Consider the following 48,699-nt stretch of genomic DNA (forward strand, 5'->3'; position numbering starts at 1 on the left):
CTGTCCCCCTTGCCCCAGGGGTGCGCCGCAACGAAGCCAGGCGAGTTCGAGGTCACTGCCGACGGACGCGGACATTTCCCGCGGCCACCATGAGGTCGGATCACCTCCGAGGTCCTGAATCAGCCCTATGCGATCGCGGTTCATCGGCTCGTCGGGCGCGCGCTTTATCGTCTCTTCGAGAAGCGCGATCAGATGGTCAGGCCCTCGGTCACGGGTTGATCCTTCGGTTCCGGTCCACGCGGTACGAGCCGCCCATTGAAGCCCGTTTTGCATCAGCCGGACGCTGAGATCATCTGTGAACAGCCGCGCGGCCCGCTTGTGCGCCCTGGTCTGCCGGTCGAAGACCCCGTCGGACAGCAGAGTCCAGGCCGCCGCTCGCACCTGATTCGGGCGGTCGACTTTCTCGAACTCGTCCGCCAGCACGTCAACGAGCCCGGCCAACTCGTTGGGATGGGCGAAGCCGGCGAAGAAGCGTGCGGTGTTGAGCCAGTAGGGGCGCCGGACGAGTTCTCCCAGGATTGCCGACTTGTCGAAGTTGCGCAGGTCCGCGCCGGCGAACCCCCAGAGGTAGGCCGCGGCGAAGTACTCGCGCATCGTCTGCACGTCGAACTCGAACGTACCTTGCACCTTGCTCGACAGCGCCCACACCCGGTCGGTGACCGCGGTGAACAGGTCGTCGACCAGCGCCGTGTCCTTCTCGGCGTCATGCAGGTAGGTCAGGATCGCCTTGCGGATCGCCCTCGTGGACGCCCGCCCCGCGGACTGGTCGATCTCGGCGGAAGCCTGGAGGTGCCAGCCGAGAAACGACGTCACCTCCACGAGGTCTTCGCGGTGCTCATGGACCAATGGGCTCTTCTCCGACTCCCGGTCCAGGAAGGTCTCCATGTACGCGGTGAAGAGTTGCGTACGTCCGTCCGGAACCGATTCGCCGCGCTTCTGGATCAGGTACAGCAGGATGGTCAGTTGCATCGGGTTGTCCGCGAGCTGCGCGATGTGCGGCTCGATGGCGCGTTGCTGGAACGTGGTTTCCACCGCTCGTCGCGCCGCGCCACGGAGGCCGCGGGCGTCTGCCCACTTTCGCAGGTACTCGGTCCGCAGCGCAGGGCTCAACGGCACGAGCGCGATGGTCTCGAATCGCTCAGGTGAGGGCTCGGCCAGGCCAGAGGCGTTGGGACGCGTCGTCACGATGACCTGAGGAACGTTCGCGCTCACGTTGAGCCGCGCGGCTAACAGGCCAATCTCCTTCGAGACGTGCGCCCTGGTTTCCCGGTGTGCGACCTCGTCGAGGCCGTCGAGCACGATCAGCATCGGAAAGCGCTCCAGCACGTCGCTGACCACCTCGACACCCACCTCGGCTCCGGCACCACGTGCCGTGAGGAGATAGGCGAGGAACTTCTCCAGCGTCGGATGTTGCCGGCGTCGCCGACGCCGGGAAGGGACAGGTTCGTCTTCGGCGAACGGTTCCTCACCCCCGCACCACCGGGCGTAGTCACGCAGGTCGACGCGAAGCGGTAGACGAGGTGATTCGACCCTCGGGATCTCGCCCGCACCCGCTGGGTACGAGCCGTCGCGCAGGAACGACGCGCGGTGGAGCTGGCACAGATATTGTGCGAGCGTCGACTTGCCCTGTCCGGGCTCACCACGCACCAAGGTCAACGGGTGTTCCGGGCTCAGGAGGTACTCAGCGGCGCCACCGAGGGACACGACATCCTTGGGCCTTACCAGCATTGTCGGGACCTCGGAACCGGCGCTCCGGGCTGCCACCGTCCGGACGGCTTCCACGTCCACGTAGAGGTCCGACAGGTTGTAGGTGTCCAGTTCCACCTGTCGAAACTTGATCTTGGCGTCTTCCTCCCATTGCGTAGCGATGACGTTGAGCAGGATGCGTCGGAGCTTTTGATCCTCGCCGGTGATCTTGTCGGCCTCGATCACGTAGCGGACCGCCTCATGGCCCGCGAGCATCTCGGCATATGACCAGACGAGCTCGTTCGGCGCCTGCTCGACCCGCGCGTCGATGTCGGCCCGCCACAAGCAGCGCATGGGAATGCCGAACTGCTCGGAGCACCGAGCCAACTCCAGGTCGAGCCTGTCCATGCTGCCCGAGCCGGGGGCGGCGGTGCCCGGGACACATGTCATCAGCACGTAGGACCGAGCGCCCTCGGACACCAGGCGTTCGATGTTGGCGCTCTCGCCCCGGATGGCCGCGATCAGCCAACCGACTGGGTTCTGCGGCGGTTGCTTCGCCCATTTGACCTGGTAGATCACATCAGGCTTGGCGCCCTTGGCGAGAACCGCGTCGCGGCCGCCGTCCCGCTGGCCCACCGGGAAGCAGGTGACCGACGGGTTCTCCCGCACCAGCAGGGCGTTGCACAGTTCCTGAAACCGCTTCTCGTGCAACCGCTCGTACAGGAAGCGCTCGGAATTTTGGCTCCACCGACCAGCCATGGTTCTCGTGAGCTCCTGCGGCGTCTAGGCACGATCCACGTAGGAGACAGGTTACCGTCAAGCGACCACCGAGCATCTAGCTCGTTTGATGGAATTCCCAGAGAGATCGACGCGAAGCTCGACCCGCTCGCCGCCCCGGCCCGGGAAGATGCGAGCACCGAGCTAGCTCGATCATCCATGCCACTGGGTATCTGTTGGTGCCGGCCCTACAGCACCGTTGGGTGGCTACGCGGACCTCCATCGACCCCACCGGCAGGCGTTAGCTCTGACCGTGATCGCTGGGCCACCCGTTGCCAGCTGCGCCGACCCGGCCCTGAGGGCCCTTTGGCAGCGCTCGGCGACCACGGGCGGCGCTCCGGTCAGGTCGTCTTGGTCAGGCCGCCGTCGATGATGACGTCGCTGCCTGTCATCCAGGCCGCGGACGGGCTTGCGAGGAAGAGCACCAGGTCCGCGATCTCGTCCGCCGTGCCGAAGCGGCCCAGCTTTATTCCGCCCAATCCGTCCGCCATCGCGCGCATCGCGCCGTCCAGGTCCGTGCCGATGGCTGTCGCCAGTTGTTCGCCCAGTGCGCCCGGTGCCGTCCAGAACGGGGTCAGGACCGGGCCCGGGGAGATTGTGTTGACCCGGATGCCCTGTGGCGCGAACTCCGCCGACAGTGACTTGCCCAGGTTCGCCAGCGCCGCCTTGGTGGCCGCATAATCCACCACGCTCGGGTCGGGCAGCGTCGCGTTGATCGAGCCCACGTTGACGATCGCGCCGCCGCCGCGGGCCAGCAGTGCCGGCACCGCCGCGCGGGTCGCGCGGACGGCCGAGAGCAGGTTGAGCTCGACCGCCCGTGACCAGTCCGCGTCGGTGACCGACAGGAAACCGCCGAAGCGCGGACCGCCGCCCGCCAGGCCGCCCATGTTGTTGACCAGCACGTCCAACCCGCCGAACCGGTCACTCGCGACCGCCACCAGGCGGCCCGGACCGTCCGGGGTGGACAGGTCCACGTCGACCGTCGCCAGCGCATCGTCGGCCAGACCCGCCAGACCCGCCAGGCCCGCCAAGCCCGCCAAGCCCGCCAGGTCGGTCCCGGCCGCACGGCTGCCCGCGACAAACCCGGGCACCCGACTCGAGCAGCCGGCGGGTGACCGCGTACCCGATGCCCTTGCCCGCGCCCGTGACGACCGCGACCTTGCCGGTGAAGTCCGTTGACATGTTTCTCCCTCAGTTTGTTGACCAGTCGGTCAAGTAAGCGCGCAGGCGAGAGCCGCACGGGGCAAGCAAGGTCAGGAACGCAACTGCGCCAGCGTGGCGTCGAGCGCGCGAACCAAGGTCTTCCGGTCGGTGCCCCCGGCCGCCATCACCCGCAGCCCCTGGATCGTGGCGACGGTCATCGCCGCCCACCCGCCCAGGTCGACGTCGTCGGACACGAGCCCGGCCGCACGTCCCCGCTGCGCGGCCTCCAGCAGCGCGGTCTCCAGGCCCGCGAAAGCCGCACTGACCCGCAGGATCGCCTCCCGCAACGCCGTCCGCACGTCGGTGCTGGCGTCGAGCGCCTCGACCAGCGGGACGAAGAAGTGCTCGCGGTAACGGTCGAGCGCGGCCAGATAGAGCCGCTGCTTGTCGCCGAAGGCGAGGTACAGCGACTGGCGCCCCACCCCCGTGGCCGAGGTCAGATCCGTCAGCGACGTGCCGTCGTACCCACGCTCCCAGAAGGTGCGCATCGCCGCGGCCAACGCCGCGTCGGCGTCGAACTCCCTGGTCCGTCCCATGCCGCCGCCCGTAACAGCTTTCTTGACCAGTCAGTCAACTAATGTGACGCGCCAGTCAGCGACCGACCGCCGCGAGGCTGGCCATCGAGCGATCTCGTGGTGATACTCAGCCATGGAGAAGGCTCGATCCGCACCCCTCGGCCGCGATCTGGCGCACGCCCTGCGGACCGGGCCGTTCTCCGCGGCCCTGCACCTGGCCATCGAGGATCGCGGGATCCGGCCCGAGGAGATCCAGACCCGGCTCGCCGCCGCCGGGGTCAGCGTCAGCCTCGCGACCCTCAGCTACTGGCGCCGCGGCCGCAGCCGGCCCGAGCGGCCCGAGTCCATGCGGGCCGTGAGGCTCATGGAGGAGATTCTCAAGCTTCCTGCCGAGTCGCTGATCGCCCAGCTGGGGCCGAGAAGACCGCGCGGTCGCTGGCTCAACCAACCGCCCGGCACCATCGACATCGACCGGCTCTTCGAGAACGGCGCGAGTGTCTCGAGGATCATGAGCGAGCTCGACCGGTGGATGTACCACGAGCTCAGCCGGCTCAGCATGCACGACACGTACGCCGTCGGGCCTGACCGGCAGGAACGTGGCCTCACCTGTCGGCAGGTGTTGCGGGCCAACGTCGACCGGGTCTCGCGGACCGTCGGGATCTTCCACACCGACGACCCGAACGCGCCGGTGGGGGTGCATCCCCGCAGCAACTGTCGCGTCGGGCGCGTCCGGTCCGATCCCGGCACCGGGCTGCTCGCGGCCGAGATCATCTTCGACCGGATGCTCTCGCAGGGCGACACCGCGGTCATCGAGTACGAGTTCGAGTCCGGCTCGCGCGTCGCGACCGACAACTACTACCACGGGTTCTCCGTGCCCGTCGGCGAGTACGTCCTCCAGGTGCAGTTCGACCGCGACGCCGTGCCGGCCCGCTGCCACCGCTTCGAACGGCGCGGCCTGCACGCGCCCGACCAGGGCGTACGCGAGGTCTGGATCGGATCCACCCACGGCGCCCACCTCGTCGCCGCCGACGTGCCGCCCGGGATCGTCGGCATGCGCTGGGAGTGGGAGTAGCCGGCCGGAGCGGCTACTCCCACGAAAGCGTTACGACGCGTTGACGGTCACGTCGTCGATCACCCAACTCGTCTGCAGCGACTGGTCCTCGACCCCGTTGAACCGCAGGGTCACCGTCTGGCCGCGGAACGCGCTCACGTCCACGACCTTCTCCACATAGGACGTGTTCGCGTCGAGGTTCGTCGCGGACGCGACCGTCGTGCCGCCCAACGTCACCGTCAGCCGGTCCCAGACCCGACCGTCGTTCTCCGCCGTCGTGATCCGCACCCAGTAGCGCAGCACCGCGCTCGTGCACGCCGCCGGAATCGTCACCGACTGCGAGACCCAGTCCGTCTGCGACTGGCCCTGTCCGCCGAGCCAGGCGCTGCGGGTGCCGGTCCGGCCGGGATAGCCGTAGGAAGCCCACGCGCCGATCACACCGGAGTCGGCGGTCCACGGCGTGCTGCCGTTCTCCAGGCTCGGGTTCGCCACCACCTGCACCGGCGTGCAGCCACCGCCGCCGGTCGTGACGGTCCAGGTGAACGTCGTGGAACCGGTCCGCGATGCCGAGTCGGTCACCGTCACCGTCACGTTCGACGTCCCCGCCGCCGTCGGGCTACCACTGACCAACCCCGTCGACGAAGCCAGAGACAACCCCGCGGGCAGACCGGAAGCGCTCCACGTGTACGGCGTGGCGCCGCCGGACGCCCGCAGTTGCAGGCTCACGGTCTGCCCGACCACGGAACTCTGGTTGCCCGGATTCGTGACCGACGGGTTCCCCGGGTTGGTCCCGCCGTTCATGAACCCCGTGTAGAGCAACCGGTTCGGCGACCCCGTACCCGGGTTGGTGACCTTCCCCGTCGTCGCGTTGTTGACCAGCGCGTCGCGTACCGCCGCCGGTGTGGCGTTGGGGTTGAGCCCGAGATAGACGGCCGCCGCGCCGGCGGTGTGCGGCGACGCCATCGACGTCCCGGTCATCGTCGCGCTCCCGGTGTTGCTCGAGTACGACGCCGACACGATGCTCGTACCCGGGGCGAAGATGTCGAGGCACGAGCCGTAGTTGCTGCTGCTGTTGCGGGCGTCGGCGCTCGTCGTGTTGCCGACCGTCACCGCCGCCGCGACCGACTGCGGGCTGTAGTAGCAGGCGTCGTCGGACGAGTTCCCGGCCGCCTGCACGAACTGCACCCCGGACGAGACCAGGCTCGACACGGCGTTGTTCATCGCCTGGCTCGTGCACCGGCTCTGGCAGCCGATGCTGTAGTTGACGACCGCCGGCCGGGCCGCGTTGGCCCGCACCCAGTCGATGCCCGCGATCAGGTCGTCGTTGGTGCCGCTGCCCTGGCAGTTGAGGACCCGCACGGCCACCACGTCCGCCTTCTTGGCCACGCCGTACGTGGTGCCGACCGCGGTGCCCGCCACGTGCGTACCGTGTCCGTGGCAGTCCGCCGGTGAGCTGTCGTTGTCGACCATGTCGATGCCCGGCCGCACGCGTCCGGTGAAGTCGACGTGGTTCGCGTTGATGCCCGTGTCGAGCACGTAGACGGTGGCGCCCTGTCCCGGGTTGGCCGGATAGGTGTACGCCTGGTTCAGCGGCAGGCTCTGCTGGTCGATCCGGTCGTCGCCCCAGTTCGGCGGGTTGCTCTGGGTGTCGGCGACGCCGATCCGTTGCACGGCCTCGACCGACGCCACGGCCGGGTCGGCGGCCAGCTTCTGCGCCTGCGCCGCGGTCAGCGTGCCCGAGAAGCCGCGCAGCGCGCTGGTGTAGACGTGCCGGGTCTGCCCGCCGAAGCGGGCGGTGAGATCGCGCGCCGTCCGGGCGACGGCCGAGGTCTCCTTCAGGACCACGATGTAGCGCCCGGGCACGGCGCCCGGACTGTCGGCGTACTTCACGGGGGTGGCGGGGTCGGCGCTCGCCGGCGCGCCGACACCGAGGACCAGGGCCAGGGCGGCGACGACGGTGGTTGCTCTGTGACGCACGGTTCTCTCCTCCCACAGAGGACGGGGGTGCGCAGAACCTAGAAGCACGGGTACGCGCGGCGGCAGTGCCGTTAACAGCGACGGCCGAATCGCGGCGGCAAAACTGTTTATGACCCGGGCGGCGCTTCGACGCGCGGCTATGTGAAGATCCTCTGCGTGACGCGATGGGCCTACAACGACCGTCCGGACGGCGTCCGGTTCCTCACCGACCGGATCGCCGAACCGGGCCGCTCCGAGATCGAGGAAGAGATCTGGGACTGGGTCGTACGGGGCGAGGACGATCCTGACGAGTTCGTCGACTACTTCGACGACGAGGAGGACCGGCACAGCGCCACGGACGAGGACCTCGCCGAGGCGTACGCGCAGGCCCTGACCGCGCGCCGCGCGCAGCAGCAGGCCTGGGGCGAGGTGCGCGCCAACATCACCGCCGCGTTCGAGGAGCTCAACGGGCTCGGCGTGGTGGCCCGCGAGAACTTCAGTTGCTGCGGCACGTGCGCGAGCGGCGAGATCCACGACGAGCGCGACGACTCCCGGCACTGGCAGGGCTACCTCTGGTTCCACCAGCAGGACACCGACTCGCTGATCATGAGCGACAAGGGCGAGGTCTGGCTCGGGTACGGCGTGTACCCTCCGGCCGACTTCGACGAGGACGCCTACGAGAAGCTCTCCGAGGCCGAGCAGCGGGCGAGCTACCAGGCCGACCTTGAGCGGCTGCTGGACGACGTCGCGTTCCCGGTGCTGCGCAAGCACGGCATGAAGGTCACGTGGAACCGCAGGCAGTCGACCCGGATCCAGGTGACCGGCGCGCAGTGGTACGCAGCCCTGAGCTGAGGGGCAGCGGGCGCGCCGGGGCGTCCGATACGGTCGGGCGCATGGATGTGGACAGCGATCGATCGCGGAAACCCGCCACCGCCGCCCGGATCTACGACTTCTTCCTGGGCGGCGTCCACAACTTCCCCGCCGACCGGGAGGCGGCCGCGCAGGTCGCCGCGATGATGCCGACGGCACCCGCGATGGCCAAGGCCAACAGGGCGTTCCTGCGCCGCGGCGTGCGCTACCTGGCGGCGTCCGGCGTGCGGCAGTTCCTCGACCTCGGATCGGGGATGCCGACACAGGGCGGCGTCCACCAGGTCGCGCAGGAGGTCCGGCCCGACGCGCGGGTGGTCTATGTGGACATCGACCCCATCGCGGTGTCCGAGAGCCTGGAGATCATCGACGGCAACGACCGCGCGACGGCCATCAACGGCGACATGCGGCAGCCGCGGGCGGTGCTCGACCACCCGCAGGTCCGCAAGATGCTCGACTTCGACGAGCCGGTGGCGCTGCTGCTCTGCGCGGTGCTGCACTTCGTCCCCGACGACGACCAGGCCTACGGGCTGGTCGAGGAGTTCCGCGCGGCCCTGGCCCCCGGCAGCCACCTGCTGCTGAGCCACGGGGCCAACGAGGGCGCCGAGGTCACGGTCAGCAGCACCCAGCACGACGAGGTGCAGAGCGTCTACGACCGGCGCACGGCGACCCCGGCGGGCGGCCGCACGCGCGACGGCGTGGCCCGCTTCTTCGGCGACGCCACGCTCGTCGACCCGGGCATCGTCTGGGTGCCGCAGTGGCGCCCCGAGCCCGACGACCCGACCGACTTCGCGGACGACCCCCGCCTCTCCTGCATCTGGGCGGGCATCGGCCGACTGCCCTAGCCGGCTCGTCACACACGGATCGCAGCAGCGGGCGCCGGACGGCGTCCGCTGTCGCGTTGGCGGGCATGGATATAACGCCGATATACCGGTGGGCGGCAGCATGGGCGGTGCCCGCTTCGTTGGGAAACCATCGGGGGGGAAGCGGGAACGGAGCGGGGTGGTGGGGAAATGCCCGCCACCTCGCCACTCCCTATTTCGCTTCCCGTCCATCGCCGGGCAGCGGGCGTTCAGCTTGATTGGGCTCACTAAGGATCGCTTCGACGTCACGGAGCGGACGGCCGGAGGGAGCCCCCGGTGTCATCTGTGTACTGGCTCGCCCAATCGGGAATCGTCGTCACCGGGCGCACGCCGCGGCCGTTGCGGCACGGGCTCGCGTCCACGGTCACGCTGGCGAGCTACCTCGGGTGGCGGTCCAAGCGCCTCGTCACCCAGGAGAACATGGCCAAGGTGCTCGGCCTGCCGGTCGGCCACCCGCGGGTGCGGCGGGCCGCGCTGCGGTCGTGGAGCAACTACGGGCGTACCGCCGCGTCGTTGATCTGCCTGCCCTACGAGGACATGCTCGACGTGGCTGCCCGCACCCAGGACGTGACCGAGGGAATGACCTGGGTCGACGCGTTGCGCAAGGCGATGGCGCCCGGGCGTGGTGCGATCATCAGCACCGGCCACTTCGGCAGTTGGGACCTCGCGGGCGCGATCGCCGCCCGGCACGTGCCGCTGTCGGCGATCGTCGACACGTTCAAGGATCCGAAGCTCAACAGTTTGCTGCAGGGGCACCGCCGGGAGAAGGGCGTCGACATCATCCCGGTGGCGGGCGCGCCGCGGCGGGTCCTGGGTGAGCTGAACGCCGGCCGCGCGGTGGCGATCGTCGTCGACCGGCCGGTGACCGGGCAGCACGGGGTCGAGGTGACGTTCTTCGGCCACCGCACCTACGTGCCGGCGGGCGCGGCCACGCTGGCGGTGAAGTCAGGTGCGGCGATCATGCCCGGATACTTCTGGCACGCGCCGAACAACGGCTACTACCTGCGCGCGTTCCCGCCCGTGTTTCCGCGGGCGGTGGCCGACAGCACGGAACGGGCGGCCGAGGTCCGGCGGCTGACGCAGTACATGTTCTCCTGCCAGGAGGAAGTCGTCCGCCAGTGCCCGACGCAGTGGTTCATGTTCCGCCGCTTCTGGCCCGTGGACGCAGCGGCGGCGGAGCTTCCGGTCGCGGCCTGACGCCTTCAGGTTTTGGCCTGGCGGCGGAGGCGCCGGACCGTCCGCCGCGGTGGGTCGACGAACCACGCCCACGCGCACTGCGCGACGTAACTCGCCGGGCTGAGCCGCGCCGGCCGCCGCTCCTGCCCGCCGGCGCGCACGTCCCGGCCCAGGATCGCGGCCCGCAGGTCGTCCGCCCCCGCGCCCGGGAACCGCGTGTAGCCCGCGCCGACGTGCTGCCAGAAGTGCGCGTCGCTGGACCCGATCTCGGCGAGCCCCCAGTCCTGGTTGGCCGCACGTACCTCGTCCCGGCGCGCGGCGTTCGCGGGGCTCGGGTTGTAGATCTCGATGCCGTCGATCCCGTAGCCCGCCGCCAGCAGCGACTCGATCCGCCGCCGGCTCAGGCTCGGCACCAGCCGGCCCATCGGGTGCGGCACGACGACCAGGCCGCCCTGCTCCTTGATCGCGTCGATGCTCTCCTCGACAGGGCGCATCGGCCGCGGCGCGTGCCTGACGAACAGCCCGATGAGGTGACCCTGCCGGGTCGAGACCTCGACACCCGTGACCAGGTGTACGGGTCGCGGCTGCGCGGCCAGCAGTTCCTCGACGCGGCGCGCACCCTCCACATGGTCGTGGTCGGTCACCGCGAGCACGGACAGCCCCCGCCGGACCGCCTCGTCGACCAGGCGGCGCGGGCTGATCCACCCGTCGCCGAGGTTCGTGTGCGTGTGCAGGTCGGCGCGACCCTCAGGCATGGCTGATCCGGCTGAGTCGTTCGGCGGTCGGCCACCGCACGTCGTACGCCCAACCGAGTTTCTCGAAGATCCAGATGAGCCGGGCGGAGACGTCGACCTGCCCGGGCCTGACCCCGTGCCGCGCGCAGGTCGGGTCGGCGTGGTGCAGGTTGTGCCACGACTCGCCCATGCTGAGCAGCGCGAGGGCCCAGACGTTGGCGGAACGGTCGCGGGCGGCGAACGGCCGCTCGCCGACCAGGTGGCAGACCGAGTTGACCGACCAGGTGACGTGGTGCAGCAGCGTGACGCGGACGAGGCCGGCCCAGAATAACGCGGTGACGGCACCCCACCACGACCACGTGATCAGCCCGCCCGTCGCGGCCGGTGCGACCAGGGTGACGAGGGTCCAGAGCCCGAACTGCCGGTGTACGCGCCGGATCGCGGGGTCGGCGAGCAGGTCCGGCGCGAAGCGGTGCTGGTTGGTCAGGTCGCGGTCGAGGATCCAGCCGAGGTGGGCGTGCCAGAACCCGCGGGCGATCGCGCCGGGCGAGGTCCCGAACAGCCACGGCGAGTGCGGGTCGCCCTCCTTGTCGGAGAACGCGTGATGGCGCCGGTGGTCGGCGACCCAGTGCAGGATCGGCCCCTGCACGGCCAGGCTTCCGGCGATGGCGAGCCCGATCCGCAGGCCGCGCCGCGCCTTGAACGAGCCGTGGGTGAAGTAGCGGTGGAAGCCGACGGTCGCGCCGAGGCAGGTCACCGTGTACCAGCCGACGGCGAGGCCGACGTCGACACAGCTCAGACCCCAGCCCCAGGCCAGGGGTACGGCGACGACGAGCGCGAGGAACGGGACGACGACGAAGCCGTACACACCGATCTGGGCGGCCAGTGGCCGCCGTCCGCCCAGCAGGGCGGTGTGGGGCGCGCTGGTGGTCGTCATCGTCACCTCTCGGGTCGGCGGCTCACACGCGCACGCTAGGGGCACCGCACGGCGGGGGATGAAACGGCGCTCCACCGCGCGGTGAACCGTGTGTGCGCAACCCGCTGTTCGCCTCCCGGTCGGCTCGCTGCGCCATCATCCGACGCGTGACCCCGACCCGCTCGACGCCGGAACGGGTCGGCGGCGTCCTCGCCGGCTGGACGTCGCGGCTGCCGCGCGGGTTACGCCGCTGGCTCACGCCGTCGCTGGTCGGCTTCGCCATCCTGGGCGGCTTCACGTTCGGGGTGGACCTGGCGCTGCTGTGGACGCTGCGCCGCTGGACCCCGCTGCCGGTCCCGATCGCGGTGACGGCGTCCTATGTGGTCGCGGTGGCGCTCAACTACGTCCTCAACCGCACGATGAACTTCCGCTCGCACGCCCCGATCCTCGGCGAGGCATCCCGCTACACGGTGGTCATGGCGCTGGACTACGTGCTGACGGTCGGGGTGACGACGGCCCTGACGGGCCTGGGCCTGGACCTGACGGCCGCCCGTTTGATGGCGGCGGCGGTGGTCGCCCTCCTCAACTACGCGGCGGCCCGCTGGTGGATCTTCCGCCCGCCCGACTAGACCGCGCGCCAACCGCCAATGCGCAGGCGTAGTCACCGTTTCGGGGCATCGTCTCAGTGCACAGTGCACAGTTAACATGTTGGTTCGTGCAGGAAACTCCGGGCTTGAGGCAGGTCTCCGGCGCCGTGCGCGGCACGGTGGCCGTCTTGAAGATCAAAAACCGACGCGAACTCGTGCGCTACCTCCGCCACGAGTCCCTACGTCGGGCAGTGCGGGTCAGCGACGACGTGAGCCCTGCTCGGGTGAACGAGGTTGTCTGGGATCTGGAAGAAGTCCTTGACGAGACCCCTTTGCCGCATGAGCCATCTGCGGGCATCGTCAACTGGACCCGCCGGCAGTGGAACGAGAAAGCAGCCCGCGGCGTCCGCTACCCCGAGCACCGGGGCCGGTGGCGCCAAACGTTCGCTGAACGGCTCTACGCGTGGGCAAAGAATGCGGCCCGGTCGCAGCGCGCCGGCGACGGCCTCGACCGAGTTGGCTTTCAGGGTGGTGAGGACCGCCAGCACGTCTTCGCACTGCGCCTCGTCGCCGCGACGGAAGAGATCCTCCTCGAGGAGTTCCACGACAAGGGTCCGGACCGGATCCGATTGGCGATGGCGGACGAGATCTTCCATGGCATCAGCGACGTGCAGCGCGAACGGCGCCGACGAGAGCTGCGCGCCCTCTTACGATCGTCGTCGGCCGGTATCGCCGCCGCGGCGCTGGCCGCCTTCGGATTCAACACCGACTGGTTGGACTCGATCACTCTCGGGGTCGTCGCGGGTGCGGCGGCGGGAGCCGCCGATATCGCGCAAGCCGGCTGGCCCGGCCTGACCGTCCCGATGCGCGCGGCACGACAGCAGGCGGCACACTGGCTACGGATGTTCGCAGGCCTGCTCGTTCCGTACCTCGCTGCGACGAACGAGTCGATTCGGGCCGAACGGGGCGGTGACGTGGCAGCCCTGGTGCGCATCCTGGCCACACTCCGCGTGAGCGGTATCGACCTCAGCGAGATGCGGGGCCGCGACAAGGTGCTCGACAGCCTGGAGAAACTGAAGGCCAACGCCGAACGAACCCAGGACGGGGAACTCCAAGCCGCCCTGATCTACATGGAGACTGCGATCGACCTCTGTCCCGAGCTGCTTCCCGACGCGGTGGCGGGACTGCTTACACTTATTCAGGCGGCGCAGGAAGACGCCGCCGCAGGCCGGGCTCCACTCATACCCGCACGTCGGGTACCTCAGATCGGAACCGCGGAAGCCCGAGCGGATCACCCGATCCCGCAGGCCCGGCCGGCTGGCTAGGTTCTGGTCTTGGCGCGGTTGCCGCGGGACTGGGCGATCGCGCCCAGGACGAGGATGACCAGGATCGCGCCCAGGAGCCACCAGAGCCAGCCGAAGCGGCCCGTCAGTGTGCTGGTGGCGTCGTGTTCTCGTGGCGGTGCCGGTGGCATCTGTTGGGCCACCCGGGCCTCGACCTTGACCAGGGCCTTGCCCGGGTGGGGCGCCGGGGCCGTGACCGCGACCTCCCACGTGCCCGGCGTCAGCACCGGGCCGCTCGAGTAGAAGCCCTTGCCTTCCGCCGACGGGTTAAGCTGCAGCGGGCCGACCGTCCGGCCGCCCTCCCCCGTCGCGTTCAGGACCAGGCGGACGCCGGTCTCCACCGGGTGCTGGTCCTTGGTGAAGATCGCGCGGACCGTCACGCCCCCCGCGCCGTCCCCGGCGACGTCGAGCGTGACGGGTCCGTCGTGTGCGTACGCCGGTAGGCCCGGGACGAGCGCCAGCAGCGTGGCGGTGAAGATCGCGGCCACCAGCCGCCGCAGGACGCTCATCCCGGGTCTCCTTCTGCTACTTCAGGGGTCCGCCGGCGACCTGCCGCGCGGGGTCGCCGGCCACGCGGCCGGTGCCCTTCAGCGACTTGCCGTCGTTGGCCGCCTTGCCGGCCGCGCTGGCTTCGCCGCCGAGGCGGACGATCATCGCGTTGGCGTCGCGGACCAGGACGTCCCGCACCTCGGCGTTCGGCACCAGCTTGGTGTCGGACGCCAGGGTGACGAACTCGCGCAGCTGCTTGATCGCCTTGGTGTCGTTGCCGTTGGCCTCGGCCTTACGCACCGCGTCGAGCTTGTCGCTCAGCTGCTTGTGGGCCTTCTGCGACAGCCAGCTCGTGGCCTTGAAGCGGTCGAGCAGGAACTGCATGTCGCGGAACGACGTCGTGACGTAGAACCGGACCGTGCTGGTGGTGACGTTCCCGGCCTTGTCGGTGGCGGTCACGGTCAGGTCGTGCAGTCCGAGCGGGAGCTCGAACATGGACTGCAGCTTGTTGGCCGGGTACGCCGCGCCGTCGAGCGTGCCGACCACGCTCTTCAGGCCCGAGGTCGGGTCGACCGCCTGGTAGGTGACCCGGACGTCCTGGCTGTCGCCGTAGAGCTGGCCGTCCGCCAAGCCGCCGATGATCACCGTCGGCTTCGTACCGTCGATCTTGATGATCGCCGACTTGAGCGTCTCCACGTTGCCGGCGTTGTCGGTGGCGCGGTAGAGGAGCTCGTGCTCGCCGTTTCCGGTGACGTCGACCGGTGCCGTGTACGCGGTCCAGGCGCCGCCGTCGAGCGCGTACTCGACTGTGGCCACTCCGGAGCCGGCGTCGGTCGCGGTCAGGGTGACCGGAACCGCACCGTTGTGCCAGCCGTCGTCGGTGGCGGGCGCGAACGTCGCCGCCGTCACCGGCGCCGTGGAGTCGATCTTCACCGCGATCGACTTGCTCTCCTCCACGTTGCCGGCCTCGTCGGTCGACCGGAACCGCACCTCGTGCGACCCGTCACCCGTCACGGCCACCGGAGCGGTGTAGGCGGTCCAGGTGGTCGCGCCGTCGAGCTGGTATTCGGTGCTCGCGACACCGCTGCCACCGGCCTCGTCGGCCGCGGTCAGCGCGACCGTCGCCGGGCCGGTGTACCAGCCACCCGACTCCGTCCCCGCCACGGCCGCCGTGGTGACCGGCGCCGTGGTGTCCTCCGGCTCCTGCCCGCCCGTGGACAGGCGGAAGTAGTCGAAGGAGATCGGCTTCGACGCGGTCTGGGCCGCGCCGAGGCTGAACAGGCCGACCTTCGGAGCCGCGGCGACCGCCGCGTTGGTCAGCGTCTCGGGGAACGTCGTCCAGGTGGTGCCGTCGGCGGAGTACGACGCCGTGTAGGTGTCGCCCACCTTCGCGAGGCGCAGGTGCCACACCGCGGCGGTCAGGTTGGTGACCTGCGGCTGCGGGTTCTGCACGACGCTGGCGATCTCACTGCGGAACTCGATCCGCCGCGTGATCGGCGAGCCCGGCGCGTTGTCGGCGATGAAGTCCAACTTGAGGTAGTTGTCGTCGTCGCCGTACACCATCAGGCCGCCCTGCTGGTACTGCTCGTTGAGCTGGCTGCCGTCGACCTTCGTCTCCAGCGTCCAGTCGCCCGCGGGCGCGTTCTGCAGGATGAAGTTGGTCGGCCCGGTGTTGTTGCCGGTGTAGATGTCGCCGTTCGGCACGTCGATGGTCAAGGACCCACCGGCGACCTGGTACGCGGTGCTGTCCTCACGGACGATCGCGTCCCAGCGGCACTTGTCGAGCGCCGACCCGTCGAACTCGTCGGATGGGGCGACGTCCTCACCCGCCTCGTCGGGCGTGATCTGGAACCAGTCGAACTCCGCGTTGACGACCGGTGCGCCGGTGCCACCGTTGAGCGCGTACAGGCCGATCTTCGGGTTGTTGATCCCCGCCAGCGCGGCGCTCCGACCCGCCGGCGTCCACGTGACGCCGTCCGCGGAGAACTCACCGGTCAGGTTCGTGCCGTCCGAGGTCACCCGCAGGAACACGGTGTCGCCGGGCGCCGTGATCGGCGCGCTGTCGACGGCCTCGTTGCGCGGCGTGCCGGCCGTCTGGCGGATGAACTCCACCCGCTTGTAGTCGGCGAACAGCGCGTCGAGCTTGGCCCAGTTGGCGTCGTCTCCGTAGAGGATCAGGCCGGCCTGCTGGTAGTTGCCGGTCAGCGGCACGGTGACCTTGGTGGTCGCCTGCCACGGGCCCGCCGGGGTCGGCTGGAGCACGATGTTGCCGGCGTCGGTGCGCGACCCGTAGAGGTCGGCCGCCTGCGTCGGGAGCTTCAGCACGCCGTCGGCGACGGAGTAGGTCTGGTTCTCCCGGACGATCGTGCTCCACCGGTCACGGTCGAGCGTGGTGCCGTCGAAGTTGTCGGAGTTGGCCCCGAAGCACGACGTGTTCGGCGCTTCGACCCGGATCGGAACCGTCGCGTACGCCGCCGCACCGCGGGCGTCGGTCACGGTGAGGGTCGCCGTGAACGTGCCGGGCGTGGTGTAGGTGTGCGACGCGTTGGCCGTGTTGGCCGTCGTGCCGTCACCGAAGTCCCAGGCGTACGTGAGGGCGTCGCCCTCCTCGTCGGTCGCCGTGCCGCTGAACTCGACGACGAGCGGCGTGGTGCCGGTCGTCGGGTTGCCGGACGCGGTGACCACCGGCGGCGCGTTCTCCGTCACGCCGCGGCCGAGGAAGTCGACCCAGTTGACGTTGAGCAGTGAGCCCGCGCCGGTGCCGGACAGGTTCTTCACGATGAAGAACAGCGGCCCGCTGGTGGTCGGCGGGTTGTCCAGCGGCAGGTTGACGTCCACGTAGGACTGCCAGCCGCCGGTGCCGGGTGCGACCGCCGTGCCGACCAGGGCACCGTCGACCGCGCCGGACCGGACCTCGATCCGACCGCCGTTGACGTCCGAGGCGACCCGGAACCGCAGGCTGGTGATGCCCGTCAAGTTGGTCGGGTCGAACGACCAGTAGTCGCCGTCCTCGATGAAGCCGATGTTCTGGAAGCCGCCCTGCGTGTCGCTGGTGGTCTCCCGCTGCACGCCCGGGTCGCCGCCGCCGAAGCTGCCGGGTGCCCGGCCGGTGGTGGTGAAGTATTCGGCCTGCTTGCGCTTCGGCTGGAGCTGCTCGATGTCACGGCCGGTCAGCGGGTTGGCCCCGCCGGAGCCGCCACCGTCGGTGTAGGTCGCCTCGAACACACCGAACACGTTGGCGTCGGCGCCGTGGCCGGAGGCCAGCGACGTCTGGATGCTGCCCGTGCAGCCCTGCTGGCTCTGCAGCGGGTGGGCGTGCTCGTCGTGACCCAGGTAGTACTGCAGCTTGACCTTGGAGCAGTCGATCTGACCGTCCTCGGGGTCGGTCACGGTGACCGTGTATTCGACCTGGTCGCCCCAGTTGAAGAAGCCACCGTCCGGCGGGAACGAGATCGACACGGTCGGCTCGGTGTTGCCCACGGTGATCGGCACGTTGGCCACCGCGGTGCGGCCGCCCGGGTCGGTCACGGTGAGCTGGGCGGTGTAGTTGCCCGCCGCCGCGTACGTGTGGGTCGGGTTGGGCTCCGTCGAGGTGCCGCCGTCGCCGAACGCCCACGCGAAGGTGATCTCCTCCTCGTCGGGGTCGCGGGACCCCGCGCTGGAGAACTGGACGGTCAGCGGCGACGGGCCCGAGGTCGGCGTGCCGGACGCGACCGCGATCGGGGCACGGTCGCCCGCCACGTAGTCGATCCGGTAGATGCCGGAGTTGTCGTTGTTGCCGCCGAAGCCGCTGCCCCACTCGATCAGGTAGAGCGCGCCGTCGGCCCCGAACTCGAAGTCCATCGGGCGCAGGAACGTCATCCCGGTCAGGAGCTGGTTGATGTCGACCAGGCTGTGCGCGTCCTCGGTGAGCTGGAACGCGTACATCTTGTTCTGGTTCCACTCGCCGAAGATGGCCTTGCCGTCGTAGTAGGCGGGCCACTTGCGGTCGGAGGTGCTGGCCGCGTCGTACCGGTAGACCGGGCCGCCCATCGGCGCGCCGCCGCCACCGATCTCCGGGAACAGCGCGTTGCCGCTGTAGTCGTAGTCGATGGTCGGAGCGATCGCCGGCGGCAGGTTGCGCAGGCCGGTGTTGTTCGGCGAGTCGTTGACGATCGCCGCGCAGTTGAACTTCGGCCCGCTCGGTCCACTGGGGAAGGAGAAGTCGTTGTAGGCGTAGTTGTTGCCGTGGCAGTAGGGCCAGCCGTAGAAGCCGGGCTGCGCCACGATGTTCCACTCGACCGTGCCCTCGGGGCCCCGGTTGGGGTCGGCGGCACCGGCGTCCGGGCCGTAGTCACCGACGACCAGCGTGTTGGTCTTCGGGTCCATGCCGATCCGGAACGGGTTGCGGAAGCCCATCGCGAAGATCTCGGGACGGGTCTGCGCGGTGCCCGCCGGGAACAGGTTGCCGGCCGGGATCGTGTAGGTCCCGTCGTCCTCGGGGTGCACCCGCAGGATCTTGCCGCGCAGGTCGTTGGTGTTGGCGCTCGACCGCTGGGCGTCGAAGTCCTGGCGGCCCGGGCGCTCGTCGATCGGGTTGAACGAGTTGGACTCGAACGGGTTGGTGTTGTCGCCGGTGGCCAGGTAGAGGTTGCCGGCGCTGTCGAAGACCATGCTGCCGCCCGCGTGGCAGCAGGTGTTGCGCTGGGTGTCGACCTGCAGGATCACCTCTTCGGTGGCGAGGTCGACGGTGTTGCCGGACACGGTGAACCGCGACAGATAGTTGCGCGGGGCACCGCCGTCGGGCGCGTAGTAGAGGTAGATCCAGTTGTTGGTCGCGAAGTCCGGGTCGAGGCGTACGCCGATGAGGCCGTCCTCGTTGCCGGTGAACACGTCGAGCGTGGCCGCGGTCGTGGTCAGGCCGGTGGTCGGCGAGATGACCTGCAGCCGCCCGTCGCGCTCGGCGTAGAACACCCGGCCGTCGGGCGCCACGTCGAGCTCCATCGGGTTCTGCGTGTTGCTGTCGAGCGTGACCTTCTCGAAGCTGCTCGTCTTGCTGGCCGAGCAGTCGGCGTCGACCACGCCGGCGGTGGTCTCGATGCCGCCGAGCAGGTGGTCGAGGAAGTTCGGCTCGGCGTACGACTCCTGCGTGTGTCCGCTGCCCGTGTACCAGGAGCGGCCGCCGTCGTAGTCCTGGCACCAGGCCGTCGGGTGGTCGGCGCCCATCGCGCCCGAGCCCGGCGAGTAGCTGGTCTCGTCGAGGCTCGCCAGCACGTGCACGGTGCCGCGCGGGTTGGTGCGGAAGTTGTACCACTCGTCGAAGCGGTTCCACTCCGCCGGCAGGTCCGCGGTGGACGGGTGCGCCGGGTCCTCGACCTTGATCGTGGCGTTCTGGTTGCTCGGGTGCGCCGAGAAGTAGGCGCCGACGAGGCCGCCGTACCACGCCCAGTCGTACTCGGTGTCGGACGCGGCGTGGACGCCCGCGTAGCCGCCACCGGCCTTGATGTAGCGCTCGAAGGCCGCCTGCTGGTCGGTGTTCAGCACGTCGCCGGTCGTCGAGAGCCAGACGACGGTGGCGTAGTTGGCCAGGTTGGCGTCGGTGAACGCGGTGGCGTCCTCGGTGGCGGTCACCGAGAAGCCGTGCTGCGCACCGAGTTGCTGGATCGCGGCGATGCCCGCCGGGATCGAGTCGTGCCGGAAACCGGCGGTCTTCGAGAAGACCAGGACGTTGTACGGCGCGCCGGGTGCCGGGGCCGCGGCGGCGGGCGTCGGGCCCGCGACGAGCACGCCGAGCACGAGCGCGAGGCTGGCTCCGAGGCTGATCAGAGGTCGGCTGAGCCGACGTTTGAGGGAACGGCGATGGACGGACACGAAGGTACTCCTCCGCAAGCGGTGAAGGCCCGGAAGCTCGGCTCGCCGAAGACCGAACGTCCAGGTTGGTTTGATCGCTGCCTGATGATTAACCCTTGTGGATCAAGGCAAAGACAAGTCTTGTGCGGCGTATTTACATGTAACGTTTAAGTAACGTCACCGGCCACCGGCGACGCGGATGGTCGCACCGGTCACATAGGACGCATCGTCGCTGAGCAGCCAGGAGATCGCCGCGGCGACCTCGTCGGGCTGGCCGGCGCGGCCCAGCGGGGCGCTCGGCCCGACCCGGTCCGCGCGGCCCGGCTCGCCGCTCTGGGTGCCGTGGAAGTCGGTGTAGATGACGCCGGGTTGGACCGTATTGACCCGGATGCCGTCCGGACCAAGCTCTTTGGACAGACCGAGCGTCAGGGCGTCGATGGCGGCCTTGCTCGCCGCGTAGTGCGGGTACTCGTTGGGGCTGCCCAGCGTGGCGGCGGCGGACGAGACGTTGACGATCGCGCCGCCCGCGGTCATGCGGCGGGCCGCCTCGCGGGCGCAGAAGATCGCGCCCACGACGTTGACCTCGACGACCCGGCGCAGGTCCTCGTCGTCGAGGTCGACGAAGCGGCCGATCCGGCTGCCGACGCCGGCGTTGTTGACCAGGCCGGTGACCGCGCCCAGCTGCGCGTACGCCTCGTCGAAGAGCTTGACGACCTGTGCCGCGTCGGCGGTCTCGACCGGAATCGCGACGGCCTGGCCGCCGTTTCCGGTGATCCGGTCGACCACCGCGGCGGCCTTCGCGGCGTCGCTGCGGTACCCGACGGCGACCGCGTGGCCCGCGGCGGCGAGGCGGTGGCAGGTGGCGGCGCCGATCCCGCGGGAGCCGCCGGTGACGATGGTGACCTTCACGAGTCGAGCTCCAAACGTGCGTAGACCTTGTCGGGGTTGGCTTCCAGGACCGCGCCGGCACCACGGAGGGTGGCCAGCGCCGGGTGGTTGCCGGGGGTCGTGTCGGCCTCGACGGTACGCGCGCCCGCGCGGCGCGCCTCGTAGAGGAGCCTGTGCAAGGCCTGGGTGGCCACCCCCTGACCTCGTGCGGTGCGGGCGAGCCACATGCCGGTCTCCGCCTCGTCGCCCTCGATCGTCAGGCGGATCATGCCGACCAGGCGGTCCTCGGTGGTGATCGCGTACATGACGGTGCGCAGCGGGCCGGCGAGTCCGCCCTGGCGCTCCTGGTGGAAGGCGCGGAAGAAGTCCCGGCGTTCGCGTGTCCACCCGGGCGGTCCGTCCACCGGGGGCGTGACCTCGGTGGGGTCGGCGTCGGCGACGGCCACCGCGAGCAGGCGCTCGGTGAGGGCGTCGTCGAGTGGGGTGAGCTGGACGTCCAACATTTGTCACACCCTAGAACTAGCCTCCCGGCCATGACGAAACCATTCCTCGTCGATGTCCCCGAGGCCGTGCTCGACGACCTGCGCTATCGCATCCGGACCACGCGGTGGCCGCCCGCCGCGCCGGGGCCGCCCTGGGCGCAGGGCACCGATCTCGACTACCTGCGCGATCTGCTGGCCTACTGGGCCGACGGGTTCGACTGGCGTTTCGCCGAGCGCCGGCTCAACTCGTTCCCCCAGTTCGTCGTCGAGGTCGACGGGGTCGAGATCCACTGCGTCCACGCCCGGGCGGTGGGCGGTGGGGGCGTGCCGCTCGTGCTGACCCACGGCTGGCCGAGCGCCTACGTCGAGATCCTGCCGTTGGTGTCGCGGTTGACCGATCCCGCCGCGCACGGCCTCGCGGGGCCGGCGTTCGACGTGGTGGTGCCGTCGCTGCCCGGCTACGGGTTCACGCCGCGGCCGGCCGCGCCGGTCGACAACCGGCGGGTGGCGGGGCTGTGGCACGGGCTGATGGACGCGCTCGGCTACCCGCGTTACGGCGCCGGTGGCGGTGACTTCGGGGCGGGGGTGGCGACGTGGATGGCGTTGAGCCGGCCCGAGCGGGTGATCGGGATCCACCTGACCACCCCTGAGGTCGCGCCCTACCTGGGGCCGGAGGCGCCGCCCTTGTCGCCTTCCGAGCAGGCCTACGTCGCGCACACCGCGGGGTGGGACGCGACCGAGCGAGGCTATTCGGCGATCCAGAGCACAAGGCCACAGACGCTGGGGTACGGGTTGACCGACTCCCCCGCCGGGTTGGCCGCCTGGATCGTGGAGAAGTGGCGGGCGTGGGGTGACACCGGCGGCGACGTCGACGCGCGCTTCGGCCGCGACTTCCTGCTCACGCTGCTCACCATCTACTGGGCGACGGAGTCGATCACTACCTCCGTCCGGGACTACTACGACAACCGCTGGCACGGCGTGGAGATCGGGCCCACCGACCGGGTGGTGGTGCCGACCGCGATCGCCGTGTTCGCCAACGAGTTCGTGCGCGAGGGGGTGCCGCCGCCCGAATGGGCGGAACGGCTCTATCCGGTGCACCGGCGCACGGTCTTCCCGCGCGGCGGGCACTTCGCGGCGGCCGAGGAGCCCGACCTGGTGGCGGGCGACATAGCCGCGTTCTTCGGGAGCGTGTTGCGCGCAGGGGGTGATGCTTGATCGACTCGGGGCATGGCAGGGCACATGACCGCCGACGAGTTCCGCCGGCACGGGCACGATCTGGTCGACTGGGTGGCCGACTACTGGGAGTCGGTCGGCTCGCTCCCGGTGCGGCCGGGCGACCCGCCGGGGGCGGTGGCGGCGCGGCTGCCGTCCGCGCCGCCGGCTGAGGGCGACGGCTTCGCCGGCCTGCGCGCCGACCTGGACAGCGTGGTGCTGCCCGGGATGACGCACTGGCAGCACCCGGGGTTCTTCGCCTACTTCCCGGCGAACACGTCGGGCCCGAGCGTCCTGGGCGACCTGGTCGGCGCGGGCCTGGGCGTCCAGGGCATGTTGTGGGCGACGGGTCCGGCGGCGACCGAGGTCGAGACCGTGATGCTGGACTGGCTGGCCGAGTTGCTGGACCTGCCGGAGCGGTTCCGGTCGACGTCCACGGGCGGCGGGGTCATCCAGGACTCGGCGTCGTCCGCGGCCCTGGTGGCGACGCTGGCGGGCCTGCACCGGGCGGGCGGCGGGGCGTGGCGCACGGACGGGATCGGGGGCGCGCGCTACACGGTCTACACGTCGACCCAGGGTCACTCGTCGATCGAGAAGGCGGCCCGGATCGCCGGCATCGGCGACGCGGGCGTCCGCCAGATCGAGGTCTCGCCGGACACCCTGGCGATGAACCCGGCGGCGCTGCGCGCCGCGCTCGAGGCGGACGTGGCCGCCGGCTGCCGGCCCGCCGTCGTGGTGGCCACGATCGGCACGACCTCGACGACGGCGGTCGACCCGCTGCCGGAGATCGGCCGCATCTGCGCGGAGTTCGGCGTCTGGCTGCACGTGGACGCGGCCTACGCGGGCGCGGCCGCGGTCTGCCCGGAGCTGCGTTGGACCCACGCGGGTCTGGAACACGCCGACTCCTACTGCTTCGACCCGCACAAGTGGCTCCTGACAGGCTTCGACTGCGACGCGTTCTGGGTGGCCGACCGCGAGGCCCTGGTAGCCGCCTTGACGGTGATGCCGGAGTACCTCCGCAACGTGGCCACGGAGTCGGGCGCGGTGATCGACTACCGCGACTGGGGTGTCCCCCTCGGCCGCCGCTTCCGGTCGCTCAAGCTCTGGTTCGTCCTCCGCTGGTACGGCGCGGCCGGCCTCCAGGCGCACATCCGCGGCCACGTCGCCCTGGCCCAACGCTTCGCGGCGCACGTAGCGGCCGACGACCGCTTCGAGATCGTGGCCCCACACCCGTTCTCCCTGGTCTGCTTCCGCCTCCGCGCGGGCGACGGGCCATCGGAGGAGCTGCTGACCAGAATCAACGCGACGGGCCGCTACTACCTGACGCACACCAAGGTCAACGGCGCCTACGTCCTGCGCTTGGCGGTAGGCGCCCCCCAAACCACGGAGACCCACGTGGACGAGGCCTGGTCCCTCCTCTCCACCGCGGCAACAGACATCCTGGCGGCCGGCCCGGAGAGCTAGAAGCGGCCACCGCTGGCAGCGGCCGCGCGGACCGCTCGCGCCGGGTTCCGCCTCGGGAGGCCCTCTCAGCGAGGGACATTTCTACGGGTGGGCGGGCGAGGGCTGGGCGTTCCGGCCGGTAGGTGGCGGAGCTACGAACGGCGCGGTAGTTCGCCCACGCCGATGCAGGCCAGGACGGAGCCCGCGTCGGGCGTCAGGAAGAGGACGAACGACATCGGCGGCTCGTCGGCGGCGACCCGGCCGAGGAGGACCGGCTCTTCGCCGAGCGACTCCAGCGTTTTGACCGCCACGTCGAAGCCCAGCGTGGTGATGCCCTGCCGGCGCGTGCCCTCGTCTCGCCGCCGGTAGGTCGGTGCGAGTTCGTTCGCCGGGATCGGCTCGCCCTCGTCCGTGGAGACACGGAAGTCGGCGCCCAGTTCGAGCGCCTTCCGGCAGGCGACATCGGCGGCGTTGTCGCCGGTCAACAGCGAGATCAGGTCAGCGCGCTCCACGCACGAACCGTACGTCGAAAACGGACTGTAGCGACATCCGGCACAGAGCGTCTATTCCGGTGTAGCACGCCAATCGGAATCGCGGCGCGGTCAAAGATGGTTCGATGTCCGTACCCGCGGCGGTCCGAGATGCGACCTCCGGACCGTCGTGGGCCAATCGCACCGCCGCCGGTCCCGACATCCGATGTGCACCGCCGTGACCGCTGTGACCGGAGCGACGGATGCGCCTCAGGCGGCCGAATCCGGCGGTCAGGCGACCGGCTCTGCGATCAGACCCAAGCCACCGGACCCGCCGTCAGACCCAAGCCACCGGACCGCCGTCAGACCCAAGCCACCGGACCCGCCGTCAGGCCCAGGCCGCCGGGTCCGCGGTCAGGTCGCGGACGCGGTCCGGGAGCTTGCCCGTCGCCACGTCGTGGATCGACACCAGATCCAGGATCTCGCGTTCGCTCGCCCGCAGCGCGATCCAGACCTCCTGCAGCGCCGCCGCCGCGCCCGTGTAGCCCAGGTCCTCCGGCCGCTGGCCGCGGACATTGGCCAAGGGACCGTCGATCGCCCTGATGACCTGCCCGAGCCCGATCTCCCGCGCCGGCCGCGCCAGCCAGTAGCCGCCCTCGGGCCCGCGCTGGGCGTGAACCAGGCCCGCCCGGCGCAACTGCAGCAGGATGCTTTCCAGGAACTTCGGCGGGATCTCCTGTGCCTTCGCCACCTGTTCCGCGGTCATCGGCGAGGGGCCGGCACCGTCCTGGTCAGCGGCGGCGGCCAGTTCCGCCATGGCGCGCAGCGCGTAGTCGACCCGTGCGGACAGTCGCATGGTACTAATCCTATCGGGTACGTATATGCGAAAGGATCATGCACCCACGCGGCGGAGGAGGCCCTCCTGGACCGCGGTGGCGATGTTGGCGCCCGAGGCCGTGAACATCCGGCCCGTGGCCAGGCCCCGGCCGCCCGCGGCCGACGGGCTCCAGCAGTCGTAGAGGAACCACTCGTCCGCCCGGAACGGACGGTGGAACCACAACGCGTGGTCCAGACTCGCCCCGATCACGCCGCCCGGGCCCCAGACCTCGCCGTGGACCGACAGGACCGAATCCAGCAGGGTCATGTCCGACGCATACGTCAGGGCGCAGGCGTGCAGCAGCGGGTCGTCCGGCAGCTTGCCGTCGATCCGCATCCAGACCCGCTGGTGCGGGTCCGCCCGCCGGTCGCCGGGGGCCACCCAGCCGGGCTCACCCACGTAACGCACGTCCAGCGACCACGGCACCGAGGACCAGATGCCGAGGCGCTCCGGGTACGCACCCAGGCGCTCGCGCATCGTCGGCACCTCGTCCGGCCCGGGCACGTCCAGCGGCGCCGGCGCCTGATGGTCCAGGCCGTCCTCGTGCCGGTGGAACGACGCCGACATGAAGAAGATGGTCTTGTCGTTCTGCACGGCCACCGAGCGGCGGACCGAGAAGGACCGGCCGTCGCGGATCTTCTCGACGTGGTACTCGATCGGCTGGCCCGACTCCCCCGGCCGCACGAAGTAGCCGTGCAGCGAGTGGACGGTGCGTGACGGGTCGACGGTGCGACCGGCCGCCACCAGGGCCTGGGCGGCCACGTGGCCGCCGTACACCCGCTGGAGGCCGACCACCGGGGTCGTGCCGACGAAGACCGACTCCGACTGCCGCGCGAGGTCGAGCATCCCGACCAGGTAGTCGACCGCCGGTTGCCCGCCCGCGGGGATGTCGGTCACAGGCGCGTGACGCTGGCCGGGTCGACCAGCGAGCCGATCAGGTGCACCCGCAGCGTGTTGGTCGAGCCCGGGGTGCCGGGCGGGCTGCCCGCCACGACCACCACGTAGTCGCCCGGCTCGGCCCGGCCGAGGCCCAGCAGCGCCTGGTCGACCTGGCGGAACATGTCGTCGGTGTGCTGCACGAACGGCATGTGGAACGTCTCCACACCCCAGCTCAGCGCGAGCTGGGCGCGCACCTCGGAGACCGGGGTGAAGGCCAGCAGCGGCAGCTCGCAGTGCAGCCGGGCGAGGCGGCGGACCGTGTCGCCCGTCTGGGAGAACGCGACCATCGCCTTGGCGCCGACCGCGCGGGCGACGTTGGACGCCGCGATGGTCAGGGCGCCGCCGTGCGTACGCGGGTCGTGCTGGAGCCGCGGCACCGGCATCCCGCCGGCCTCCGTCGTGGCGATGATCTTCGCCATCGTCGAGACCGTGAGCACCGGGTATTTTCCGACGCTCGTCTCGCCCGAGAGCATCAGGGCGTCGGCGCCGTCGAGCACCGCGTTGGCCACGTCGGAGGCCTCGGCGCGGGTCGGGCGCGCGTTTTCGATCATGGAGTCGAGCATCTGGGTCGCGACGATGACCGGCTTGGCGTCCTCGCGGCACATCTGCACGGCGCGCTTCTGCACCAGCGGCACCTGGTCGAGCGGCAACTCGACGCCGAGGTCACCGCGGGCGACCATCACGCCGTCGAACGCGTCGACGATCTCCTCGAGCCGGTCGACCGCCTCGGGCTTCTCGACCTTGGCCAGGACCGGGCGGCGGACGCCGACCTCGTCCATGATCGCGTGGACCAGCTTGACGTCGTCGGGCGAGCGGACGAACGAGAGCGCCACCAGGTCGACGCCGAGGCGCAGCGCGAACCGCAGGTCCTCGATGTCCTTCTCGGACAGGGCCGGCACGCTGACGTCCACGTTGGGCAGCGAGACGCCCTTGTTGTTGGAGACCGGGCCGCCCTCGATCACCAGGACCCGGATGTCGTTGCCGGTGACCTCGGTGACCTCGACCGCGACCTTGCCGTCGTCGATCAGCAGCCGGTCGCCGGGCTTGACCTCCTGCGGCAGCTTCGTATAGGTGCAGGAGACCCGGTCGGCGGTGCCGGCGACGTCGTCGCTGGTGATCACCACGGAGTCGCCGGTGCGCCACTCGTGCGGGCCGTCCGCGAACCGGCCGAGCCGGATCTTGGGGCCCTGCAGGTCGGCCAGCACCGCGACCGCGCGGCCGGCCGCGTCGGCGGCCTCGCGCACGAGCTTGTAGACCGCCTCGTGGTCGGCGTGGTCACCGTGGCTGAAGTTGAGCCGCGCCACGTCCATCCCGGCGTCTACGAGGCCCTGGATCCGCTCCGGTGAGGCGGTCGCTGGGCCCAGCGTGCAGACAATCTTCGCGCGGCGTGTCACGCCCATGAGGCTAGTCTCTTTCCCGGATCGTCCTCGTAACCGGCTTCTGTCGGGAATCCGAACAGTTGCCGTCACCGCCGTCTTCCACCGCCGGTGACCGTCAGCGAGCCTACTCCCAGCACGGACGCCGATGGCACCCGACCGACGGCAGCGTGGACCGGGTCCGCAACGTCGAAGACCCGGTCACGCTGCGTAGGAAAAGCGTCACGCCGCCAACGGTACGGCGGCCGGATCGACCGGCGTCGGCAGCTCGCCCTCGCCCCCGAGGTAGGAGTGGATGGCCGCCGCGGCCGCCCGCCCCTCGGCGATCGCCCAGACGATCAGCGAGGCGCCCCGGTGCATGTCGCCGGCGACGAAGACCCCGTCGGTGCCGGTCTGCCAGTCCGACCGGGCATCGACCGCGCCGCGCCCGTTGCGCACCACACCGAGCTGGTCCAGCAGCGGCTGCGGCTCGGTGCCGTCGAAGCCGATGGCCAGCAGCACGATGTCGGCCGGCAGCTCCCGCTCGGAGCCCGGCACCACCTCGATGATCCGCTTGCCGTCGACCTTGGTCACCGTCACCTCGGCGATCCGGACCGCCTTCACGGCGCCGGTGCCGTCGTGCACGAACTCCTGCACCCCGACGGCGAAGTCGCGCCCGCCGCCCTCCTCGTGGGCCGGGTAGTTGCGCAGGATCCACGGCCAGGTCGGCCACGGGTCCCGGGCCTCGTCGCGGATCGCGGGCGGCTCCGGGTAGAGGTCGAGCTGGAAGACCTGCGCCGCGCCCTGCCGGTGGGCCACGCCCAGGCAGTCGGCCGCGGTGTCGCCGCCACCGATGATCACGACATTCTTACCGGCGGCGTCGATCGGGGTGGTGGAGGCCAACCCGGCCGCCACCCGGTTGGCCGGCACGAGGTGCTCCATGGCCAGGTGTACGCCGCGCAGCCCGCGCCCGGGCGTCGCCGGGGTGTCGCGGCCCTGCAGCGCGCCGCAGGCCAGCAGCACCGCGTCGAACTCGGCCCGGAGCTGGTCGGCCGTCACGTCGACGCCGACGTTGACGCCGGTCTCGAAGACCACGCCCTCGGCGAGGAGCTGCTCGACCCGGCGGTCGATGTGTGACTTCTCGAGCTTGAAGTCGGGGATGCCGAACCGCATCAGCCCGCCGACCCGGTCGTCGCGCTCGAAGACCGTGACGGCGTGCCCGGCCCGGGCGAGCTGCTGGGCCGCCGCGAGGCCCGCGGGGCCGGAGCCGACCACCGCGACCCGCTTGCCGGACGCGTGCCCGGCCGGCTGCGGCGTGACCAGCCCGAGGTCGAACGCGCGGTTGGCGATCTCCACCTCGACCTGCTTGATCGTCACCGCCGCGCCGCCCGCGATGCTGAGCACGCAGGCGGCCTCGCACGGCGCGGGGCAGAGCCGCCCGGTGAACTCCGGGAAGTTGTTGGTCGCGTGCAGGGACTCGGCCGCGCCCGCCCACTGCCCGGTGCGGACCAGGTCGTTCCAGTCCGGGATCCGGTTGCCGAGCGGGCAGCCCTGGTGGCAGAACGGGATGCCGCAGTCCATGCACCGACTGGCCTGCTCACGGATCAGCCCGTCGTCGGCCGACGGGTAGACCTCGCGCCAGTCCTGGATGCGGACCGGCACCGGTCGCCGCTCCGGGAGCCGGCGCCCGTGGCGCAGGAAACCCTGTGGATCAGGCACGTGCTACCTCCATGACAGCCGTGTCGACGTCATGGCCGGCAGCCTCGGCGGCCCGGATCGCCTCCATTACGCGCTTGTAGTCACGCGGGACGACAGCGGTGAACTCGCGGGCCGCCTCCGGCCAGCGCTTGAGCAGGTCCGCGGCGACGGCCGAGTCGGTCTCCGCGAAGTGGCGCTGCACCAGCGCCTGCACGGTGACCTGCTCGTCGTCGGTGAGCGGGGTGAGGTCGACCAGCTCGGGGTTGACCCGCGCGGCGTCGGCGCGCCACAGATAGGCCGTGCCGCCGGACATGCCCGCGGCGAAGTTGCGGCCGGTCGGGCCGAGCACGACGACGGTGCCGCCCGTCATGTATTCACAGCCGTGGTCGCCGACGCCCTCGACGACCGTGGTCGCGCCCGAGTTGCGGACCGCGAAGCGCTCGCCGACCCGGCCGCGGAGGAACAGCTCTCCCCCGGTCGCGCCGTGCAGGATGGTGTTGCCGGCGATGATCTGCTGCTCGGCCACGAACGGCGCGTCGACGTGCGGGCGCACCACCACACGGCCGCCGGAGAGCCCCTTGGCCACGTAGTCGTTGGCGTCGCCGTGCAGCCGGATCGTCACGCCGCGCGGCAGGAACGCGCCGAACGACTGCCCACCGGTGCCGACGAGGTCGAGCTCGATCGTGTCGTCGGGCAGCCCCTCGCCGCCGTACCGCCGGGCGACCGCGCCGCCCAGCATCGCGCCGACGCTGCGCTGGTCGTTGCGTACCGCGACGGTGGCCCGCACCGGGGTGCCGTCCTTCAGTGCCGGCGCGGCCAGCTCCAGGAGCTGGTTGTCGAGGGCGCGGGCCAGCCCGTGGTCCTGGTCCTGGGCCTTGCGCCGGGAAGCGCCCGCCGGCAGGTCCGGCACGTGCAGCACCGGCGACAGGTCGAGCCCGTTGGCCTTCCAGTGGTCGATCGCCGGCACCAGGTCGAGCAGCTCCGCGTGCCCGATGGCCTCGTCGATCGAGCGGAAGCCCAGCTCGGCCAGGTAGCCGCGGACCTCTTCGGCGAGGAACTCGAAGAACGTCTCGACGAACTCGGGCTTGCCGGTGAACTTCTCGCGCAGCGCGGGGTTCTGGGTCGCGATGCCGACCGGACAGGTGTCGAGGTGGCAGACCCGCATCATCACGCAGCCCGAGACGATCAGCGGCGCGGTGGCGAAGCCGAACTCCTCGGCGCCGAGCAGCGCGGCGACCACCACGTCGCGACCGGTCTTGAGCTGGCCGTCGACCTGCACGGTGACCCGGTCGCGCAGGCCGTTGAGCAGCAGCGTCTGCTGGGTCTCGGCCAACCCCAGCTCCCACGGGGTGCCGGCGTGCTTGAGCGAGTTGAGCGGGCTGGCGCCCGTACCCCCGTCATGCCCGGAGATCAGGATGACGTCGGCCTTGAGCTTGGCGACGCCCGCGGCGACGGTGCCGACACCGACCTCGGACACGAGCTTCACGTGTACGCGCGCCGCGGGGTTGACCATCTTGAGGTCGTGGACGAGTTGCGCCAGGTCCTCGATGGAGTAGATGTCGTGGTGCGGCGGCGGCGAGATCAGCCCGACGCCCGGCGTGGCGTGCCGGGTCTTCGCGATCCACGGCCACACCTTGTTGCCGGGCAGCTGGCCGCCCTCGCCGGGCTTCGCGCCCTGCGCCATCTTGATCTGCAGGTCGTCGGCGTTGACGAGGTATTCGGCGGTGACACCGAACCGGCCACTGGCGACCTGCTTCACGGCTGACCGGCGCGACGGGTCGTAGAGCCGCTCGACGTCCTCGCCGCCCTCACCGGTGTTGGACTTGCCGCCCAGCCGGTTCATGGCGATCGCGAGGGTCTCGTGCGCCTCGGCCGAGATGGACCCGTACGACATCGCGCCGGTGGCGAACCGCTTGACGATCGCGCTGACCGGCTCGACCTCCTCGATCGGCACGGCCGGCCGGTCGCCGGTGCGCAGCCGGAACAGCCCCCGCAGCGAGCCGGCCTCGGCGGCCAGCTGGTCGACCTTGGCCGTGTAGCGGGCGAAGATGTCCTCCCGCTTGCTGCGGGTGGCGTGCTGCAGCAGGAACACCGTCTCCGGGTTGAACAGGTGCAGCTCGCCCTCGCGGCGCCACTGGTATTCGCCGCCGACGTCGAGCTTGCGGTGGCTGCGCTCGGCCTCGTTGGCCGGGTACGCCCGGGCGTGCCGGGCCACGATCTCGGCGTGGATGTCGGCGAGCCGGGCACCACCGATCTTCGCCGGGGTGCCGGCGAAGTAGCGCTGCACGACCCGGGCGTCGAGCCCGACGGCCTCGAAGACCTGGGCGCCGCAGTACGACGAGACGGTGGAGATGCCCATCTTCGACATGATCTTCAGGACGCCCTTGCTGAGCGCCTTGACGTAGTTGCGGATCGCGTCGGCCGGCGCGACGCCGGTCAGCGCGCCGGTGGCGATCAGGTCCTCGGCGGACTCGAAGGCGAGGTAGGGGTTGACCGCCGCCGCGCCGTAGCCGAGCAGCAGGGCCGCGTGGTGCACCTCGCGGCAGTCGCCGGACTCGACGACCAGGGCGACCTGCGTACGCGTCTGCTCGCGCACCAGGTGCTGGTGCACGGCCGCGGTGAGCAGCAGCGACGGGATCGGCGCGAGATCGGCCGTGGAGTCGCGGTCGGAGAGCACGAGGATGCGTACGCCGTCCTCGATCGCCTCGGAGACGTGCCGGCAGATCTCGGTGAGCCGCGCCTTGATGCCGGCGGCCCCGTTGCGCAGCGGATAGAGCCCGGAGACCCGGACGGCCTTGAAGCCCGGCAGGTCGCCGTCGTCGTCGACGGAGAGCAGCTTGGCCAGCTCGTCGTTGTCGAGCACCGGCCGCGGCAGCACGATCTGGCGACAGCTCGCCGCGCCGGGGTCGAGCAGGTTGCCCTCGGGCCCGATGGTGCCGGACAGGCTGGTCACCAGCTCCTCGCGGATCGCGTCGAGCGGCGGGTTGGTCACCTGGGCGAAGAGCTGGTGGAAGTAGTCGTAGAGCAGCCGCGGCCGGGTCGACAGCGGCGCGATCGGGGTGTCGGTGCCCATCGAGCCGAGCGGCTCGGCGCCGGCGCGGGCCATCGGCCCGACCAGGATCTTGAGCTCCTCCTCGGTGTAGCCGAACGTCTGCTGCCGGCGCTGCACCGAGTCGTGCGTGTAGACGATGTGCTCGCGGGCGGGCAGGTCCTCGAGGTCGATCAGGCCCGCGTGCAGCCAGTCGTCATAGGGCAGAGCCGCGGCCAGCTCGGCCTTGATCTCGTCGTCCTCGACGATCCGGCCCTCGGCGGTGTCGACGAGGAACATCCGGCCCGGCTGGAGGCGGCCCTTGGCGACCACGGTGGTCGGGTCGAGGTCGAGCACGCCGGCCTCGCTGCCGAGCACGACCAGGCCGTCCTCGGTGCGCCACCAGCGGCCCGGGCGCAGGCCGTTGCGGTCGAGCACGGCGCCGACCAGCGTGCCGTCGGTGAACGCGACGCTGGCGGGCCCGTCCCACGGCTCCATCAGGCTGGCGTGGAAGCGGTAGAACGCCCGGCGGGCCGGGTCCATCGAGGTGTCGTTCTCCCAGGCCTCCGGGATCATCATGAGCACGGCGTGCGGCAGCTCGCGGCCCGCGAGGTGCAGCAGCTCCAGCACCTCGTCGAAGTTGGCCGAGTCGGACGCGGCCGGCGTGCAGATCGGGAACAGCCGGCGGATGTTGCCTGGCAGGCGCGGCGAGGCGAGCAGGGCCTCGCGGGCGTTCATCCAGTTCTTGTTGCCGCGGATCGTGTTGATCTCGCCGTTGTGGGCGATGAAGCGATAAGGATGCGCCAGCGGCCACGACGGGAACGTGTTGGTCGAGAAGCGGGAGTGCACCAGGGCGATCGCGCTGCGTACCCGGCGGTTGGTCAGGTCCGGGAAGAACGCGGGGAGCTGGTCCGGGGTGAGCATGCCCTTGTAGACCATGGTGCGGGCGGACAGGCTCGGGAAGTAGGCGGGTATCCCGCGCTCGGCGGTCTCGCGCTCGGCCTGCTTGCGGACGCAGAACGCCACGCGGTCGAGGTCGAGGTCGCGCAGCGGCGTGCCGGCCGGCCCGTCGGGACCGTCGTGCAGGCGGTGGGCGGCCAGGAAGACCTGACGGATCCGCGGGCGGACGAGCTCGGCGGTCGCGCCGAGGCCCTCGGGCTCCACGGGGACGTCGCGCCAGCCGAGCACCTCGGCGCCCTCGACGATGGCGTACTTCTCGATGACCGTGACCGCCTGGGCGGCCTCCGCGTCGGTCGTGGGCAGGAACACGAGACCGGTCGCGTAGAAGCCGGCGGGGGGCAACGGGAAGTCGACGGTGGCCCGGAGGAACTCGTCGGGCACCTGGATCATGATGCCGGCGCCGTCGCCGGTGTTGGGCTCCGCGCCCCGGGCGCCCCGGTGGTCGAGCCGGCACAGCGCCGAGAGCCCCTTCTCCACGACCTCGTGGGAGCGGCGTCCGGCCAGGTCGGCGACGAACGCGACGCCACAGGAGTCACGCTCGTTGTCCGGGTCGTACAAACCCTGGGTAGACGGAAATGCCACCGGGCCTCCACGGTCGTCTCGGTCACGCTGATTTCAGGTTCGGGACGACGTCGGCCCTGCTGGGTCTTCTGAGTTTACGTGAATGCCGGCCCTCATCCGCCAGGACGTATTGATCACACGCCCAGAGTCTGAGATGTGTACTCTCGCGCGGTGACTACCCCCGATCCTGCTCTGCTGCGCCGCTTGGAGACGTTCTACGACGCGCTGCCCCGGTTCAGCGCGCATGCGGAGGACTTCGGCGGTCTCGTCCTGTTCGTACGCGACGGCGCGGGCTGGCCGTTCTACGCCCGTCCGCGCCTCGACGGCGCGGAGCCCCCGTCGGCGGCCGACATCATGGCCGCCCGCGAGCGGCAGCGCGAGCTGGGCCTGCCGGAGGCGTTCGAGTGGGTCCACGAGAACTCCCCCGACCTGCTCCCGGTCGCCCGCTCGGCCGGCCTGGCGGTGCTCGAGGCGCCGCTGATGGTGCTGGACCCGGCGGCACTGCCCACCACCGCCGCGCCGGGGGTCCGGCTGCTCGACCCCGCGTCGGCGACCTTCGCCGCCGACACCGAGCTGTCGCGGGCGGTCGCGGCCGTGGGCTTCGGCACACCGGGTACGGCGGCCGGTGCGGCCGGCCCCGCCGAGCGCGACGCGGCCCGGGTCGAGATCGACGCGGCGGCCGTCGACGACGAGCGCGCGGCGATCGTCGGGGGCCGGCGGTTCACCGCGGTCGCCACGGTGCCGGACGCCGGCGTGGTGGCCAGCGGCATCGGCATGCGGGCCGGCGACGTGGTGGAGATCGCCGGGGTGGCCACGCTGCCCGCGTTCCGCCGGCGGGGCCTGGGCGCGGCTGTGACCCTGACACTGGCCCGGCACGCGCTCGACTCGGGCGCCGGTGTGGTCTTCCTCTCGGCCAGCGACATGGACGTGGCCCGGGTCTACCTGAGCGTCGGCTTCCGCCGCGTCGGCACCGCCTGCATCGCCGAACCGGCCCCGGTGACCGCGCCGGCCTGATCCGCCGTCGGTCAGGCCGGGTCGGCCGTGGCCGGCAGGGCCGGGACCATCGGCTCCGGCTCGGTGACCAGGGTGTCCAGGTTCGCGGTCTGGCCCGCGCGATGCGCCGCGGTGTAGGCGTCCGCGCCGAGCAGCGTGCGCAGGCCTGCCGCGGTGGCGGCCAGGTCGTAGAGCTCGCACGCCGGCACCGGCGTGCCCAGCTCCGTGCGGATCGTCGCCGCCGCGCCGAGCAGGGCCGCGCCGCGGTCGGCGGCGCCGACGACGCGGGCCGCCTCGGCCAGGGCCTCCAGGACGCTGGCCGTGCGCCAGCGGTCGCCGACCTGGCGGTGGGTGGCCAGGCTGCGGACCAGGTGGGCGACCGCGCGTCCGGTGCGGCCGGCGCGCAGGTCCACCAGGCCGCGCAGGTTGTGCGCCCAGCCCAGGCCCTCCGGGAAGGCCAGGGCGGTGAACCGGTCGAGGGCCGTGTCCAGGAGCGAGGCGGCACGGTCGGCGTCGCCGCGGTAGAGGGCGACCGCGCCGAGATTCAGGACCGCCGTGGCGGCCGCCTCCGGGTCGCCCAGCCGTTCGAAGCCGTCGTGGGCCAGGCGCAGCTTGGCCTCCGCGCGGTCGACGTCCGTGGCCAGCCAGGCGGTGAAGCCGCGCAGCAGCGCCGACTGGGCGACGCCCCACGGGTCGTCGTGCACGTCGAACAGCCGGGCGGCCGCGTCGAGGTGCGCGGCGGAGGCTTTGTATTCGGCGCGTTCCCGGGCGACCGAGCCCAGCGTCAGCTCGACCCGGGCCTCGCCGAGCGGGTCGCCCGCGGCCCGGCAGGCGGCCCGGCCGGCCGCGGCGTGCCCGGCCGCACCGGGGTAGTCGCAGAGCAGCATGGCCAGCATCGCCGCGCCGGCCAGGGCCTTGGCCCGCAGCGTGGCGGGCGCCGCCGGGTGCCGGGCCAGCGCGGCGACCAGCCACCCGCGGCCGTCGCGGTACCAGCCCTCCAGCCGGCAGTAGTTGGCCAGCGCGCCGGCCAGGCGCAGGTCGCCGTAGGGCTCGACGTCGGCGCCGCCGAGCCAGCCCATCGCCACCCGCAGGTTGGCGCCCTCGCGGCGCAGGCGGTTGAGCCACCAACCCTGCGCCGAGCCGCGCAGACCGCTCTCGGCCCGCTCGGCCAGGGCGAGGAAGTGCCGGGCGTGCGCCTGCCGCGCCGCGCCCTCGGCGGCCGCGGCCCGCAGCCGGGCCAGCGCGTGCCGGTGGATCGGCATCAGCATCCGGTAGCGGGCGTCGACCCCGGGCCGCTGGGTCTCCACCAGCGACGCCTCGACCAGCGCGGCGAGGTCGTCGGCCGCGGACGCGCCGGCCACCGCGGTGGCGGCCTCGGCGTCGAACCCGCCGGCGAAGACGGCCAGCCGGTCGAACAACAGCCGGGCGGACGGGCCGAGCTGGTCCACACTGGACTCGACAGCCGCGGCGACCGTGCGGTGCCGGGCCGGTGCGGTCGGGTCGGGGCTGCGCAGCACGCTCTGGTCGGACCGCAGCCGGGCCACGATCTCCGGGACCGACAGCACCGGCATCCGGGCGGCGGCGAGCTCGATGGCCAGCGGCAGCCCGTCGAGCTCGGCGCAGAGCCGGGCCACCGCGGTCGCGTCGGACTCCGGCACCGGCCGGCCGGAGCGGGCCCGCGCGCGTTCGAGGAAGAGCCGGCTGGCCGGATGCGCCGCGAGGCCCGCGATGGTGTGCTCGCCGTCGGGCGCCGGGCCGGACAGGGGCGGCACCGGCACGGTCGCCTCGTCGGGCAGCCGCAACGCGACCCGGCTGGTCGACAGGATCCGCAGCGCCGGACAGCGCGCCAGCAGCACACCGGCGAGGTCGGCCGCGCCGGCGACGACGTGCTCGCAGTTGTCGAGCACGAGCAGGCCCTCGCCGGTGCCGAGCACGCCGGCCAGCGTGTCGGCGATCGCCCGGCCGGGCTCGTCCCGCACACCGAGCGCCGCAGCGACGGCCACCGCCACCCGCGCCGGGTCGTCGACGACGCTCAGGTCGACGAACCAGACCAGCTTGTGGTCGGCGGCCACGGAGACCGCGAGCCGGGTCTTGCCGCTGCCGCCGGGACCGGTCAACGTCACCAGCCGCTCGTCGGCGAGGCGCCCGGCCACCCGGGCGGCCAGCCGCTCGCGGCCGATCAGCGGGGTCAGCGGCACCGGCAGGCCGGCGCGGGCCACCACCGGGGCCGGGGGCGGGGGCGGGCACGGCTCGGGCCGCTCCCACCAGGTCGCCAGGCCGCCCGAGCGGACCAGCGCCGCGATCTCGCCGAGGCGGCGCCCCGGCTCCACGCCCAGGTTGTCGGCGACGGCGAGCACGGCCCGGTCGTAGACCTCGGCGGCCGCCCGCCGGCCGTGGGCGAACGCCGTGGCGGTGAGCAGCAGCTCCCAGAGCCGCTCGCGCAGCGGATGCCGGGCCAGCGCGCGTTCGAGGTCGGCGACCGCCTCCTGCGCGGCGGTCTGGGCGGCCGTGCCCGCGGCCACGGCGTCGGGGTCGGCGGCCGGTGCGCCCGCGGCGGTCAGCGCGGCGGCGACCCGGCGCAGCAGGCACTCCCAGCGGTCCTCGATCGCCGCGGCGCGCATCTGCACGAGGCGGGTGCGCTCGGCCTGCACCCAGCCGAGCGGGTTGACGGCGGTGCCGGCCAGCGGGTCGCCGTCGAGGTCGACCTGCCAGAGCCGCAACGCGGTGGCGAACCGGGCCGACGCACCGGCCAGGTCGCCCTCGGCCATCACCTCACGGGCGCGGCGCAGCAGGTGGGTGAACCGGGTGGCGTCGACGGACCGGCCGGGCAGCCGCAGCACCAGCCCGTCCGGCGTGCGGCCCAGCGCCGTGGGAGCGCCGGCGTCGGCGAGCGCGGTGGCGAGCGCGTCGTAGGCGGTCTCGAGCCGCTCCCCCGCGCCCGCGCCGCGCTGCCGCGGCACCGTCCACAGTGCTGAGCCGATCAGCTCGACCGGCACCGTCTCACCTGGACGGAGCGCGAGCAGGCCGAGCAGGTCGCGGGCGGCCGGCGGCAACGGCACCGCGGCGCCGTCGACCAGCAGCCGGACCGGCCCCAGCAGGCAGGCCTCCGCGCGGACGGACCGATGCCCGTCGATCGCTGGCGACCCACCCTCGTCCACGACGCACCCTTCCGTCCGGTAGCCGGTAGTCTGCCCGTTCGCGCGCACCATGGTCATGGCACGTTCGGCCACCTCGGCCGGTTGCTCGGCCGCTTACGCCTCGGTCACGCGGGGGGCCGCCACTGTGCGGCGGTGCTGGCCGCGCTGCCCAGCAGGCGCGGGGTGATCTGGCCGAGCGCCGCGTCGCGGGCGCGCAGCGCGAGCCGGCCGCGGGTCTGCAGCACCGCCGACATCCGGCGGGTCTGGCGGACCATCGTGGCGGCGCGAGGCCGGCGCTCCCGGTCGTAGCCCTCGATCGCCCGCCGCAACGGGAGGCCGGGCTCGGCGTCGCGGACCGCGGCGGCGAGGGTGGCCGCGTCCTCGAACGCCAGGCAGGCGCCCTGGCCGAGGTGGTGCGGCATGGCGTGGGCGGCGTCGCCCAGCAGCACGACGCCGCCGGGCCCCGACGCGAAGGCGTAGGCCCGGGGCAGCGGCCGGAGCTCACGGACCTCCTGCTGCACGAGGTCGTCGGGCTCGGTCGCGTCGAGCAGGTCGGCGATCGGGGCGGGCCAGTCGGCGTACCACCGGCGCAGCAGGCCGAGTTGCGTCGCCGGCGGCTCGGGGCGGGGGGCACCGGCCGCCGTGGCGACCCAGTAGACGCCGCCGCGCGTGGAGGCGCCCGACGAGCCGCGCTCGCCGAGCGAGGCGGCCACGAAGCGGTAGCCGGCGCCGAGCGTCTCGCCGCCGACCGGGCGGCCCTCGATGGTCTTCGGCGCCCTGTACCACGGGATGACCGCGCGCCAGGCGGTGCAGCCGGAGCTGACCACCGCCGACGCCGGCGCCAGCCGGGCGCGGACCGCGCTGTCGATGCCGTCGGCGGCCACCACCAGGTCGGCGGCGAACACCTGGCGGCCGGCGGTCACGGCTGGCCGGTCGTTGGCGCCCGTGCGCGCGTCGTCGACCCGGATGCCGGTGCGGATGTCGAGCCGGTCGCCCAGCCCGGCGATCAGCGCGTCGTGCAGGTCCTCGCGGTGGACGACCACCGGCGCCCGGTGGGGCGCGACAGGGCGCGGCTGCACGAGCCAGTGGCCGTCGGGCCGGCGCACGCCGGTCTCGCCGACCGGCGTGCCGATCGCGTCGAGGCCGTCACCGAGGCCGAGGGCGCGCAGCGCGCGGATGCCGTTGGGCCAGAGCACCAGGGCCGTCTGGCCCGGCCGCACCCGGTCGGCCCGCTCCAGCAGCGTCACCTGCCAGCCCGAGCGGGCCAGCGCGCCGGCCACAGCCAGGCCGCCGATCCCGGCGCCCACCACGACGGCCGTACGCATCGGCACCGCCTCTCCGGGGTGGTCGTGGTGGGTCAGCGGTCGTCGGCGCGGCCGCCCGCACCGGCGGCCGTGGTGTCGCTGTCCTGCCCATCTTCGTCGGCCTCGACCTCGGCGGCGTCGGACTCGCCGTCCGACTCAGCCTTGGCGGTGGCATTGTCATTCGAGTCGGGCACGGCGTCGCCGTCGGGGACCACACCGGTCGCCTGGTAGGCGTGGAACTGTTCCTCGTCGACCACCCGGTAACTGGACGGGATGGCCGCGGTCGCCGCCGGCTTCGCGGAGACGTCGACGGTCGAGATGTCGCCGCCCCGCGGCGCGGGGACCGGCGCGTCGACGCCGACCGGGATGAGGTATTCGCGCGGGCCGCGCACCTTCAGGAAGTACGCCAGCGCCCCGACGAACACGAGCGCGGCGACGAACACGTTGATCCGGACGCCGGCGATGTGGGTCGCGGTGTCGTCGCGCATCATCTCGATGAAGAACCGGCCCAGCGTGTAGCCCATCACGTAGAGCGCGAAGGCCCGGCCCCTGCCGAACTTGAACTTCCGGTCGAGAGCCAGCACCAGGCCCGCCACGAGCACGTTCCAGACGAGCTCGTAGAGGAACGTCGGATGGTAGAGGCCGGGGCGCAGCACGGCCTCGCCGTCGACCAGCGTGGGCCGGCCGGCCGAGTCCATCTCGTGCACCTCGAGGCCCCAGGGCAGCGTGGTCTGCCGGCCGTAGAGCTCGTTGTTGAACCAGTTGCCGAGCCGGCCGACGGCCTGGGCCAGCGGCAGGCCGGGGGCCAGCGCGTCGGCGACCACGGTCAGCGGCATGCCGAGCTGGCGGGCGGCGAGCAGGGCACCGACGGCGCCACCGGCCACCGCGCCCCAGATGCCCAGGCCGCCCTTCCAGACCTGGAGCGCCTCGAGGGGGTCACCGCCCTCGCCGAAGTACTGCCCCGGCGAGGTGATCACGTGGTAGATCCGGGCGCCGATGATGCCGAACGGCACGGCCCAGACGGCGATGTCGAGGATCGCCCACTTGTGCGCGCCGCGCTGCCGGAGACGGAACTCCGTCACCACGCCGGCGAGAATGATGCCCAGGATGATGCAGAGGGCGTACGCCCGGATCGGAACCGGGCCGATCTCCCACACGGCGTTGGTGGGGCTCGGAATCGCGGCGACTGTCACGGGTCAACACGGTACCGTCGCACCCCGTGCCCATGGCACCCCGGGGTTCGTCCGAGATCTATCCGGACACCGCACGCATCCCGCACGACCGCTGCACGACAGCTGACGTTAACCGCCCGGCGGCGTACGGTAACCGGGTATGAACTCCCTCACTTCCGCGGTCGCCGCGATCGTCACCGACGACGCCGGCCGCGTGCTGCTCTGCCAGCAGAGCCAGGGACACCGCCGGTGGGGGCTGCCCGGCGGGAAGGTCCGTGAGAACGAGAGCCCGATCCATGCCGCGATAAGGGACATCCGCGAGGAGACCGGCATGGACGTCGAGATGGTCGATCTCGTCGGCCTCTACGAGCTGCGCGGGCAGGGGCTGCCCGATGTCGTGGTGCACGTGTTCCGGTGCCGCGACGGGCACGGCGAGGCCCTGGTCAACGCCCCCGGCCGGATCTGCCGCCTCAGCTGGCACGATGCCGACGACCTGCCCCAGCCGATGACACCGACCACGCGCATCGCGATCGCCGACGCGGTGGCCGGGCGGTCCGGCGTGGTGTGCCAGGTCGACCGCGACGCCGAGCCGGACTATCCGGACGCCGCCGACACGGCCGACGTCCGCAGCCAGGACATCATCGTGGGAGTCGCGGGCTAGCGCCCGACCGCCCGCACGCCGGCCACTAGCGCTCCACGGCCCGCACGCCGGCCACTAGCGCTCCACGGCCCGCACGCCGGCCGCCAGTTCCGCCGACAACGTCCGTAGCGCCGAAAGCCCCGACGCCTCGTCGGGCGCGTCGACCATGCAGCGGATCAGCGCACTGCCGACGATCACGCCGTCGGCGAACGAGCCGACCTCGGCGGCCTGCGCCCCGTCGCGCACGCCGAGACCCACCCCGACCGGCAGGTCGGCAGTGACCGCGCGGATGCGCGAGACCAGCGCAGGCGCGGCCGACGAGGTCTGCTCCCGGGCGCCCGTGACGCCCATCAGCGCGGTGGCGTAGACGAAGCCGCGGCAGTGCCCCAGCGTCATCGCCAGCCGGGCGTCGGTGGACGACGGCGACACCAGGAACGTGCGGTCGAGCCCGTGCGCGTCGGAGGCCGCCAGCCAGTCGTGCGCCTCGTCCGGGATCAGGTCGGGCGTGATCAGCCCCGTGCCGCCGGCCGCCGCGAGGTCGCGGGCGAACGCGTCCACACCGTATTGCTCGATGGGGTTCCAGTAGGTCATCGTGACCACCGGGGCGCCCGTGGCGGCGACCGCCTCGATGATCCGCAGTGTGTCGGCCGTGCGGACCCCGCCGGCCAGCGCGATGTCGCTGGCCTTCTGGATCACCGGGCCGTCCATCACCGGGTCGCTGTAGGGGATCTCGACCTCGATGACGTCGACGCCCGCCTCGACCATCGCCGTCATGGCGGCGATGCTGCCGTCGACTGTCGGGAAGCCGGCCGGCATGCAGCCGACCAGCACCGCCCGGCCCTCGGCGCGGGCCTTCTCGAAAGCGACCGAAATGCTCATGCCAGGATCCCGAAGTAGCGGCCGGCGGTGTGCGCGTCCTTGTCGCCACGGCCGGACAGGTTGACCACGATGACCGGCTCGCGCCCGAGCTCCTCGGCCAGCTTCGGGATGATCCGCAGCGCGCCGGCGAGCGCGTGGGCGCTCTCGATCGCCGGGATGATCCCCTCGGTGCGGCAGAGGAGCTGGAACGCGGCCATCGCCTCGTCGTCGTCGACGGGCTCGTAGATCGCGCGGCCGCTGTCGTGCAGCCAGGCGTGCTCCGGGCCGACCGCCGGGTAGTCGAGACCCGCGGAGATCGAGTGCGACTCCAGCGTCTGACCGTCGGCGTCCTGCAGCACGTACGTCCGGGCGCCGTGCAGCACGCCCTTGGAGCCCGCGGTGATCGACGCCGCCGTCCGCCCGGTCGAGACGCCGTCGCCGCCCGCCTCGAACCCGTACAGCCGGACGCCCTCGTCGGGGACGAAGGCGTGGAAGATGCCGATCGCGTTGGACCCACCGCCCACGCAGGCGGCGACCGCGTCGGGCAGCCCACCCAGCTTCTCCAGCGACTGGGCCCGGGCCTCCCGGCCGATGCCGCCCACGAAGTCGCGGACCAGCTCGGGGAAGGGGTGCGGGCCGGCCGCCGTGCCCAGCAGGTAGTGGGTCTCGTCGACGGAGGCGACCCAGTCGCGCAGCGCCTCGTTGAGCGCGTCCTTGAGCGTCCGCGAGCCCGTGGCCACCGGGATGACCTGCGCGCCGAGCATCCGCATCCGGGCGACGTTGAGCGCCTGGCGCTCCGTGTCGAGCTCGCCCATGTAGACCACGCAGTCGAGGTCCAGGTACGCCGCCGCGGTGGCCGCGGCCACACCGTGCTGGCCGGCGCCCGTCTCGGCGATCACCCGGCGCTTGCCCATCCGCTTGGTGAGCAGCGCCTGGCCGAGCACGTTGCGCACCTTGTGGGCGCCGGTGTGCAGCAGGTCCTCGCGCTTGAGCAGGATCCGCGCTCCGGCCTGGGCGCTCAGCCGGCGGGCCTCGTAGAGCGCCGACGGCGCGCCGGCGTAGTCGCGCAGCATGCCCTCGAACTCGGCGACGAACGCCGGGTCGGCCTTGGCGGCCCGGTAGGCGGCGTCGAGCTCGTCGAGCGCGGCGACCAGCGCCTCCGGGATGAACCGGCCGCCGAAGGGCCCGAAGTGGCCGGTGGCGTCCGGCAGGAGCAGATCAGTCATCGAACCGGCCTCGGTGTGGCGGGGTGGTTGCCCGCGTTCACCAGCTCGGCCACGGCGTCCCGCGGGCTCTTGTGAGTCACCAGGCCCTCGCCGACCAGCACGGCGTCGGCACCGGCGGAGGCATAGCGGATGAGGTCGTGCGGTCCGCGTACGCCCGATTCGGCGATCTTGACGACGTTGTTCGGCAGCCCGGGCGCGATGCGCTCGAACACCGACCGGTCGACCTCGAGCGTACGCAGGTTGCGGGCGTTGACGCCGATCACCCGCGCGCCGGCCTCCATGGCCCGGTCGGCCTCCTCCTCGTCGTGCACCTCGACGAGGGCGGTCATGCCGAGCGACTCGATCCGCTCCAGCAGCCCGGTCAGCACGTTCTGCTCGAGCGCGGCGACGATCAGCAGCACCATGTCGGCACCGTGCGCCCGCGCCTCGTGCACCTGGTAGCTGGAGACGACGAAGTCCTTGCGCAGCACCGGCACGTCGACGGCGGCCCGCACCGCGGCCAGGTCGTCGAGCGACCCGCCGAACCAGCGGCCCTCGGTGAGCACGCTGATGCAGCGGGCGCCGCCGCCCGCGTACTCGGTGGCCAGGTCGGCGGGGTCGGGGATGTCGGCGAGCTGCCCACGTGAGGGCGAGGCCCGCTTGACCTCGGCGATCACCGCCACGCCGGGGCGCCGCAGCGCCGCGTGCGCGTCGCGCGGGGGCGGCGCGGCGGCCGCCAGCCGCTTCACGTCGGCCAGTGGGACCTGCTGCTGCCGAGTTTCGACGTCTTCGCGGACACCCGCGATGATCTCGTCGAGGACACTCACCGGCGCCGCCGTGTTGGCGCCGTCGTCATCCTGCGGTTCATCAGCATTCACCAACGGACTCCCCTTTCCGGGTGTCATGCGCCCGATGCTATGGCCCGCCGACCGGCGGACGGCGTCCGGGGTATGGGCCGTCTCACGCCGCGTGGTCGGGCATAATGCCCGGCCCGTCCCACGGTGGGTGTGCCGCCGGTTACTACGGGGGTGACGGGCGACGCATCCGCCACGGGTCGGACACTCTGCCGAAACAGCCCTGGGAGAGGATGTCGTCGGGCAAACTGGTCGACGGTGCCACTGGTGCACCGACCACAGGGGACTTGTTCATCGGGGCGGGGCATGGACAACACACCGGGACGGCAGCAGGCCGGGATAACGGACCTGCCACGGGCGGTTCTGTCGGCGGCGTTCGGCGTCATCGACACGGCCCAGCGGGCGGTCGTCGGCGACGAGCGGGTACGCACGGCGCGCGGCAACGCCTGGGAGGCGATCTGCGCCGACCGGGCACGCGCCGACCAGCGGGACGAGGTGCGCCGGCACGTCGCCATGATCGTCACGATGCCGCCCAGGAAGGTTGCCCGCGTCCTCACCTGACGGTGGGGTCCTCCCCGCGGTCCAGGGCGTTCCAGGTGTCCGTGGTGCCGCCGACCGACTTCGGCGACCGCTCGTAGCGCGCGCCCATCCCGGGCCAGCGGTGCCCGGCCAGCGTGGCCGCGAGCCCGCCGATGATCACGAGCAGGCCGCCGGTCACGGTCAGCGCGGGCCAGGCGGTGCTGGCGTCGAACGCCCGGTCGAGCGCGAGGCCGGCCAGGGCCAGACCGACGAGCAGCACGAGTACGCCGACCGCGCGGCGCGCCCAGCCCCGGGTGGCCAGCAGGGCGCCGGCGCCGGCCAGCCCGACCAGGGCCAGGGCCGACAGGCCGGGGACCAGGTCGCCGCCGGTCTGCTCGAGGCCCGAGGGCGTGGCGCCGTGGGTGTAGCCGGTCTCCCAGGTGCGACCGGCCCCGACGAAGGCGAGCCCGGCCCCGACCACGACGCACAGCACGGTCGTCGTGAGCGGTCGGCGACCCTCACCGGCGAACGGATTCCTCATCGGGCGGCCCTGAGCGTTTCGGCGGCGCTGACCGCCGCCAGGACCGCGGCAGCCTTGTTCTGGGTCTCCCGCTCCTCGGCCGCCGGGTCGGAGTCGGCGACGATGCCCGCGCCGGCCTGCACGTAGGCCACCCCGTCGCGGATCAGCGCGGTGCGGATCGCGATCGCCATGTCGAGGTCGCCGCTGAAGCCGAGGTAGCCGACGGTTCCGCCGTACACGCCGCGTCTGGTGGGTTCGAGCTCTTCGATGATCTCCATCGCGCGGACCTTGGGCGCGCCGGAGAGCGTGCCCGCCGGGAAGGTCGCCGCGAGCGCGTCGAACGCCGAGCGGTCGTCGCGGAGCTGCCCGACCACCGTCGACACGATGTGCATGACGTGGCTGTAGCGCTCGATGGTGGCGAACTCCGGCACCTCGACCGTGCCCGGCACGCAGACCCGGCCCAGGTCGTTGCGGCCCAGGTCGACCAGCATCACGTGCTCGGCCCGCTCCTTGGGGTCGGCCAGCAACTCGGTGGCGAGGTCGTTGTCCTGCCGCTGGTCGCGCCCGCGCGGCCGGGTGCCGGCGATCGGGTGCAGCAGCGCCCGCCCGTCGGTGACCTTGAGGTGCGCCTCCGGCGACGAGCCGACGATGTCGAAGTCGTCGAAGCGCAGGAGATACATGTACGGGCTGGGATTGGTCGTGCGCAGCACCCGGTAGACGTCGAGCGGGTCGGCGGTGGTCCGGCGCTCGAACCGCTGCGAGACCACGATCTGGAAGCACTCGCCGGCCCGGATCGCCTCCTTGGCCAGCTCGACCGCCTTGGGGTAGCTGCCGGCCGGCGTACGGCTCTCCAAGGGCGGTGCCTCCGCCGGCAGGTTGATCGTGGAGATCATCGGCGGGGTGGGGCGGGACAGGGCCGTGGTCATGGCGTCGAGCCGGCCGACCGCGTGGTGGTAGGCGGCCGCCACCTGGTCGTCGGTCGCCGCGGGCGGCAGGATCGCGTTGGCCACCAGGATCGCCGAGCCGGCGTAGTGGTCGAGCACCACCAGGTCGGTGGCCAGCATCATGCCCAGCTCGGGCACCCGGAGATCGTCGTCGGCCAGCTCGGGCAGGCGTTCGAAGCGGCGGACCAGGTCGTACGCGAGGTAGCCGACCATGCCGCCCGTCAGCGGCGGGCCGTCGGGGTCGTGCCGGCGCCCGGTCAGGGCGGTGACCGTCGCCCGCAGCACGTCGACGGGGTCGCCGGTGGTCGGCACGCCGTCGGGCGGGCTGCCGAGCCAGGCGGCGTGCCCGTCACGCTCGACCAGGGTGGCGGCGCTGCGGACGCCGATGAACGAGTAGCGGGACCAGGCGGTGCCGGCGCCCTGCTCGGCCGACTCCAGCAGGAAGGTGCCGGGGCCGCCGGCCAGCTTGCGGTAGACGCCGACCGGGGTCTCGCCGTCGGCCAGCAGCCGCCGGGTCACCGGGATGACCCGGTTGTGCCGGGCATGCTCGGCGAACCGTGTGAGCGTCGGCGTGACCGCACCGGTGGTCATGCGCGCACCGGAAGCTCGTCGGAGAAGCAGGTCGGGGTGCCGGTGTGGCAGGCCGGGCCGACCTGTTCCACGGAGAGCAGGATCGTGTCGCCGTCGCAGTCGAGGGCGGCGGACTTCACGTACTGGTGGTGGCCGGAGGTCTCGCCCTTGACCCAGATCTCACCGCGGCTGCGCGACCAGTAGGTGGCCCGGCCGGTGGTCAGGGTGCGGTGCAGCGCCTCGTCGTTCATCCAGGCGAGCATGAGAACCTCGCCGTCGTCGTGCCGGCGGACGACGGCCGGGACGAGCCCGTCCGCGGTGCGCTTCAGCCGGGCGGCGATAGCCGGGTCGAGACCCGATTCTGGTGAGGCCACCCGACCAATTGTTCCGTACGCGCGGCGGTCCCGGATTCTGGGGATATCCGTGGCGAATCGGGGGGTGTGCTCCGGCTCACGTCGCGGTAGTTTGTCCGTGCGCCGCCCGGGTTTTCGCCACCGGCGGGGCGCTTCCCTGCCTCATCCCAGACGTCCGCGCGTCCACCCGTCTCCGGCTCAGCTTTTCTTGCTGCCGGCGCACGGGTCTCTCGTGTTTCGTTTCGGCAGTCGCGTCCCGCTTCCCCCACCCGTCGCGGCGCGCCCACCCTGGCATCGCCCAGCCGGGTCGCCGTTACGGAGCCGACGGAGGACTACCCGCATGCAGCCCCAGCAGCCTCAACCCCAGCCCGACCAGGGCGAGCCCGGCTATGTCGTGCCCGGCCAGCGCCCACCCGGCGACGAGCCGCCGGCCTCGGCCCTCGACGCCCTCGCCGCCGCCCAGGCGGCGGCCAACGAGGAGACCACCGGCGGGCCGGTGTCGGCGGCCCTGACCGAGACCACCATCGAGACTCCCGTCATCCGTCCGAGTGACCAGCCCCTGCCGCCGATGGCGAGCCAGCTCATCGAGACGGGCGCCCCGGCGTCCCCGTGGTCGACGGCTCCGGCGGCCGCGGCGCCCGACGCGTCTTCGCCACCCGCGGACCCGGACCCGGACGCGACCGTGGCGGAGGCGGTCGCCGTCGAGCACGCGGAGGAGGCGGCGGCGACGGCGGCGGCCGAGGACCCGGAGTTCGAACGCGAATGGCAGGCTCTCCTGGCGGAGGAAGCCGCCGCCAACGGCGACGCCACAGTGGACAACACGGACGCGACCGCCGGGTCCGCGGAGCCGGAAGCCCTGGCCACGACGGAGGTTGAGACCGAGACGGCCTCGGCGGCCACCCCCGCAGCCGACACTGCCGCGGAAGCCACCACCGACGCGGAGCCGGAGGCTGTCGCCGCGACCGACGTGGACACAGCCGAAGAGGCCGACGCATCCCCGCTCGACGCGGACGCAGAAGCGACCACCGCAACCGACCCCGAGGGCGTTGCCGCAACCGACGTGGACGCAGCCGAGGAGGCCGACGCCACCACCGTCGACGCGGAAGCAGAGACCACGACCCAGACCGACGCCGACGCGGAGGCGGAGGCCATCGCCGCGACCGACGTGGACGCGACCGACGCCGACGCGAGCGCCGTCGCCACGACGGACGTGGACGCAGCCGAAGAGGCGGACGCCACCGCCGTCGACGCGGGAGCGGAAGCCACCACCCAGGCTGACGCTGACGTGACCGACGCCGAGACGGAAGCCGACGCGGACGCGACCGAGACCGACGCGGAAGCCATCACCGCGACCGCCACCGACGCCGGCACCGAGGCGGAAGCCGTCGCCGCGACCGACGTGGACGCAGCGGAAGAGCCCGACGCCGCCACGGACGCCACTGCGGTCGACGCGGAAGCGGAAGCCACCACCCAGACCGACGCGGAGGCCGACACCGACGCGGAGGTTGAGGCCATCACCGCGACCGACGCTGACACGACCGAGGCCGACGTAGAGGCGGAGGCTGTCACCGCGACCGAGGTAGACACTGGCGAAGAGGCCGACGCCACCGGCGTCGACGCGGAAGCCACCACCGAAGCCGACGCGGAGGCCATCGCCGCGACCGACGCCGACGCGGAAGCCATCGCCGCAACCGACGCGGACACGGGCGAAGAGGCCGACGCCAG

General features: G+C 72.1%; 36 protein-coding genes and 1 pseudogene. 12 read left to right on the forward strand and 25 right to left on the reverse strand.

Going from position 1 to position 48,699, the window contains the following annotated elements; translation table 11 throughout:
- From Asi02nite_RS28855 to Asi02nite_RS28865, 3 genes are all read right to left on the reverse strand, one after another.
- Positions 1-2,445 (reverse strand): NACHT domain-containing protein (locus Asi02nite_RS28855; RefSeq protein ID WP_203717141.1); only part of this gene is annotated, 2,445 nt, incomplete at its 3' end.
- Positions 2,446-2,804: 359 nt separating this feature from the next.
- Positions 2,805-3,554: an SDR family oxidoreductase gene (locus tag Asi02nite_RS28860; RefSeq protein ID WP_203717142.1), complete on the reverse strand. Its 750-nt coding sequence runs from the start codon at positions 3,552-3,554 to the stop codon at positions 2,805-2,807.
- Between the two features lie 162 nt (positions 3,555-3,716).
- Positions 3,717-4,202 (reverse strand): TetR/AcrR family transcriptional regulator, encoded by a 486-nt coding sequence (locus Asi02nite_RS28865; RefSeq protein ID WP_203717143.1) that lies wholly within the window; start codon positions 4,200-4,202, stop codon positions 3,717-3,719.
- Between the two features lie 112 nt (positions 4,203-4,314).
- On the opposite strand from Asi02nite_RS28865, the gene Asi02nite_RS28870 reads away from it, so the two are divergent.
- Complete coding sequence (locus tag Asi02nite_RS28870; protein ID WP_203717144.1) at positions 4,315-5,253, forward strand: hypothetical protein; 939 nt, start codon at positions 4,315-4,317, stop codon at positions 5,251-5,253.
- 30 nt (positions 5,254-5,283) lie between these two features.
- Here Asi02nite_RS28870 and Asi02nite_RS28875 read toward each other — a convergent pair whose 3' ends face one another.
- The gene (locus tag Asi02nite_RS28875; protein WP_203717145.1) at positions 5,284-7,209 is read right to left on the reverse strand and encodes a S8 family serine peptidase; all 1,926 of its coding nucleotides are present in this window, start codon (positions 7,207-7,209) and stop codon (positions 5,284-5,286) included.
- 156 nt (positions 7,210-7,365) lie between these two features.
- Between Asi02nite_RS28875 and Asi02nite_RS28880 the strand changes: the two genes are divergently transcribed.
- The 3 genes from Asi02nite_RS28880 to Asi02nite_RS28890 all read left to right on the forward strand — a co-directional run bounded on the left by Asi02nite_RS28880 (position 7,366) and on the right by Asi02nite_RS28890 (position 10,115).
- Positions 7,366-8,040, forward strand: coding sequence for a DUF6891 domain-containing protein (locus Asi02nite_RS28880; protein WP_203717146.1), 675 nt, complete (start codon positions 7,366-7,368; stop codon positions 8,038-8,040).
- A 41-nt stretch (positions 8,041-8,081) separates the two neighbouring features.
- Positions 8,082-8,900 (forward strand): SAM-dependent methyltransferase, encoded by an 819-nt coding sequence (locus Asi02nite_RS28885; protein ID WP_203717147.1) that lies wholly within the window; start codon positions 8,082-8,084, stop codon positions 8,898-8,900.
- Positions 8,901-9,194: 294 nt separating this feature from the next.
- A complete protein-coding gene (locus tag Asi02nite_RS28890) occupies positions 9,195-10,115 on the forward strand; it encodes a lysophospholipid acyltransferase family protein (RefSeq protein WP_203717148.1) in 921 nt (306 codons plus the stop codon).
- Positions 10,116-10,120: 5 nt separating this feature from the next.
- On the opposite strand, the gene Asi02nite_RS28895 is transcribed toward Asi02nite_RS28890, so the two are convergent.
- Both Asi02nite_RS28895 and Asi02nite_RS28900 read right to left on the reverse strand, forming a co-directional pair.
- Entirely contained in the window at positions 10,121-10,849 is a 729-nt protein-coding gene (locus Asi02nite_RS28895; RefSeq protein WP_203717149.1) for a PHP-associated domain-containing protein, read from the reverse strand.
- Positions 10,842-11,765, reverse strand: coding sequence for an acyl-CoA desaturase (locus Asi02nite_RS28900; RefSeq protein WP_203717150.1), 924 nt, complete (start codon positions 11,763-11,765; stop codon positions 10,842-10,844). Before Asi02nite_RS28900 ends, Asi02nite_RS28895 begins: the two co-directional genes overlap by 8 nt.
- A gap of 146 nt (positions 11,766-11,911) precedes the next feature.
- Here Asi02nite_RS28900 and Asi02nite_RS28905 point away from each other — a divergent pair, with 146 nt between their 5' ends.
- Complete coding sequence (locus Asi02nite_RS28905) at positions 11,912-12,373, forward strand: GtrA family protein (RefSeq protein WP_203717151.1); 462 nt, start codon at positions 11,912-11,914, stop codon at positions 12,371-12,373.
- 86 nt (positions 12,374-12,459) lie between these two features.
- Positions 12,460-13,656: a hypothetical protein gene (locus tag Asi02nite_RS28910; RefSeq protein WP_203717152.1), complete on the forward strand. Its 1,197-nt coding sequence runs from the start codon at positions 12,460-12,462 to the stop codon at positions 13,654-13,656.
- Here the strand turns inward: Asi02nite_RS28910 and Asi02nite_RS28915 are convergent.
- From Asi02nite_RS28915 to Asi02nite_RS28930, 4 genes are all read right to left on the reverse strand, one after another.
- Positions 13,653-14,183 carry a hypothetical protein gene (locus tag Asi02nite_RS28915; RefSeq protein ID WP_203717153.1) on the reverse strand — a complete coding sequence of 177 codons (531 nt, stop codon included), beginning with the start codon at positions 14,181-14,183 and terminating at the stop codon, positions 13,653-13,655. The two genes, Asi02nite_RS28910 and Asi02nite_RS28915, sit on opposite strands and share 4 nt — an antisense overlap.
- A gap of 16 nt (positions 14,184-14,199) precedes the next feature.
- Entirely contained in the window at positions 14,200-20,013 is a 5,814-nt protein-coding gene (locus Asi02nite_RS28920) for a ThuA domain-containing protein (protein WP_203717154.1), read from the reverse strand.
- Positions 20,014-20,169: 156 nt separating this feature from the next.
- Positions 20,170-20,901, reverse strand: coding sequence for an SDR family oxidoreductase (locus Asi02nite_RS28925; RefSeq protein ID WP_203717155.1), 732 nt, complete (start codon positions 20,899-20,901; stop codon positions 20,170-20,172).
- On the reverse strand, positions 20,898-21,383 hold the full coding sequence (locus Asi02nite_RS28930; RefSeq protein WP_203717156.1) for a GNAT family N-acetyltransferase: 486 nt from the start codon (positions 21,381-21,383) through the stop codon (positions 20,898-20,900). Before Asi02nite_RS28930 ends, Asi02nite_RS28925 begins: the two co-directional genes overlap by 4 nt.
- 30 nt (positions 21,384-21,413) lie before the next feature.
- On the opposite strand from Asi02nite_RS28930, the gene Asi02nite_RS28935 reads away from it, so the two are divergent.
- Both Asi02nite_RS28935 and Asi02nite_RS28940 read left to right on the forward strand, forming a co-directional pair.
- Entirely contained in the window at positions 21,414-22,577 is a 1,164-nt protein-coding gene (locus Asi02nite_RS28935) for an epoxide hydrolase family protein (protein ID WP_203717157.1), read from the forward strand.
- A gap of 12 nt (positions 22,578-22,589) precedes the next feature.
- A complete protein-coding gene (locus Asi02nite_RS28940) occupies positions 22,590-24,038 on the forward strand; it encodes a pyridoxal-dependent decarboxylase (RefSeq protein WP_239127192.1) in 1,449 nt (482 codons plus the stop codon).
- A gap of 131 nt (positions 24,039-24,169) precedes the next feature.
- Here Asi02nite_RS28940 and Asi02nite_RS28945 read toward each other — a convergent pair whose 3' ends face one another.
- From Asi02nite_RS28945 to gltB, 6 genes are all read right to left on the reverse strand, one after another.
- Complete coding sequence (locus Asi02nite_RS28945) at positions 24,170-24,529, reverse strand: hypothetical protein (protein ID WP_203717158.1); 360 nt, start codon at positions 24,527-24,529, stop codon at positions 24,170-24,172.
- 346 nt (positions 24,530-24,875) lie between these two features.
- The gene (locus tag Asi02nite_RS28950) at positions 24,876-25,343 is read right to left on the reverse strand and encodes an RrF2 family transcriptional regulator (protein WP_203717159.1); all 468 of its coding nucleotides are present in this window, start codon (positions 25,341-25,343) and stop codon (positions 24,876-24,878) included.
- Between the two features lie 36 nt (positions 25,344-25,379).
- A complete protein-coding gene (locus Asi02nite_RS28955; protein ID WP_203717173.1) occupies positions 25,380-26,210 on the reverse strand; it encodes an acyl-CoA thioesterase in 831 nt (276 codons plus the stop codon).
- A 47-nt stretch (positions 26,211-26,257) separates the two neighbouring features.
- Positions 26,258-27,703 (reverse strand): pyruvate kinase, encoded by a 1,446-nt coding sequence (gene pyk, locus Asi02nite_RS28960; protein WP_203717160.1) that lies wholly within the window; start codon positions 27,701-27,703, stop codon positions 26,258-26,260.
- A gap of 198 nt (positions 27,704-27,901) precedes the next feature.
- Positions 27,902-29,377, reverse strand: coding sequence for a glutamate synthase subunit beta (locus tag Asi02nite_RS28965; RefSeq protein WP_203717161.1), 1,476 nt, complete (start codon positions 29,375-29,377; stop codon positions 27,902-27,904).
- Positions 29,370-33,926 carry a glutamate synthase large subunit gene (gene gltB, locus Asi02nite_RS28970; RefSeq protein WP_203717162.1) on the reverse strand — a complete coding sequence of 1,519 codons (4,557 nt, stop codon included), beginning with the start codon at positions 33,924-33,926 and terminating at the stop codon, positions 29,370-29,372. The genes Asi02nite_RS28965 and gltB overlap by 8 nt, the downstream gene beginning before the upstream one ends.
- Positions 33,927-34,076: 150 nt before the next feature.
- Between gltB and Asi02nite_RS28975 the strand changes: the two genes are divergently transcribed.
- A complete protein-coding gene (locus tag Asi02nite_RS28975) occupies positions 34,077-34,919 on the forward strand; it encodes a GNAT family N-acetyltransferase (RefSeq protein WP_239127193.1) in 843 nt (280 codons plus the stop codon).
- A gap of 11 nt (positions 34,920-34,930) precedes the next feature.
- On the opposite strand, the gene Asi02nite_RS28980 is transcribed toward Asi02nite_RS28975, so the two are convergent.
- The 3 genes from Asi02nite_RS28980 to lgt form a co-directional block, all read right to left on the reverse strand.
- Positions 34,931-38,056 (reverse strand): AfsR/SARP family transcriptional regulator, encoded by a 3,126-nt coding sequence (locus tag Asi02nite_RS28980; RefSeq protein WP_203717163.1) that lies wholly within the window; start codon positions 38,054-38,056, stop codon positions 34,931-34,933.
- Positions 38,057-38,160: 104 nt separating this feature from the next.
- The gene (locus tag Asi02nite_RS28985) at positions 38,161-39,360 is read right to left on the reverse strand and encodes an FAD-dependent oxidoreductase (protein WP_203717164.1); all 1,200 of its coding nucleotides are present in this window, start codon (positions 39,358-39,360) and stop codon (positions 38,161-38,163) included.
- A gap of 32 nt (positions 39,361-39,392) precedes the next feature.
- A complete protein-coding gene (gene lgt, locus Asi02nite_RS28990) occupies positions 39,393-40,532 on the reverse strand; it encodes a prolipoprotein diacylglyceryl transferase (RefSeq protein WP_239127196.1) in 1,140 nt (379 codons plus the stop codon).
- Between the two features lie 139 nt (positions 40,533-40,671).
- Between lgt and Asi02nite_RS28995 the strand changes: the two genes are divergently transcribed.
- A complete protein-coding gene (locus Asi02nite_RS28995; protein ID WP_203717165.1) occupies positions 40,672-41,172 on the forward strand; it encodes an NUDIX hydrolase in 501 nt (166 codons plus the stop codon).
- A gap of 54 nt (positions 41,173-41,226) precedes the next feature.
- Here the strand turns inward: Asi02nite_RS28995 and trpA are convergent, their stop codons facing one another.
- From trpA to trpC, 3 genes are read right to left on the reverse strand one after another with little or no spacing between them, the layout of a single operon-like run.
- Complete coding sequence (gene trpA / locus Asi02nite_RS29000; RefSeq protein WP_203717166.1) at positions 41,227-42,030, reverse strand: tryptophan synthase subunit alpha; 804 nt, start codon at positions 42,028-42,030, stop codon at positions 41,227-41,229.
- Positions 42,027-43,235: a tryptophan synthase subunit beta gene (trpB, locus tag Asi02nite_RS29005; RefSeq protein ID WP_203717167.1), complete on the reverse strand. Its 1,209-nt coding sequence runs from the start codon at positions 43,233-43,235 to the stop codon at positions 42,027-42,029. Before trpB ends, trpA begins: the two co-directional genes overlap by 4 nt.
- Positions 43,232-44,092 (reverse strand): indole-3-glycerol phosphate synthase TrpC, encoded by an 861-nt coding sequence (gene trpC, locus Asi02nite_RS29010; protein ID WP_239127199.1) that lies wholly within the window; start codon positions 44,090-44,092, stop codon positions 43,232-43,234. The genes trpB and trpC overlap by 4 nt, the downstream gene beginning before the upstream one ends.
- A 282-nt stretch (positions 44,093-44,374) precedes the next feature.
- On the opposite strand from trpC, the gene Asi02nite_RS29015 reads away from it, so the two are divergent.
- On the forward strand, positions 44,375-44,629 hold the full coding sequence (locus Asi02nite_RS29015; RefSeq protein ID WP_203717169.1) for a hypothetical protein: 255 nt from the start codon (positions 44,375-44,377) through the stop codon (positions 44,627-44,629).
- Here the strand turns inward: Asi02nite_RS29015 and Asi02nite_RS29020 are convergent.
- The 3 genes from Asi02nite_RS29020 to hisI are packed head-to-tail and all read right to left on the reverse strand — an operon-like array spanning position 44,622 to position 46,995.
- Complete coding sequence (locus Asi02nite_RS29020) at positions 44,622-45,128, reverse strand: Trp biosynthesis-associated membrane protein (RefSeq protein WP_203717170.1); 507 nt, start codon at positions 45,126-45,128, stop codon at positions 44,622-44,624. The two genes, Asi02nite_RS29015 and Asi02nite_RS29020, sit on opposite strands and share 8 nt — an antisense overlap.
- Positions 45,125-46,642 (reverse strand): anthranilate synthase component I, encoded by a 1,518-nt coding sequence (locus Asi02nite_RS29025; protein ID WP_203717171.1) that lies wholly within the window; start codon positions 46,640-46,642, stop codon positions 45,125-45,127. Before Asi02nite_RS29025 ends, Asi02nite_RS29020 begins: the two co-directional genes overlap by 4 nt.
- Positions 46,639-46,995 (reverse strand): phosphoribosyl-AMP cyclohydrolase, encoded by a 357-nt coding sequence (gene hisI / locus Asi02nite_RS29030; protein ID WP_308440186.1) that lies wholly within the window; start codon positions 46,993-46,995, stop codon positions 46,639-46,641. Before hisI ends, Asi02nite_RS29025 begins: the two co-directional genes overlap by 4 nt.
- 319 nt (positions 46,996-47,314) lie before the next feature.
- Here hisI and Asi02nite_RS29035 point away from each other — a divergent pair.
- Positions 47,315-48,699: pseudogene (locus Asi02nite_RS29035) on the forward strand (hypothetical protein); the annotation flags it as partial.

The organism is Asanoa siamensis, from assembly GCF_016862555.1.
GTDB classification, from domain to species: Bacteria; Actinomycetota; Actinomycetes; order Mycobacteriales; family Micromonosporaceae; genus Asanoa; species Asanoa siamensis.

Bases quoted from the DNA above. Each gene is read 5' to 3' on its own strand.
- Asi02nite_RS28865 (WP_203717143.1), bottom strand. From the start codon at position 4,202: ATGGGACGGACCAGGGAGTTCGACGCCGACGCGGCGTTGGCCGCGGCG.
- Asi02nite_RS28870 (WP_203717144.1), top strand. From the start codon at position 4,315: ATGGAGAAGGCTCGATCCGCACCCCTCGGCCGCGATCTGGCGCACGCC.
- Asi02nite_RS28885 (WP_203717147.1), top strand. From the start codon at position 8,082: ATGGATGTGGACAGCGATCGATCGCGGAAACCCGCCACCGCCGCCCGG.
- Asi02nite_RS28895 (WP_203717149.1), bottom strand. From the start codon at position 10,849: ATGCCTGAGGGTCGCGCCGACCTGCACACGCACACGAACCTCGGCGAC.
- Asi02nite_RS28900 (WP_203717150.1), bottom strand. From the start codon at position 11,765: ATGACGACCACCAGCGCGCCCCACACCGCCCTGCTGGGCGGACGGCGG.
- Asi02nite_RS28915 (WP_203717153.1), bottom strand. From the start codon at position 14,183: ATGAGCGTCCTGCGGCGGCTGGTGGCCGCGATCTTCACCGCCACGCTG.
- Asi02nite_RS28930 (WP_203717156.1), bottom strand. From the start codon at position 21,383: ATGTTGGACGTCCAGCTCACCCCACTCGACGACGCCCTCACCGAGCGC.
- Asi02nite_RS28935 (WP_203717157.1), top strand. From the start codon at position 21,414: ATGACGAAACCATTCCTCGTCGATGTCCCCGAGGCCGTGCTCGACGAC.
- Asi02nite_RS28940 (WP_239127192.1), top strand. From the start codon at position 22,590: ATGGCAGGGCACATGACCGCCGACGAGTTCCGCCGGCACGGGCACGAT.
- Asi02nite_RS28950 (WP_203717159.1), bottom strand. From the start codon at position 25,343: ATGCGACTGTCCGCACGGGTCGACTACGCGCTGCGCGCCATGGCGGAA.
- Asi02nite_RS28955 (WP_203717173.1), bottom strand. From the start codon at position 26,210: ATGCTCGACCTCGCGCGGCAGTCGGAGTCGGTCTTCGTCGGCACGACC.
- pyk (WP_203717160.1), bottom strand. From the start codon at position 27,703: ATGGGCGTGACACGCCGCGCGAAGATTGTCTGCACGCTGGGCCCAGCG.
- Asi02nite_RS28985 (WP_203717164.1), bottom strand. From the start codon at position 39,360: ATGCGTACGGCCGTCGTGGTGGGCGCCGGGATCGGCGGCCTGGCTGTG.
- Asi02nite_RS28995 (WP_203717165.1), top strand. From the start codon at position 40,672: ATGAACTCCCTCACTTCCGCGGTCGCCGCGATCGTCACCGACGACGCC.
- trpA (WP_203717166.1), bottom strand. From the start codon at position 42,030: ATGAGCATTTCGGTCGCTTTCGAGAAGGCCCGCGCCGAGGGCCGGGCG.
- trpB (WP_203717167.1), bottom strand. From the start codon at position 43,235: ATGACTGATCTGCTCCTGCCGGACGCCACCGGCCACTTCGGGCCCTTC.
- Asi02nite_RS29015 (WP_203717169.1), top strand. From the start codon at position 44,375: ATGGACAACACACCGGGACGGCAGCAGGCCGGGATAACGGACCTGCCA.
- Asi02nite_RS29020 (WP_203717170.1), bottom strand. From the start codon at position 45,128: ATGAGGAATCCGTTCGCCGGTGAGGGTCGCCGACCGCTCACGACGACC.
- Asi02nite_RS29025 (WP_203717171.1), bottom strand. From the start codon at position 46,642: ATGACCACCGGTGCGGTCACGCCGACGCTCACACGGTTCGCCGAGCAT.